Genomic DNA, 57,671 nt, shown 5'->3' with positions numbered 1-57,671 from the left:
CAATCGTACCAACTTGTGGGTAGCTGCCTAAAGTATAATGATCATTTAATAAAATAATTGGTGTGCCGTCTCGTTTTACTTGTATGGTACCAATTTGTACCGATTGATGTTCTGGCATGTCTTCGTAAAATGCTTTTACAGGTTCTCCTTCTAAATACATGCCAACTCTGTTTGCTTTACTTGTAACTTTATACTCTCCAGAAGTAAATCTATTCAATACTTTAGGTTTAAAATCTTCTGTTCCTTTATTCTTTATTACATGAAAAACATCAGACATATAATTGAAAGATAACGCGTAACCATCGATACCCCAATCTGTTTGATGCGTTTCTTTTAAATTTTCAAATAATTTATGATGGCGCTTAGTGTAGTTTCGTTTCATGTTAACTTCGTCACCTTTTTGTAGTTTGCGACCGTGGAAACCACCAATGTTTGACTTGAAGTCCGTCGAAGTTGATCCTAACCACTCACTAAGTTCAAATCCTCCACCTACTGCCAAATAAACTCTAGATGTACGATTCGTTTCTGTAAACACGAGTACATCACCCTTTTCCATCAAATACAATTTATTGGGTAGCACTTTCATATGTTCTGTCTTAGCTTTGAAACTTCCCCCACTCAATGCAATAAGCGTCGGTTCAGTAAAACGAAAACTCGCCATTCTATTTGTCATTTCTAAAGTAGCTTCATTCTTATCATTAGCTACAAGTCTATTTGCTATTTCATGCGATAGAGGATCCAAAGCACCGCCAGGGATAACACCATCATGTTCATACCCTTTGCGACCAAAATCTTGAAAACTTGAAAACAGCCCTTCACCTTCTATTATGATTGACATGGTTGAAACCCTCCTAAATCCAGCGTTTCCTCTTGAATCGCACAAAATTTAACATTATCTCCTAATTTTAATTTCGTGAAATCTTCTAATTCCGGATTAAATAATCGAACAGGTGTATATCCTATGACTAGCCAATCACCATATGTATCTGTTGTAGTGATGCCTGTCTTTTTACCTTCAATAATTACAGAACCTGCAGGAATGAAAGTCTTTTTCCCACCTGTATGATTTACAAATAAACGCTTATTCATGCCAGTTAAATAAGGAAATCCTGGTGTATAGCCCATCATTGACACAAAATAAATTTGTTCCGTATGTAATTTCACGAATTTTTCAAAATCCATTTTATAATAAGTCAGTAAAGCGTCTAAATCAGGCCCATAGTTTCCACCATAAACTACTGGAATTTCAATAGGTTCAACCGTTTCTTCCTCATGCTTAATTTCCATTTGTACCGTTTGCATTAATGCTTTCATATATAAAAATGGAGATTGGATGTGATGATGCTTAATCATGTCCCTTGCATCATAACAAATCATCATGTCTGATTCTGTAGGTACAATTTCTGTTATAAAAGGATACTGTTTGTCCGCTAAATACTTTTTCAAAGCAAGCAGATCTTCAGTCAAATCTTTAGAGACTTCTTTTTCTATAGAAACCACTATTGCTTGGTCTCCTTGACTATATATCTTCATAGTTTCACCTCATAAATTGTTACTAACGATATAATACATCAAATGCTTGTATCAAATAATGTACCAGTTCTTTTACTAGGAAATAGACAAATATAAATTGAAATATGCAAGATACTGTAATGACGAAGCGTGTTAAATAAACACTTTGTCGTTTCAACAATTGATTTACGCCCCATTTGGTAAGCACAGAAATTATAATAATTGTTAATGCCCAAACCAATATCATCATTTTTCCTCACTCACTGTTTATAAATTTTGTCTTTACTATTTTGTTTATAAAATTTGATTATCTTAAATCGCGTATGCGCTATCAATGACGCCATGTTTATACTTTCTATATTCTATAGATAAATTTCTACCTCGGCAACCTCTCGCAAACTATTTATTAGAAAAATCTGTATTATATTACTATTTATTTTATCTTTTAATTCCTGTATATCATAATCTTTTTCTAATAACTCGCCTTTGTCTAATAATTCTTGACGCATACAACCACGCAAAAAATCTTCGTTATAAAATGGTGTATAGTAATGGCCATCTTCTTTGATCATTATATTCCCAATATCAAATTCTAATACTTTACCTTCTTCATTATATAATAGAACGATATCGGTTTGATGATTATGTTCTAAATGTGCCCTTTGTGTCGTTTTGTGAACTATGACTTGTTTATTCACATCAGCTATTAAGGGTAACAGCTTTGCTGTAAATGTTGTCTTTTTTGGTAGAGGCGCTGCAACATAATTCATTACTCCATCTTTATTCAACATAATTTTTATTCGATAAACACCTGTTGCATATTGCTCGCTAATTGATGTTATAAGCTCCGACCAAGTCGACTCATTAAACAAAAATCCTAATTGTTCAGAAGCGGTTTTCATTCTTTTCTTATGATAAGAAATTCTGGGGAACAAACCTGACTCTAACTTCATTGTTTCAAAAAGTTGCATTATAATCGCTCCAATATCTTTGTTTTGTCTATAAATTCTTGAACTTCCTGCTCAGGTTTAGAGTCAATCGTAATACCTGCACCGACTCCATAAATGGCTTGGTTATTTAAGTATTGTATTGTTCGAATCGGCACATTAAAGATTGATTTCCCATTTGGAAGTAATAAGCCAATTGCACCACAGTAAATATTTCGTGGCGTTTGTTCTAACGCTGTTATGTAATTCATCGTATTGAGTTTTGGGGCGCCTGTAATTGAACCACAAGGAAATAATGCACTTAGTACCTGATTTAAATCTGTATCTTTGCGTAAAGTGGCAGTAATCATTGATGTCATTTGGAATACTGTCCTGTATGGTTCTATATGGAACGGCTTATATACTTTAACAGTGCCAGTTTTTGCAATTCGACTCATGTCATTACGTAGTAAATCTACAATCATTACATTTTCCGCTCTATCTTTGCTTGAGTGTCTTAAAGTGTTTAGATTTTGCTTATCTTCTGTTTCATTACTACCTCTTGGCATCGTACCTTTCATAGGTTTACTTAACAATACATCTTCACCTGCTTTAAATGGCCCTCGTTGGAAAAATAATTCTGGTGATAATGAAGCAACTTGTAGCTCATCTGTTTCAATAAGAGCAGAATAAAAGCCGTGATTATCATTTAATAGATGATAATATAATGTGGCTATAGAATGATGAATCGAATCTACTAATCTCGTTGTATAATTTACTTGATACGTATTACCCTCCACAATAGCTGATTGTATCGTCCGAATATGTTTAATAAGTTCGGCTCGATTTAATTGAAATTGAAAATTACATTGTTGTTGATATAGCTTATCCTCAAGATCATTTTCAGTTTCTGATGTATTTTCAAAAACATATGCTGCCGCGTATACATATCCTTCGTCTGTCGGCACTGTTGCCATGTCTTTATTGAAGTAAGTTGCCGCTTCATAAGGTAAATATATGGCTACATAATAGCCATCATTTTGATAACTTTCTGCAAAGCACACGACATCACCAACTTCTTCTATTGAATATGCAATTTTCTTAGCAATGCATTGTGTGAATAAATAACGATGCGTCTCATGCGTTGTTTCATCAGTTATGTAACGATAATTAAAATGTATTTGCATGGTAGGCCTCCACTATATTTATAAATATTTGAATTTGTTTAAGACCATATTCACTTAATATGGATTCTGGGTGGTATTGTACTCCATAAATTGGTAATAATTTATGTTCCAAAGCCATTATAATATTTTCATGATTTGTTGCTGTCACAGTCAATGCTTCTGGAAAGGATGATTGCTCCGCCTTTAAAGAATGATAGCGCATCACATCGAATGATTCCGGCAATCCATCAAAGATACCTGAGCCACTATGTTTTATACGCGTTGTGTGGCCATGAATAGGCTTATCACTTTTCACTATATTTCCACCGAAATATGTCACAATTTGTTGAAACCCTAAACAAACACCTAATATAGGCACCTGTGTTGAAAATGTTTGAATTACTTCATTCAATACTGGGTAGTCCTCGGGAGAACCTGGCCCTGGTGAAATTACAATTGCATTAGGTTTATATAAATGAATTCGTTCATTGGTTACCATTTCTACATCAATAACCTCAACTTGTCCTCGATAACTTTGCTTAATATAATCTACGATGTTATAAGTGAACGAATCTTTATTATCTATAATTAGTATCATTACGTCGCCTCTTTTTAAATATCTTCGTTATTCTGTTATACTTATTATCACAAATATTAACTTGATTTTACAGTTTAAATGTATTATTCTAAATCACGTTATAAATGAATACAAAGAGGTTCCTAGCTGATACCCTCTATAAAAAACTAGACACATGATTTTCGTCTGTCTTTTTTATAGAGATGGACGTTTTTTTATGCCGTCATAGCATGAGTTATAACAGCTAGTTTGACAATATGAAGGAGTGCAAGCAATATGACGCAACAATCATTAGACAATAACAAGGCTATCGTAGTATTTAGTGGCGGACAAGATAGTACGACTTGTTTATTTTGGGCTAAGAAACATTTTGAAAGTGTAGAACTAGTTACATTTGCCTATGGCCAAAGACACGATACAGAAATCGAAGTAGCAAAACGCATTGCAGAAGAACAACATGTTAAGCACCACATCTTAGATATGTCTTTACTTTCACAACTAACACCTAATGCCCTTACGCAACACGACATGGAAATAGAAGTAGGAGAAGATGGTATCCCTAATACATTTGTTCCTGCAAGAAATTTACTTTTCTTATCTTTTGCTGGCGCCTTAGCATACCAGACAAACACTAAAAATATTATCACCGGTGTATGTGAGACGGATTTTCAGGTACCTGATTGCAGAGATAGTTTTATTAAATCAATGAATGTAACATTATCACTATCAATGGATAAAGATTTTGTAATTCATACGCCTTTAATGTGGTTAGATAAAAAAGCAACCTGGGCATTAAGTGATGAACTTGGAGCGCTAGACTACATTCGTTACAATACGCTTACTTGCTATAACGGTATCGTTGGTGAAGGCTGTGGAGAATGCCCTGCTTGCGAATTAAGAGCTCACGGTTTAAATACGTATTTAGCTGAAAAAGGAGAGAATTAATTATGTTCCAACAAAATTATCCTAGTGTACAACATCCATATACTTTCGAACTAAATAAAGACTTTAATTTTTCTGCGGCGCATTATATACCAAGTGAAGATGCAGGCAAATGCATGCGCACACATGGTCATACTTATTTTGTGAATTTAACGATCGTTGGCGATTCATTAGATCACAATGGTTTTTTAGTAAACTTTAGCGAGCTAAAGAAATTAGTTCACGGCCAATTCGATCACCATTTACTCAATGATTTACCACAATTCGAAGGAAAAAGTCCTTCTACTGAAATCGTAGCTCAAACTATATATGAAATGGTTCAAACATCTTTAAACCAACGCAATAACCAACCTAAATGTGTACAAGTCTATGTAAGAGAAACACCGACAAGCTATGTCGTATATAGACCAAAGGAGCAACGTAATCATGAGTAAAATACCTGTACTAGAAATTTTCGGTCCAACAATTCAAGGTGAAGGTCGCGTCATAGGCCGTAAAACCATGTTTGTACGAACTGCCGGTTGCGATTATCGTTGTAGTTGGTGTGATTCAAGCTTTACTTGGGACGGTAGCGCTAAAGAAGATATTCGCATGATGACTGCTGAAGAAATTTATGATGCTTTATACGAGATTGCCGGAGACTCTTTTAACCACGTCACAATATCTGGTGGTAACCCTGCCCTAATTAAAGGGATCCAACAATTAGTTGATTTATTTGATGAAAAACACATACAAAGCGCATTAGAAACTCAAGGTAGTAAGTTCCAACCGTGGATGACTCAAATAGACGACTTAACAATCAGTCCAAAACCACCAAGTTCGAAAATGAAACCAAACTTGCCTATATTAGATGAAGTCATTGAACAATGTGTGCCAAAATCACTAAATCTGAAAGTTGTTATTTTCGATGATGAAGATTATGAATTTGCGAAAAAGATCCATCACAGATACCCTGATATTCCTTTTTACTTACAAGTAGGTAACCCTTATTTAGATGGTGAATACGTAGAATCACACACTAAAAAGTTATTAACGTTGTATGAAACGTTAGTAGACCGCGTAATGGTCAGTAGTGATATGAACAATGTATATGTTCTACCCCAATTACACACATTACTTTGGAGTAACAAAAAAGGTGTTTAAATTGTGTAATCTATGCGATCCGTTGTATAATGCTCTTTGTCTATATAACGAATCGCTTTTTAGTGATGCAAAAATATATAGTTGGTCATCACTGTAAAATTATTTTTATTATGCATTTAACATCATTTTTAATCTCATTTTAATGATGATGCTTTGAAGAAATTATGTAATTAAATGATTAAGTTTCACTTAATTGCTATAATATTGCAGTGAAGTATCTAAGTTAGGAGAGCATCATGCTAATTAATATAATTATAAATATAGCTACGGTATTAATTGTGCTCGGCATTGATTTATATCGTCAGAATTTCAAACAACTAAAGTTTAGCTCTATACTGCTTGCAATAACACTCAACGGTATTATTAATTTATTTCTAGTCGGTGAATATGATTACATCGCCTTTTATACAATTACACAATTACTTATTTGGACTTTATTACAACTTTATTTAAATCGTAAGCTAACTGCTTATAAAATTACAGATCAAAAATTCATTGCAATTATTTTGACAATTATCATGAGTACATCATTAATTCTTACATATAGCACTAGTCATGACTCGTATTATATGTCTATTCCATACTTAGCCCCTGCTATTTTCTTAATTGGCGCAATCTTATTGTTCTATAGTACTTTTCAGCCAAAGGAAAAAGAGCAACTTAAGCTTTTACAACGTATCAAGCATCCAATTTTAATAGGTCAAATATGTATGATTGGTGCTTTAACGATAATGATGCTATTAACGCCTTATTGGTATGCCTTTATTATAGTTCATTTACTATTTATATTTTTCTTATTATGGCAGAATATATTTTTTTCACATAAATGATTAACATATTATATTTTGTGGTATAAATAAACAGTTAAATGATTTCTTAAAGGAGGTTAAATTATGTTTGGCTTTATACTTATGTTAATTGTCGGTGGCTTAATCGGCTGGATAGCTGGTGGCATCGTTGGTAAAGATATCCCGGGTGGGATTTTAGGTAACATTATTGCTGGTGTCGTAGGTGCAGCAGTAGGTTCATGGATTTTTGGTGACTGGGGTTGGCACTTAGGTGGCATCGCAATCTTCCCAGCATTACTTGGTACAATTATTTTAGTTGCAGTCGTTTCATTTATTTTCGGTAAATTACGTAAAAAATAATCAACCATAATGAAACGCAATGATTTACTAAAATTAATATGGGGTGGCTCACAGAAGTCTAATTGAGATTTTGTGAGTACCAAGACTAAAGCGTCCGGGACATAACGATTGTCTCGGACGCTTACTTATTACGTTGTATTTTACAAATTCGTTATTTTTATTTTAATCAAGGACTAATTAAAACTCATCTGCTTTTAATTAGTTCTTTTTTCTTTTTATCTTGTGTTTTCGAAGACTTTCTACGTTCACTACTTCCTACATCGTCATTGATATCTTGGGTGATATTATGATGATTTGTTTCATCAGCACATTTGAAATTAGAAGCCTGTACAATATATTTTGGACGTTGCTTCACTTCATAATAAATACGTCCGATATATTCACCGACAATCCCTATCGAAATGAGTTGTATACCGCCAAGTAATAATATAGCAGCAATTGTAGAGAAATAACCAGGTGTTTCAACGCCTCTAATCATAATACCTACCGATATATAACCGATATATAATAAACTAATAAAGAATACAATTAGACCGAGATAAATCATCGCACGTAAAGGTTTGTTATTAAATGAAATTAGACCATCAATGCCATAGTTTAATAATTTACTAAATGACCATTTAGATTCTCCATCCTCACGCTCAACATTTTCATAACTAAAGACTTTAGTATTGTAACCTATCCATTCATACAATCCTTTGGAAAATCTATTATATTCATCTAATTGAGTCAACGATTTTACGGCACGTTGGCTTAGCAATCTAAAATCTCCGACGCCATCTTCTAATTTAATATCTTCTACAAAATGATTTATTAATTTATAATAAATTTTTGTCATCATTTTCCTAGATTGATTTTCACCCGTTCTGTCTCTTTTGGCTATAACTTGGTCATAACCATCCATATACCCTTCTATCATTTGTGGTATTAATTCAGGTGGATGTTGCAAATCTGCATCAATCATAATGACGCCATCACAATTTTCACTATGCTGATATCCAGCAATCATTGCTGATTCTTTACCAAAATTGCGGCTAAAGGATATAAATTTTACATGTTTATCTTTCGTGGCCATCTCTTGAATATAATTAATGGTCTTATCTTTACTTCCGTCATCTACAAATAATAAATCATAGTCATAATGATGATCCTGACTATCTTTCGATAATATTTCAGTCAATCGTTCATACGTTTTTACTATTACTTCTCCTTCATTATAACAAGGTACTATAACTCTTATTTGCATATATAAACACCTTCATTTCAATTACTTCATTTTTACTTTATCAATTTCCACCATCATTATGCTATATAAATCATTTGGATTTACATAATCTTTATATAGCCTTAATACTAAATATTAAAACTTAACTTTTAAGCGAAGTTTTTTTAAAAACGAATTAATTTTAAGATGATTTTAAAAAAACACATAATCATTTATTCATTGAATTTTTAATAAAAATGCTAATATTGACTGAAACATAAACTTATAAAAGTTATAAATTGTTACTTTAAGTCTATCAATTATTTCCATTATTTGAAAATAAAAACCATCAACACAATAAAGAAGAGACTATCTATTCAAAAATCAATTGAATACATAGTCTCGTTCAAAGTTATTTTAATGTCCCTATACGAACCTTATCAGGATCATTGCCTTGGCGCTCATCTTTATTTAAGCTATCAATTTCAGCAATATCAGTGAGTTCTAAACTAAAATCAAAGATATCATAATTTTCTTTAATACGTTCAGGCGTCTTAGATTTTGGAATCACTAATCTATTATGCGCTAGATGCCAACGTAGTACAATTTGAGCTGGTGTTTTATTATAACGTTCAGCTAATTTTGTAATAACATCATATTCAAGCAAACCTCTATTTCTCATTAATGGCATCCAAGCAGTAACTGCAATATCATGGCTATCACAATATTCTTGTAATGCTTGTTGATTGAAGTTAGGGTGCACTTCTATCTGGTTCACAGCAGGTACAACTTCAGTTGCTTCCATAAGCTTTTCTAAATGATGTTGATTAAAGTTACATACGCCAATGGCACGGATACGTCCCTCTTCATATAATTTCTCCATTGCTTTATAACTCTCAATAAATAATCCATCCGCTTCACATGGCCAATGTATTAAGAATAGATCTAAGTAATCAGTACCAAGGTTTTCAATAGATTTGGTAAAGAATTCAATTGTTCGATCATAACCTTGATAGTCATTCCATAATTTAGATGTAATAAATAGATCTTCTCTAGGTACGTCTGATTTTTTCAATGCATTGCCTAATGCAATTTCATTTTTATAAAAATAAGCTGTATCAAATGCGCGGTATCCTGCTTCTAACGCTGCTGTTACAGCTGGTTCCATCTCTTCCTCTGTAATTTTATAAACACCTAAACCAATTTTAGGCATTGGGTAACCATTATTTAAATAATATACGTCTTCTATCATTGTTAATCCCCTTTCCGATTACTTTATTTATATAAGTAATATCCTTATTTTAATACGCATAGATATAAAAATATACTATCTCACACTTTTATCTTTAATCGAGCTCAACGTGTTAACCATTTGAACGTGCTTCCTTGCTGAATTTTTAGTTCTTCTATTAAGAAAAGTCTATTGCAATACGAAATTTCAAAATTAACTAAAATGCCTTCAACGAATCTTTCTTTAGTCGTATTTTCAATACAAAAAATAGGAGAGAAATCATTTTATCAAAAATTGATTTCTCTCCCGCTTCTACATTAATAGATATATTTTAATTATTTTCTTCTTCTTCGGCTTCTTCTTCTAGTGTTGGTCTATTTTTATGATATTCCAATTCTAAAATAACAGTAATGATTTGATGGTTATCAATTTCAGAAATAACCCATCTATCATATTCAGTATCAACATAATCATTCTGTTGTAAATTCGTATTGTGTGCTTGTAACCAACCACCAATCGTATCAATATCCTCTGAATCTTCAAACTCAATATCTAATTGATCTTGTAAGTCATCTAATAATACACGACCATTAATTTGATATCTACTGTCTGTTATTTTCACAATATCGTTGACTTCATCATCATCAAATTCATCGCGAATTTCTCCAACAATTTCTTCTAAAATATCTTCCATTGTTAAGATACCAGCTGTACCACCATATTCATCTATGATAAGAGAAATATGAACATGTTCTCTTTGCATACGTACTAATGCGTCACTAATGCGTGTTGTTTCTGAAATCATAGGTAAATCATGAACATAATTACTTACTTTCATTTGTTTACCTGAAGCGTATTCAGTTAAAAACTCTTTCACATTAATAAATCCTTTTACATGGTCTTTATCACCATCAGCCGTAATAGGATAACGAGTAAATTGATGTTTTTTGATTGTATCTAACAATTCATCCACGTTAAATGGTTCATTCATCGTTATCATTTGCGTACGTGGTACCATAATATCTTTAGCTTGTCTTTCATCAAATGAAAAGATATTTTGCATATAAGCTAATTCGGTCTGATTAATTTCTCCACCATTATAGCTATTGTTGATTATTATTTTTATTTCTTCTTCTGACATTGCATCATTATTAGCATCGGGATCAACACCAAACATACGAATAATCATTCTCGCTGAACCATTCATTAACCAAATTAATGGTTTCATAACAACCCCAAAATAGAATAATGGTCTTGAATAGAACAATGCTAATTTTTCAGTATGTTGTATTGCTAACGTTTTAGGTGCTAATTCACCTAGTACTACATGTAAATAAGTCACAATAATAAATGAAACAATAAATGATATTGTTGTCGTTAACGGGTCTGGCAAGTGGATCGCTTCGAATAACGGGTGTAATAATTTATTAAAAGTTGGTTCACCTAACCAACCTAATCCTAAAGATGTTACAGTGATACCGAGCTGACATGCAGATAAATAATAATCTAGATTTTTAATCATTTTTTTAACTACACGTGCACTACCATTACCTTCTGATGCAAGTTGATCAATTCTAGAACTGCGGACTTTCACCAAAGCGAATTCCGAGCCTACGAATACCGTTGTTAATGCTATTAAAAGAAAAAATATTACTAAATTCATTATGGTCACAGTTTCCAATTAGTTCCCTATTTCTAGGGATTCACCTCCAAAATATCGTGTCACAATAGATGACCGAATATAAGTATTTATATTATTATTAATTACTTTTTGACATACTACATCCTTCCCATTGTGACACCTCCCTAAAAATACGCATTTCTTTTATCTTATCACAAAATGAACATTTCTTGTAATTTTTACAATCAATAATTTTGTTAATCCAATACATTATTGAAACGTAAATCGGTGTTAAAGTCAATTTTAAAAATATTTTAAAGCTCAATAATTATGAGTTGAAGTTGTGAACTTTACCTGATTTAATAGTTGTTAAAACTTGAATATCATCATCGACGACTACAATATCTGCATCTTTGCCTATGGCTATACTTCCTTTGTCATCTTCAATCTTCAATGCAATGGCTTGGTTTAAACTTGTAACACGCCACAAGTCATCTAATGACGCTCCTGTATATGCTATTAGGTTCTTTAATCCTTCATTCATTTTCAAGATACTACCTGCAAGAGCACCAGATGCCAGTCTCGCTTCTGAACCTTTAACTACCACATTCTGTCCACCTAAATCATATTCACCATCTGGCATACCTTTTGCTCTCATAGCATCAGTAATCAAAAAGAAACGTTTATTCCCTTTTTGTTTATAGGCTATTTTTACAGATGCAGGGTGTGAATGAATGCCATCAACGATTGATTCTGTGCTAAGCTCATCGTTAAGCCAAGCAGCACCAGATAAACCTGGGTTTCTGTGTTCGAATGGTGTACCGGCATTATAAAGGTGTGTCACATGCTTCGCCCCTTGTGCTACCGCTTCGTTAACTTCATCAAATGTTGCCACTGTATGACCAATAGAAAAATTAATTTGATCATGTAATGTTGATAAGGTTTCATCTGCACCTTCTACTTCTGGTGCAAAAGTCATTACTTTTATTTGATTGTTAGCAATTTCTTGAAATTGTTGTACCTTTTCAACTGAAGGACGTTGAACGTACGCTGGATTTTGAGCACCTACTTTATACTCAGATATAAACGGTCCTTCTAGATGTATCCCAACAATACTAGCTGCATTTAATGAATCTTGTTGTTCTTGATAGTCCGCAATATTCTTTAAAGCTTTGATAATATTCTCATCAGACTGCGTCATTGTTGTAGCTAAGAAACTCGTTGTACCTTCTGATAATAATGATTCTGACAAATGTTTTAAACCTTCAAATGAAGCGTCCATAGCGTCTTCGCCATAGCCACCATGCATATGTATATCAATAAAACCGGGTAACACATGTTGCCCTTTTACATCGATGGTTGTTAAGTCTCCTTGATATTCACCTTCAGCAATTTGTATAATTTTGCCATTTTCAATCAAAATGTAACCTTGTTCTATCGTTTCATTTTCAGTATAAATGCGTCCATTTGCAATAACATATTTAGTCATTTTTCTACCTTCTTTACGCTAATTTAATCTCTTTAATTTCTTTGCAACTTTATTAATATTTTACCAAATTCAATCACTTAATTATATTCAAAACTTTTTACTTCTAGTCATATAATATAAAAAAGCCAGAAAATGAACTCAATTAGATGAGCTTTTCTGGCTTTTCTTATTTACTATCAAGCATCTATTTTAATCATTCATAGCTTCAGAAGTATGAATTTCGTCTTGTGTTAACTTAGGTTTTAATAAACCATAGATAATCGCTGCAATTAATGAACCGATAATAATTGCAATTAATGATTGAAGTACGTGACCAAAGTCTGTACCTAGTATAACAATAATACCACCATGTGGTGCTTGAATTGCCGAACCAAGTCCTAACGCAATAGCACCAGCCACACCAGATCCAACCATCATTGAAGGTATAACTCGAATTGGGTCAGCAGCTGCAAATGGAATAGCACCTTCCGTTATAAATGATAAGCCCATGATATAGTTCGGTAGTACAGAACCTTTTTGTTCTTTTGTAAATTTCTTACGGAATATAAGCATTGCAGTCGCAATAGCAATTGGAGGTACCATACCACCAATCATTGCTGCCGTAATCGGAGCAGCATTACCACTTGTCAACGCTGCTACAGAGAATACATAAGCAGCCTTATTAAACGGACCACCCATGTCAATGGCCATCATTGCACCAACAACTAAACCAAGTAACATTATGTTTGTACCCGATAAACTTTCTAATCCGTTCAACAGTGTATTGTTTAGCCATGATGCAGGTGGATTAATGACATAAATCATTAATAACCCTGTGACCGTAACTGAAAGTACTGGGTAAATAAGTGTTGGTTTTAAACCTTCTAACGCTTGAGGCATACCTGAACATAATTTTTTAATAGCTAATGTTAAGTAACCTGCTAAGAAACCTGCAAGAATACCACCAATAAATCCTGAATCACCTGTGCTAGCTAGAACACCACCGACAAGACCTGCTGCAAAGCCTGGTTTATCTGCAATACTGCGCGCAATGTAACCAGCAAGTATTGGAATAATTAACATGAATGCACTCTTATTACCTATATTCCATAATTGTTCAGCAAAAGCATTATATTCTGAACTTTTTGGATCAAAAGAGTTAGCGCCAAATAAGAACGCAATTGCCATCAAAATACCACCAGCAATAACAAGCGGCAACATATTAGATACACCGTTCATTAAATGCTTGTATATCGTTTTACCGACACCTTGTTTTTCATTGCTTGTTGATTGACCACTCGCCGTATTACCACTACGGGCTACAAATGGTTTACGAGATGTATCTTGTGCCAAGTTAATTAATTCTTCTGGTCGTTTTATACCATCTGCAACCGGTACTTCAACAACATTCTTACCGTCAAAACGATCTGTCTCAACATGTACATCAGCGGCTACAATAATACCTGATGCACGTTGAATATCTTCGTCTGTAAGATGATTTTTTATACCGCCTGATCCATTTGTTTCAACTTTAATTTTAACATTCATTTTCTCAGCTTGTTTTTTCAAAGCGTCACGTGCCATATAAGTATGAGCAATACCTGTTGGACATGCTGTTACTGCTAAAACGTATGGTTCATTTGAATTTTCATTATCTGTGGCAACACCTTGAGCCGCTTCTTCAGATGCTTCTTCTTCAGTTGCTTCATCATCTGCCTGATCTATAATTTGTAATACTTCTTCAGGTGAATTGGCATGAAGTAATGATTCACGAACTTTTTCGTCCATCAGAATACCAGACAATTTAGCTAATGCATCTAAGTGCGTTTGTGCTCCGCCTTCAGGTGCAGCAATCATAAAGAATAAATGTGCTGGTTGCATATCTAAACTCTGATAATCTACACCTGCTTTTGATTTCCCAAAAGCAATTGCTGGAGTTGTAACTGCTGAAACCTTAGCATGAGGTATAGCTATGCCTTCACCAATACCTGTTGTACTTTGAGATTCACGGTTATGGATTGCTTCTTTAAAAGATGTCACATCATTTAGTTTTCCAGCTTTATCTAATTGATTAACTAGTTCGTCAATGACACCATTCTTTTCTGTTGAAGAAAGATCCATTGCAATTGTATCTTTTGTTAATAATTCGGTAATTCTCATATTATTCACTCCCGTCTAGTGTCGTAATCACAACTTGTGTTCTAATGTCTTCAATTGCAGTTTTAGTAGCTAAATCATCATTAAATGCTGTAGCAGTACCTGCTGACACAGCTTGTTTGAAGGCTTCTTCAATCGACAGACCCGCTTCTAAACCTGCAACCATGCCTGCCACTGTACTATCTCCAGAGCCAACAGTATTTACAACATGACCGTTTGGTACACTTGCTTTATAACTGTAATGTTCATCGACATATACGGCTCCTTCTCCTCCCAATGAGATAATTACAGATTTAGCACCTTTTGCTAAAATTTCACGTGCAAATTGAATTACTTTTTGATCAGAATCAATTGTAGTATTAAACATAACTTCTAATTCATCTTTATTAGGTTTAATAAATAACGGATTATATTTTAATACAGATTCAACTAAATCCTTTTCAGCATCTACTACTAGTTGTGCGCCTGTTTCTTTCGTAATTTTAGCTATTTGTTCATATGCATCATTAGGCACACTTTTAGGAATACTACCAGCAACAATCACTGTGTCCTCCTCAGTTGTATCTTTAATTTGCGCTAATAACGTTTCAAACTGCACATTCGAAATTTGTGGACCAGGCGCATTAATCTCAGTTTCTTCACCCGTTTTTAATTTAACGTTAATTCTAGTATCCTCATCTACTTGAACAAAATCAGTGCCAATATTTGCTTTTTTTAAGGTATCTGCAATAAATTGTCCTGGAAAGCCTCCTGCAAAACCAAGTGCAGTAGATTGTACTCCTAACGTCTTTAATACTCTGGAAACATTAATACCTTTGCCACCAGCAAATTTATATGTTTCTGTAGCACGATTTAACCCATTAAGTTCAAAGTCATTCGCAAACATAATGTAGTCAATAGAAGGATTAAATGTAACTGTATAAATCATAATGTTCCTCCAATAAAGTTATATTTTTCAGCAAATAATCTAAAATATTTATTTGTCATTGCCTTCTTAGAAGTAATAAGTGATACATTAGCTTCTAACGGGACATGAGCAAAATAAACTTTTTCATATTTAGCATGGTCGATTAATACATAAACTTGTGTTCCTAATTCCATGGCATGATGTTTAATGATTGCTTCTTGTTCATCAGGTGTTGTTAAACCATATTTTAAATCAATACCATTCATTCCCAAAAATACTTTGTCAAAGCGATAACGCTTCAATGTTTCTAATGCGCTCGCACCGACTGTCGCAAATGTAGTGGATTTAACTTCCCCACCAATTATCAAAGTTCTAATCCCATATTTAAGAAGTTCTTCAACATGCGTTAGACCATTTGTCACTACGATTATGTCATTTGCTTTAATAAAAGGAATCATTTCGAGTGTAGTAGATCCTGCGTCCAAAAATACACAGTCGCAGTCTTCAATTTGACTCGCAGCGATTCTGCCAATTTCTTGTTTTTCTTTTAAATTAGTACCTCGTTTATCTGCTAAATTTGGCTCTAATACTGATGATTGATTGAGTGTCGCGCCTCCATGCAATCTTTTTAATTTCCCAAAATTTTGTAGCTTTGATAAGTCACGGCGAATTGTCGAGGCACTACAGCCAGTCCGATCGATTAATTCTTGTAATGTTAAAAAATCTTTTTTTGACAATTCAGTCAAAATTAACTCGTGGCGCTTTTCCGTTATCATACCTTCACCTCAGCTCATTGTCATTATAATGTTTCCGCTTTCTTATTTCAATCATTTTTTATCAAAATCAGTCAAAAACAGTCAATTATTGATTGGAATTTTCATGTTTATGCCTTATTTTGTGTTTAATAAAAGAGCATCTTGGACCTAAATCCCTTTAAAAATATTTATAAAAATAGGATTGGGACACAAATCCCAAAAAATAGCACTCCGATGGTTTAATTCATCGGAGTGCTATTTTTTTATTCATTACTTCATACTAATATGTGCTTTTACATGTATATTAAGTCTAATCAGTCACAATGGGGTACTATCCTGTTAAATTATCTCTTGTATGACATGCATTACTTGTGCTTGCGTTACTGCGATTAAATCTTTTACATTTATATTAATTTGAACGCCTCGGTCTCCACCACTTATATATATTGAATCTAATGATTCAGCATTTTGATCAATCACTGTTGGAAACTGACGCTTCATTCCTATTGGAGAACAACCGCCTCTAATATAGCCAGTAACTTTTTTCAAATGATCAAGCGGCATTAAATTCAACTTTTTTTCTGCCACTGAGTGGGCTGCTGCTTTCATATCTAATGTTTTATTTACTGGTATAATAAATACGAAGTGTTCATGCTCAGCGTTTTCTAATACAAGTGTTTTATATACATGATTTGGGTCAACACCTACTTTTTTTGCTACATGTTCTCCATCCATATGTTGTGTACTAATATCATATGTATTCACGCTATAGGCTATAGCCTGTCTGTCCAATATTCGCATCGCGTTTGTTTTCTTTTGTTTCATTTCATCACCTCATAGTATATCAACCATTTTAGTCGATACATATAACAGCGCAAGAATTCAATCTATTTTCAAACTTTTAATAAAATCAACTAATTCATCACGCATCGATTCATCTTTCAAAGCATACTCAATCGTAGTTTTCACAAATCCCAATTTTTCACCAACATCATAACGTTCACCTTCAAAATCATAAGCATAAACTTGATCGTCAGCGTTTAAACGTTCAATTGCATCTGTAAGTTGGATTTCACCACCTGCGCCTTTACCTTGCGTCGCTAAGTAATCAAAGATATCTGCAGTCAATACATAACGTCCCATAATAGCTAAATTAGAAGGCGCTGTGCCTTGTTTTGGTTTTTCAACAAATTTCGCTACTTCGTATTTTCTACCTGATTGTTCCATAGGATCGATAATGCCATATCTATGTGTTAAACTTTGTTCAACTTCTTGAACACCTATCACTGATTTTCCAGTTCCTTCATATACATTCATCAATTGTTTAATCGCTGGCGTGTCAGATTCGACTATATCATCGCCTAATAATACTGCAAAAGGTTCGTCGCCTATAAATTGACGTGCAGAATAAATTGCATGTCCTAACCCTTTTTGTTCTTTTTGTCTAACATAAAATATATTAGCAAGCTCTGTAGAGTATTTTACTTTTTCAAGTAGCTCTTGCTTATCTTTTTCTTCTAAAATCATTTCCAATTCTTTTTGATTATCAAAATGATCTTCGATAGCCCTTTTATGTTTACCTGTTACGATAATGATATCTTCAATACCCGCACGAGCCGCTTCTTCAACAATATATTGAATTGTCGGTTTATCTAAGATTGGCAACATTTCTTTCGGCATAGCTTTCGTAGCCGGTAAAAATCTCGTGCCTAAACCAGCAGCTGGTATGATTGCTTTCTTTATTTTTCTCAAAACGCTCATCCTTTTCTTAAATAAAATTTACGTACTGATTGAATATAATCTACGCTTCATTATTCATTTTAACCGTTAACATTATCATAACATTGAAACGTTTCACTTAATACTTTTTTCATTTATAAAAAAGACCCACATAAACGCCATGGGTTAACGTTTGTGTGGCTCTCTTTCAATGATTAATCAAGTGCGGGTTGGCGAATTACATCACCCTTTTTATTCACAACAACTTTATAGTCTCTTTCGTTCTTGTATTCATGGAATGTGTAAAACATACCATCTTTCGATTCTTTTACATCTTTTAATACTGCATTTTGACCTAGTTCATCAATAGCGTATTTTTGCGCTATAACCTCAGATTCTTGAGGTGAAATATTAGGTTTATCATTTTGCTGTGTGATTTGATAAGATTTATCAAAAACACTTGCTTTATTATCTTCATCTACAGTTACTCGATAATACGTATTTGGTTTACTTTTATTTTCAAATGTAAAGATGTAATAATGAACGCCTTGACATGTTGTATCAATGCCGTAATCATTATAGCTATTTGAATTGTTATTATCTTTATTTACTAATGTTTGTGCTTTTTGTAATGCGCTAGAAAACGAAGGTAAATTTGCTTTTCCAACTTCATCATCTTTTAAATCATGTGTTGTCAATTTGGCAATCGGTTTATAGTTTTTAGCGTTATATGGTTCTTTATTTATTTCTTCTTTCGTTGCTGCTTTTATTGGATTTCCACTTTTTTCTTTAGTTATATCTTTAGCTTCTGCAATTTCATCCATAACAGAAAAACTAGAAATAGTTTCATGAACTTTAGCTAAAGCTTGTTGATTTGTAGCTATAAAAAGAAGAAAGGCTAAACAGCAAGCGAGAAGGAAAGCCATGATAGTTAAAATTAAATTTTTCAAATTTATCCCCTTACTTACAATTATTACATTTCCTATCATGTTATCATAGATTATTGATGTAAAACTTATATAGAACACAATTTAAAACAATCGTAACCTTTGTTACATGTTTATTACGTAAATTCAACCTTATTTAATACAAGTGTCATATTCAGACTTCATTCAACACAAATAATGTAATATCACCGTTGACGCTATTAAATTTTTATATAAAAAGTGGGACATTGAAATCTAATTATTGTAATCAGATTTCAATGTCCCACTTCTATATAAAGACAATATTTAATTTTTTAGAAAACATTACTAGACCCTATAGCATATATAAGGTTAGGACATGTCATTCACACTATATCCTATATGCTCCTTTTTGCGATGAATTATGTTTTTCTGAAGCGTGATCTCAACTGTCTCTCTATAAAGATGACCAACATACCTAAAATCATAACGAATATCGACATGTATAATGGAAATTCAAAATTAATATCATATAATGTTCCTGCAACTAGTGGACCGATAAAGTTCCCCATACTGGTAAACGTAGAGTTTAATCCACCTGCGAAACCTTGTCTATTACCTGCTATATTCGAGAAATAATTTGTAATAGCTGGGCGAATCATATCGAAGCCTATAAAAACAATAAAGCTAATGAACATAATCGACCAATAACCGTGAACAAAAGTTAATGCTAATAGAATAATTGCTGAATATAGCAATGAATAAGTAATAAACGTTAATTCTTTAAAATAGCTCATAAACTTATCAAAGAAGAAAACTTGGAATACTGCACCTAAAATGCCACCACCTGTAATAGCAAACGAGATATCAATAGGAGAATATTGTGCTTTATCTGCAGTATATAGTGGAAACAGCGTTTCAAATGATGATAACCCGAAAGCTAATACAAGTGTTAAAACGATTGGCGTAAGAAAGACTTTCCAATCAATTTTTGCTAGCAACTCAGGTTGATATTTGGTGAATCCATCTTGTGTTTCATGTTTCGGATTTTTAATAAGTATAATAGAAAGTATCAATGCTAAACAACCACTAAAGCCGGCTACATAGAATGGTAATCTATGCGAAACTTCTGCTAATAAACCTCCAATACCAGGCCCTAAAATAAATCCTGAATTAATTATTGCTGACATATATCCAAAGTTTTTAGCTTTATCTCTACCTGATGAAATATCTGCAATCATGCCTGTGACACCGGGCATAACCATACCTGCACTAAAGCCACCAAGTATTCTAGAAACAATTAGAAGTGAGAACGTATGACTTGCAGCGAATAAGAATTCTGAAATCGCAAATAGGCCTAAGCCAATACAGATGATTAACTTTTTACCTAATTTATCTGCGAGCGTACCACCAAATGGTGAAATAATCATTTGAGCTAAAGCAAATACAGCTACAAGTATGCCTAAATCGCTACCTTTTAAGCCTAAATCTTTTAAATAAACAGGGAGCACTGGCACGACTAAACCTATACCTAAAAAGACAAGAAAAATATTAAAATATAAAATAATAAACTGCTTCTTCACGTTGCTCGCTCCTTTCTTTTTATAAATTGTTTAAAGTGACTTTCAATTCTCAATGACACGAGAACAAGCCTAATATTAAAACATTTTATAACAGTTTCATGATAAATGACAATAAAAAATTTATTTTCTAATCACTATCGTATAATATCGTAATTATAACTTGTATAATAAAGATGTATCTAATTTTCAGAATGGGGGTTTTCTATGATTTATCAAGTAGATGGTAAGACGATTGTTTTAGTATTAGAACAAGGTGAAGACATTGTATCAGCAGTAACAGATATTGCAAAAGAACAAGGCGGTAAATTTGGCACAGTTAGTGGCATTGGTGCATGCGCTAGCGCGGAACTTAACTTCTATAATTTAGAAACCAAAACTTATGAAAAGAAAACCATTGATGAACCTCTAGAGCTCATCAGTTTAATGGGTAACATTTCTCATATTGACGAAAAACCCTTTGCGCATTTACATGCCACTTTCGGAACTAACCAATATGAAACACTGAGTGGTCATTTAACTAAAGCCGTTGTTTCTGCTACAGCAGAAATTATAATCACAATGACAAATTTAGATATAAATCGCAAACATAATGAAACAATTGGGTTAAACCTGTTAGATTTATAATTTGTTAATTAAAGTAAAAAGCGTTAATTCAGATTAAGCATTACTAGATAAGCAAGAGGAGTAGTAAGCAGAGATGTTTCAATGTAATAGAAGCATCTCTGCTTTTATACTTATGTTTATCGTTCTATATGTCACATGCTTAAATATTTCACTACAGAGTTGTGTTTGTTTAGCATGTATATCTTAAAGTTAATGATTGAAATTTATATTTAAAAAATGTATTATGTAGTCTCATATTTCAAAAACATAAGTTAATATTTACCTTCGCCTATTAGCATAAAAGAGGGTTTATATTGCATTTACTAATGTACAATCAAATTACGATTCATTAATAATCTATTATATTAGCGCTTAATTAAAAAGAAAGTAGGTGTATTTATGCAAGCGCGTTATATCGCTAGAAGCATGTTCCTTATATTGATATTAGTTTCAATATTTTTTAATAATTACTTCCAGTTTATGACACTTAACCTATTTCTAGCGTATGTGCCGTTTGAACTATGCTTACTATTAAATTTATTCAAACCAAAATACAAATATGAGTGGCCGTTATTCATTATTTTCACACTTATTTTTATATTAATGGTACCAAATACTTTGTATATGATTACTGACTTAATACATTTAAATCAGTTTAATTTCAATTTCTATCAAGGTTTAGTAATCAGTGAATGGGCATACTTTGCATTCCTTGTATCTGGCGTATTACTAGCCATTTACCTATTAATTCTAATGTTTTTAGAAATGGAGCAATTCACCCAACATCTCTGGCTCAACAGATTAATTATAGTAGTAATGATGTTCTTAAATGGTCTCGGTATATTTATTGGACGCTTCTTGCGTCTACATTCAGTTTACCTTATACATGAACCACTTCGTATCTTTAACGAAGTATCTTCGAGTTTAAATACTGAAACGTTACGTTTTATTTTATTACTTATTGCATTACAAGTAATTATATTCCTATTTGCGAAAGGAGTGCGTAGCGTAAAATGACTTTGAATATTATAGTTCTCATTATTGTTTTAATTTTATGTCAATTAATCATTGGACATTTATTACATGATGTAGGTTTTTCATATCTTCACAGTATCATATTGATGTTGTTCCCCTTAGGTATTGGTTTATTTTATCTACAACTATTTTATTATGAACGTCGTTTTCCAAATTGGAGCGTCCCTATCAACATTAAATTAAGATTAAAATATATGTATATATTAACGTTTTTTGAATATGTAACTTTATATATTTGCGTCTTTAGATTTTAATAAATTTATGCAGCATTCATTATATATAAACGGTCTCACATCAATAAATACATGTAACAATTTCTAAACTTTCATATGTATTACTAAGCTGTCGACAAAATATTTAAATATTTTGTCGACAGCTTTTATGTGCTTATAAATTGATTCCTCTGTTGTGATAAAGTATCAACGATCATTTAATTTCTACACACCATTATCAAAGTTAAGGGCTGAGACATGTTATTATGTCCCAGCCCTTAACTAAAGCGTTGTATACAAATCATTTATTTAAATGAATAACTTATGCCATAAATATTAAAGCTTTAATGCTTGTTTAACTTCTTGAACGGACTCAGCAGAAACTTTTAATTGCTCATATTCACCTTCAGATAAATTTAAATCTACAATACGTTCAATACCATTTGAACTTAAAATTGTTGGAACACCTAAGCAAATATCTGTAAATTGATACTCTCCTTCTAATAAGGCAATACTAGGTAGTAATCTATGTTGGTCTTTTAAAATCGCTTCAATCATACTGTATACTGCTGAAGCTGGAGCATAATAAGCTGAACCATTTCCGAGTAATTCTACGATTTCTGCGCCGCCTTTACGGGTACGCTCAACGATTGCCTCAATTTGTTGGGCATCGAGTAGTTTATGAAGTGGGACACCATTTACATTAGTTGAATCTACTAATGGAACCATCGTGTCACCATGCCCCCCTAATACTAAACCTTTGATATCTTTAATAGAAACATTTAAAGCTTCTGCAATAAACGTTAGATATCTTGACGTATCTAATACACCGGATTGTCCTATTACTCGCTCTTTCGGAAATCCAGAAGCTTTTAATACTGAATAAGTCATAGCATCTACAGGGTTCGTAAGTACGATAATTTTACAGTCAGGTGAATATTTCACAATTTCTTTTGTAACATCATGCATAACCGCTTCATTAACTTGTACTAAGTCATCACGACTCATTCCAGGTTTACGTGGTACGCCTGCTGTAATCACTACAATATCTGAATCTTTTGTATCAGTATAATCAACGGATCCTTTTACATTTACATCAAAGCCATAGACCGGACTACTTTCTAAAATATCCAATGCTTTACCTTTAACTTGACCTTCATTTGTCGGGCGATCAATCAGTACAACATCAGCCAACTCTTGTTGCGCAACAATAAAAGCCAATGTTGCACCTGTATTGCCTCCACCTATAATAGAAACTTTTTGTTTTGCCATAAAAACATCTCCCTCATACAATCACTTGAATACGTTACATAAATTATATCATCTCTAACTCTCGATAATGATTTCATTTCGTTAAGTTAAATTATCAAATTTACTTATGTGTTTTTTGCCTTTTAATCCATTTCCAAATTATAAAAATGGCTAAAACAAGTAAAACTAAATAAATAATTTTAGAATAGATATCCATGTAGTAAACAATTGCATGCCAATTTCCGCCCACAGCTTGTCCTAAATAAATCAGCACCATATTCCAAATCAGGGTACCAAGCGTAGTAAACAAAATAAACAAAGGTATGTTCATTCGAGTTAAACCAGCTGGGATAGAAATTAAACTTCTCAACAGTGGCACAAAGCGACAAAAGAAAATTGTCCAGTATCCATACTTTTCAAACCAATTAATCGTTCTATCTATATCCTTGGTTTTCACACGCAAAAACTTTCCATAACGATTTACAAAGCGATATAAGTTTCTTTCGCCAATCCAGGCCCCAACACCATATAAAACGATAGCTCCGATAACAGATCCAAGTGTTGAAGTGATTGTCACACCAATAAAGCTAAGATCAGACTTGGTCGTCATAAAACCACCAAACGTCAAAATAATTTCAGATGGTATTGGAGGAAATATATTTTCCAAAAAGATTAATAATCCAATACCTAAATAGCCATGTTGCTCCATAAAATGCGTTATCCACTGTTCCATTCATTTCCTCCTAAAGGTCGTTAAAACAAAGCATTAAAATAGATTATTTGTTAACGCATATAAATACATTGATAAGCCAAATAGAATCATACTTAAAATCGTTAATATCAATGCCAAAATAGTAGTACGTTTATAATGTTTAATAAATGCTATGAATAAAATAGCTCCATTATAAAAGAAAAATAATCCAAAAAGTGTCATCATTATATTAATATCAGGATACACAATATTTAATAATGCAATGACTAAGGCAAAACCTAAAAACGGAAAATTAATAAAATTACGTTGAAACTTATATTGTTTTAATTGGTGCTGTTCGTTCTGTGTATTCATTATCTTTACTCCTTCAAACTATGGGATATCATGCCCCAAAGAAGCCGTATAAATATCAAACCATTCTTGGTCTGTAAGTGACACCTTCAGGCCATTAATTGCTTCATCAATACGTTCAATTTTGTGTGTACCTAACACAGGCATTAATGATGCAGGGTGTTTATTTAACCATGCCATAATGATACCATTCGAGGTTACATTATATTTTTGTGCTAAAGGAGAAACAACTGCCATAATTCGCGCAGATTTTTCGTCTTCTAGATCGAATAGTTTACCACCTGCCATTGGACTCCACGACATAATTTTAACATCATCTTTATACATATGATTAATGATACCATTTTCAATAGCGTCTAAACTATATGGTGAGACCTCCAGTTGGTTTAAAGTGATATGCAATTTATCACAAACTAGACATTTACTTAGTAAATCGTATTCAGATTTGTTGAAATTTGAAACACCAAATGACTTAACTTTCCCCTGTTTAACCAATACTTTTATTGCTTCAGTCACTTCGTTTGGATCCATTAAAGGTGATGGTCTATGGATAAGCAGAGAATCTAGTTGTTCAACTTGTAAATTTTGTAACGAACGGTCAACAGATTGAATAATATGCTCTTTACTATGATCATAGCGATGGCCACTTGTTTCATCAAGTGGGCTTGATGGCAATACGATACCACATTTACTTACAATCTCTATTTGATTGCGTAGTTGTGGCGATAGTTTTAGTGCTTCACCAAAGATACCTTCACAACTGTATGAACCATAAATATCAGCGTGGTCCATAGTGGTGATACCTCTTTCAACTAATTCATTCAAATATCTATTTAATTGTTGAGGTGTCCAGTTCCAGTCATTCGCTCTCCAAAATCCTTGTATTACATTTGAAAAAGAAACGTATTGATTAATTTTTACTTTATTCATATATCTTCAACACCTTTTTATTATATTCAATAATCAAGTGAACTGTAGCATATCCAATTTATTGCGCAGTTGGTTTTCATCTATTTGTTCACCAATAATCACAATTGTTAATGGCATCATTGTATCGATAACTTGATAATCTGGTAAACCAAATGCATATTGAAATTCATATATATCATTTGGTGTATCACGAAACTTGACGTATCCCTTTAATCTTAGAACATTATCGGGTAGTCGTAAAATAAACTGATAGAATAATTGACGATCAATTGCTCCAGTAAATTGATACTGCATACTCTTAATACCATGATGATGCATTGGTTGTTCTAAATGTGACATACTATCATCTGCAGTTATCATTATGTTATCCATATCAAAATCAGCATATGATGTATAAAATTTTGGTGCTCGTGGATTTATTTTTTCAATTTCTTTTATTTTATCGTACCCAACACTATCTAACAAATCCATTTTATTGATTACAATTGCATGACTTACTTTTAATTGTTCTTCCATTAATTGTTTTGTACTATTAGTATATTGTGTTCTAGTCAAAAATCTTGGTGCGTCTACTAAGCCTATAACTACTGGTGCATCAAGGTATTCAACGATTTCAGGATCTTGACAAGCCGCAATAATTTCAATGGGATGTGCGATACCCGTAGCTTCAATTATAATATGGTGCATTGCACTTTTGTTAATAAAATGTTTTAATTGTTTTATTAAATCCCGTTGCAAGTCACAACATATGCAACCATTTAATATCGATGCAACCTCTATATCATGACTTAATGCATGGCTATCTACATCTAAATTGCCGTATTCATTTACGATGATACTCGGGTTTTCATTTTTATTTAGTAAATATTTTACATAATTACTGAGAAAAGTTGTTTTCCCACTACCTAAAAACCCTGTTACTACGGTAATAGCTATTTTAGGCTGTTTAATATTTTTCAAAAAAATCACTCATTTCATAAATTTAAATGTTTGTGTAAAAGATAATTTTTTTGTATAATTAATCTTTCACTTGATAAAATATTAGATATCTTCTAAACTTTATACACGCTATATTTTAGCATGGCACAGTGCAAAAGTGTGTTTGAGGAAGTGTCACACACAACGTTAGACGGATTCAGGTCCGATGCATAGTCAAGAAAACGGATAGAATGTCTGGAGGAGAACTTATGTCTGAACCACTTAATTTAAAGGAACAACTTTGTTTTAGTTTGTATAACGCTCAAAGACAAGTAAATCGCTACTACTCTAATAATGTCTTTAAGAAATACAAACTAACATACCCACAATTTTTAGTACTTACTATTCTTTGGGGCGAATCACCTGTCAATGTCAAAAAAGTCGTTACAGAATTGGCGCTTGATACTGGCACAGTATCTCCATTACTTAAAAGAATGGAACAAGTTGATTTAATCAAACGTGAACGTTCTGAAGTAGATCAACGTGAAGTATTTATTCATTTGACTGATAAGAGCGAAGCAATTCGTCCAGAATTAGATACTGCATGTCAAGATGTTGCAGTTGCATCTTCTCTTGATCAAGATGAATCTAAAGAATTAAATAGATTGCTTGCAAAAGTAATCTCCGCCTTTACTGAAGAAAAAGCAAAATAAGATTTTCTACCCATATTAAAGGCCAAAGATATATCAAAATGATTACTTAAATATACTTGATTTAGAGAGAGAGCTCAAACACTTATGTGTTTGAGCTCTCTTTTAACTATTATAAAACTTCGTATTGTAAACTGTAAATCTTAAGAATCTACATTAAGAAAAAGTCGTACTTTCTATAATCATGAGCCCTAGACCCTCTTAAATTCTTATTCTAAATAAAATTGAAAGTAATCCTTTTTGTATTCTATACAAATGCTAAAATTTCATAATATTATGAAGCATTAATCTTAACCATTTGTTGCAAATAACCATTTTCTTTAGTAGTTAAAGTTTCATAACTACCTTCTTCTAGAATAGTACCTTCTTGCATAACAATGACTTTATCAAAGTGTGGTAACAATCTTAAATCATGCGTAGCAACAACTAGCGTTTCAGCATGCTTATGGACTAAATCCATGACTACATTTGTATGATGAACATCTAAAGCAGTTGTTGGTTCATCAAGTATCCAAAGTGAAGATGGTTTTAATAATAGTCTTGCTAAAGCTAATCTTTGTATTTCTCCACCGGATAATGTCTGGCCAGAAAGTGTAATCACTCTGTCTAAATCAATGTGTGCTAGTCCAAGTCGATCTAGCAACTCTCTAAGTACATCATCTGCTTGCTCTGAAAATAAATTTTCTCTTACAGTTCCGTCAAACAATTGTTGAGATTGTAAGAGTGCATTGATATAACTATATTTATCTTCATTTACTATTTTAGAAATATGCTGTTGATGTAATAGTACTTCCCCTTTATCACTTTGGTATAGTCCTAGCATAAGTTGTAATAAAGTGCTCTTACCTGAACCAGATGGTCCAACTATCGCTACGTGTTCACCTTTATTGATGACTAACTGAATCTGCGATAATACAGGTGTTGACTGATTCCAATATTTGAAATCTACATCTCGTAAGTGTATTAAAGGCAATGCATCAGAACCTCCCATTTGCATAGGTTCATTACCTTGTGTCATTGGATGCGCAATCACCTCATTAATATCAGCTAAAGCTTCGTCAGTATCAGCTTTATAATAAGCTACGTTACTCATCGGAATCGCTTGTTCAAATAATGTTAGCATCATTAATACGATACTCGTCAAATACACAACATCTAATTGTTGGTTATGTACTTGAACAACACCTAAATATAATGTGAAAAATAATGCAATCATCGCTACAATGTTCAAGCTATATTCATAAAGTGATAAAAAACGTTGCTCCTTAGCTTGTACACTTTCATACTCATCTAATTGCTCTAAAACTTGCTTTTTATAATATTCCGTTTGATTAAACCGTATTAGTTCCTCATAACCTTCTTTATAGTCATAAAATTGACTTAAAAATTCACCTTGGACTTCGTTTACTTGTCTTTTTAATATACGTGCCCTTTTAGTACTTAACCAAGGGATAACAATTAACGTAGTAATCATACTCAAACAAATAATCACTGCATGTATATATGAAAAATAAAATATCGTAATCATAGTGACAATTGCAGTTAAACCTATGACTACAGGAGGATAATAAACCCTTAAATATATATTTTGCAAAGCTTCAACTCTACCAATCATACGTGCAATTAAATCACTAGAATTGAATTTACGATAAACATCAGGTACAACAGGCAGTAATTTTTTGAAGAATTGAACTCGCACATCGCGCAACATTGTAAACGTTGTTCTATGAGATAATAGTCTCTCAATATATCTCGCTACCGCTCTAAGAAATCCAAACATTTTCACCGAAACAATCAATACCATCAGCGCAAACAGAGGAGCCCCCAGAGCACTTTGTGTAATCATATAACCACTTAAAAAGAACATACCTAATGCGACTAAACTGCCAACTACACCAACTAAAACAGATAATATTAAATCCTTATCTATACTAAATTTAATCCGTGGTTTCATGTTCATCACCACCTTGTCGAAGGTTATTTAATTTATGCGTATCATCTGATTTTAAAATGCCCTGTTCAATCAAAATACGTCTGTCTGCATTTTTAATTGTATGTGCTCTATGCGCAATAGTAATCATTGTGATATTAGAAAACTGCTGTTCAATAACGCTTTGTATTATATTTTCAGTTTTCACGTCTAAGCCTGTTGCTGGCTCATCAAAGATCAATAGGTCTGGACGGCCCAATAATATTCTTGATAGCTCTATACGTCTCATTTGACCGCCTGAAAGCATCTCTCCACCTTCACCTATCCTTGTGTCTAAACCATCTTTTAATGATAGCACTTTTTCTTTTAATTCTACATCGGCTAAAACTTGTAATATTTGCGCTTCATCCACTTGATGAAACATCGTTATATTATCTCGTATAGATGCATTGAAAATATAAGGAGCTTGGCTAAGGAACCCTATATTTAAATCTTTCTGTTTATAAGTAATCGTGCCATTGCTCGGTTCCAAATTTTGCGCGATCAGTTGCGCTAGTGTTGATTTTCCTGCACCACTTCTTCCAATTAATGCGATATGCTCACCACTCTTAATATTTAAGTTAATATTTTTTAATGCATGTTCATTGGCGTCTTTATATTTAAAATCCACTTGGCTTAATCGAATCAAAGCACTCTGATTTAAGTTAATTTGTGTTTGGGGTTTAGGCTCTTTATCCTCTTTGTCCAACACTTCGAATAACACATCACTAGAACCTTCACTTTGTTTACCAGTATGAAAAGATTGCCCGAGGTCTTTAATTGAATTATAAAATTCTGGTGCCAATATAATCGCAATTGCTGCTGTCTTAAAGTCTAAATTATGAAATAAAATCAAACCTAAACCAGCCTCTAACGCAACTAAACCAATACCGAGCATGCTAATAAATTCAAGCATTAAGCCAGATAAAAAGGCACTTCTTAAAATACGCATCGTTAAATCTCTAAACTTAGTACTTTCCTCATAAACTTCTTTTTCTGTCTGTTCAGTTCTATTAAAAAGTTTTAACGTTACTAAACCTTTTATTTTATTTAAAAATTGTTGGCTAAATTGATTTAAATAAGTCATTTTATCTTTAGATTCATCACGCGTTTTTAAGCCAAAAATGATATAAAAAAGTGGAATAAAAGGTGCTGTGACTATCATAATCAATGCCGTATTTAAATGAACAAAACACATAGCGATAATTATTAGTAATGGTATCATCATTGATTTAAATACTTGAGGAAAATAACTATTAAAAAAAGGAACAATGCCATCAACACTTTCAGTTAAAGTGTTCATTTGCACACCAATTGGATCTTTGGATTGCTTTATAATAAGCTGCTTTCTTAAATCACGTTTAACTTTCGCTGCCATTTGATTGCCTATCATTTGATTTATAGTATTAAATGTAGCACGTGCTATCAAAACGATTAATGTAAACATTAATAAATTTAATAAATCATGATTATCACTTAATAACATTACATTTAATATTTCTGCAATAGAAATATTTTGTACTACAACTGTAATTGCTAAGAGTGTACTAACTACAAACATAAAGATAGGATATATTTTATATTGCATTGCTAAACTTGTTAATCTTTTCACAAATATCACCTACCCCACATTATAGACTGCGTGTATAAAAATTAAATTAATTCGCTCATTGTTTTATATACTTTTTTATGGTGTTTTCATATTTTAGACATAATTACTTTTTATAATTTCAACTTAAATTTTACTGTAACTTTACACACGTCCTTTAAAATGACTGTTTTCTTTTAATTATATACATCTTTAGTCTAAAATCACATTTTTAAGTGGCATAATACATTTTTATTGTGCTATCATTAAAAAATGAAAATACACAAAATTTTATAAGTACTATGAAAGTAGGTAAATTATGTTAATACTTGAATTGATTAAAGGTATCATTCTAGGTATCGTTGAGGGTTTAACAGAATTCGCACCCGTTTCATCAACAGGTCATATGATACTCATAGATGATATGTGGTTGAAGTCGAGTGAATTTTTAGGATCTGAATCGGCATTTACATTTAAGATTGTCATCCAACTAGGTTCAGTATTCGCAGGCGCTTGGGTATTTCGTGAGCGTTATTTCGAAATGTTACATATAGGTAAATACAGAGCAGAACCTATTGATGGTATTGGTCAAAAGCCAAAACGTTTAAACTTACTACACATCATTGTGGGTATGATTCCTGCAGGTGTTTTAGGTTTGCTATTTGATGATGTTATCGAAAAATATCTATTCAGTGTACCAACAGTAATGATTGGATTGTTTATAGGCGCAATTTATATGATTATTGCTGACATCTACAGTAAAAGAGTTTCAAATCCACAAACTGTAGACCAAATCAATTATTTCCAAGCTTTTGTTATTGGATTATCTCAAGCCATAGCAATGTGGCCAGGTTTTAGTAGATCTGGTTCAACAATCTCTACTGGTGTATTAATGAAAATGAACCATAAGGCTGCCTCAGATTTTACATTTATTATGGCAGTGCCTGTTATGCTTGCAGCAAGTGGTTTATCACTAGTGAAAAATTTAGAATATATTCAATTAAATCATATTGGTTTCTATATTTTTGGCTTTATCGCCGCGTTCATTGTTGGGTTAATTGCAATCAAAACTTTCTTATACTTAATTAGTAAAATTAAATTAATACCATTTGCAATTTATAGAATTATATTGGTCATTATCATCGCTATTCTATACTTCGGCTTTGGTATTGGACAAGGTATTACAGGAGAATAATTTAAAGTCTAATTTAAATACTTGAACATCAAAGCCGATAAACATCTCACTATTTCTTAGATGTTTATCGGCTTTTTATTCTTTTCTTATAGCTTGCTTAAACATTAGTCTATTTCTCCCTAATAAATGCTATACTCAGGCTATATTTACCGTTTATTTTCATGTATGATAGGGTAATATGAAGATAGTATAAATTAAATGGAGGCAACGCATATGGACAAAAAGCAATTAATTAAAACAATAATCACAGTGGCTCCTGTGTTTTTAGTACCATTAATCGTTGAACGTAAACGAATTAAAGATCACCCAGACGTTAAAAAAGCGAGCGATGCAACCGTGAGCGCTTCTAAAACAGTTGCAAATAAATCTGGACAATTGAAAGATACTGTCGTAGAAAAATCATCTCATGCAAAAGAATATGTAGCAGATAAAAAACACGACATGGATCAAAAACGAGAACTTAAACGTATCGCTAAAGAACACGATCCAGCATATATTGAGAAAAAGGGCGAAAAACTAGAAAAAGAAAATCGCAAAGAAGCTCAAAAAATGAATAAGCTTCTTCAAAAAAATATCGACAAACGTCATAAAGAAGAAGAAAAAGCACGTCAAGATAATGAAAAACAGCGTATTAAAGATATGAAAAAATCTAACAAACATATGGAAAAAGTTGGATTAACACCTGGTAAACTTGATGATGACACTGAGAAAAAAGGCGAAAAATTAGAGAAAGAAAACCGTAAAGACATTCAAAAACTAGATAAAATCTTACAAAAAAACATCGACAAACGCCACAAAGAAGAAGATAAAGTACGAGCAAAAGATAAAAAAGCACGCTTATCTGAATTCAAAAAATATGAAGACTACGTTGCTAAAAGCGTTGTAAAACAAGACAACGAAAATAAAGGCAAATAACACTAATGACACAGGTCATTATAGACGGAGATGCTTGTCCTGTAATCAATTCAGTTATTGAATTGACTGAAGGGACAGGCATTTTTGTTACAATCGTTCGTAGTTTCAGTCACTTTTCTACTATAGAACAACCTGAGCATGTAAAAACCATTTATGTCGATGATGGACCAGATGCGGTTGACTATAGGATTGTTAAACTAGCAGGAAATGATGATTTAGTAATTACGCAAGATTATGGTCTTGCAAGTTTATTACTAAATAAAACAAAAATTGTCATGCATCACAAAGGCTATATATACAACCACCAAAATATTGACACTTTACTTGAGCAAAGGCATACAAATGCACAATTTAGAAAAAGTGGTGGTCGCACAAAAGGCCCTTCTGCATTTACAGAACAAGATTTGTTTAAATTTGAATCTGCATTTTCATCTGTATTACAAGATCAACACTTGAACAAGGAGGAATAAACATGAAAAGAATTGCCGTATACTGTGGCGCTAGTAAAGGAAATGACCCTTCCTATATGTCAGAAGCTTATCAGCTAGGTAAAACCATGGCCGAAAAAGGTTATGAATTAATCTTTGGAGCTGGCTCTGTAGGCATTATGGGGGCAATACAAGATGGCGTACTAGATCATGGCGGTAGCGCTATCGGAGTTATGCCTAATATGTTAAATGAAAAAGAAATAACTAGTCAGAAATTAACGGAACTTATTTTAGTTGACTCTATGCATGAAAGAAAAAACAAAATGGCCGAATTAGCAGACGCCTTTGTCATGGCCCCTGGTGGCGCTGGTTCTTTAGAAGAATTCTTTGAAATGTATAGTTGGTCTCAAATTGGCATTCATCAAAAACCGATCGCTATATTTAATATCAATGGGTTCTTCAATCCATTACAATCCCTATTATCTCATATGATTGAAGAAGGGTTTATCGATGCTAAATACGATACTTTAGCGCCATTATGCGATACAACAGAAGCACTATTTGAAACTATCAATAATTATAAACCTTTAGGTGTTAGAACTTACGACTAACTTCAAGGGCAAGGAAGTTAATTATTTTAAATTTCCTTCCTTGCCCTTTATTTATAATTTAAATAATTGCTATTAACTGTTTTAGGATCATCAATGCAACAATAATGATAATAATTGCTGAACATTTATTTAATACCAAAATATATTTTCCTGTTTTATCTACATATCCTATAATCTTCCCCACTATTGCTAAAATGAAAAACCAAAACCACGACACCAGTACAGTGGCAATACTAAACACTACTTTTTCTACTCCTTCGTATATAGCAGCACTTGTACCAATTACACCTATCGTATCCATAATTGCATGTGGATTTAGTAATGACACTGATAATGCGAAACCTATTTGCTTTTTAGCAGTCATAGGTTTATAAGTTTGAAGTTGATATTGATGTGATGTCCACAATGACCATGCCATATAACTTAAAAAGACAATACCTATACAATAAATAGTTATCTGCAAAACAGGTAAAGACAACAAAATTAATGATACCCCTAAAATAGCTAATAATATTAATAATGTATCACATAAACCAGCGGTGATAATTACCGGTAGTGATTTGTATATACTTTTATGATTAGCTCCTTGATTAAATACAAAGACATTTTGAGCGCCTAAAGGCAATATGAGTCCTAGCGCCAAAAGTAATCCATGAACTGCTGGTTGTAACATACCAAAATACTCTCCTTTAATTATTACGTCTATATTAACTATGCTATACTATATCCAAAGAAATTAGACCAACCAGATGCAAATTAAAATACCAACCAGATAATATAGGAGTTATTTTATGTTCAAACCAAAATACAAACAAATTATTGATGATATCATTTCACAAATTGATACCGGGAAATTAGAACAAGGCATGCAATTACCTTCTCAAAGAGATATGGCCAGGAAATATCAAGTGAATCGTTCTACCGTTATACAAGCAATCGATATTCTTAAAAGCCAGGGAATAATAGATGGTAGAGAGAAACAGCGCTTATATGTATCTGGAAATACTTGGCATACTTATATTAGAAACAATATTAATTGGCAAAACTATATCAGCAATAGTACAACCAAAAATAATCAATACTTCGTTCAACAAATTAACAAACTAGAATTCCACTCTAACATCAAGCGATTAGGTACTGGAGAACTAGCTCCCAATCTTATACCTAATGAACAATTCAAAGAAATTTTGAGTAAGTGTAATACTAATGTGTTAAACACTAATTACGAACATCCCCAGGGAAATCTAAAACTTAGAGAAGCAGTTGTGCAATATATGCAAAAATTAGGCATCACATGTAGCATTGACCACATTTGTATCACCTCTGGCGCATTACAAGGTTTAAAACTAATTGCAGATGGCTTACTAATCCCACAATCCAAGATTATTGTTGAATCTCCTTCATATATTAATTCGATACGTACTTGGCATAATATTAGAGCTGATATACAACAAATAAGCATTTCTGATATTAAAAGTAATATTAACAATATATTTAAAGCACAAGCACAATATGCAAATAGCATTTTCTATTGTATACCGACATTACACAACCCTACACAACATTGTTATTCGCTAGCAGAAAAACAAAAAATTATTATGCAATGTGAACAACATGGTATGCCTATTGTAGAAGATGATGTTTATGGTGACTTATATTTTAATCACGAACGTCCACTACCTTTAAAAACATTTGATACAAATGATAATATTTTATATTTGACTAGCTTATCCAAAACTGTAAGTCCTGGTTTGCGGGTCGGTTGGATCGTTGCTAAGCCCTCCGTTGCGGCACATTTAGCTGATTTAAAAATGCAAAATGACTATGGCGCAAGTTCTATATCACAATATATCGCGTCAGAATGGTTAACACAGCCACAATACCACGACCAACACCTCAAAGAGCTTAAGGAAAAGCTTTTAATTAAAAGAAATTTGTTTTTAGAATCCTTGAAGAAATATTTTAGTGATTTCGGTTCATGGTCGATGCCAGATGGTTCATTTTATATTTGGTTCCAATTTAAGTTCTCCATCGATATGAAAAGACTTTTCGATGCAGCTATTACAGAAAATATACTAATTAATCCCGGTGAAGTTTACGATAAACATGCGCATAATTGTATCCGTTTCTCATATGCTTATATTGATACCGATGATATCGATGCAACTTTAAAACAATTAAGGGAAATTATCAAAACACGTTTTCTCATATCGTCATAAACAGTGGATGATATAGAAATCTAATTTTTTAAACAGATTACGTCGTTCCAGCTCGGCAGAGAATACTAGAGCTGATAGTGACAAAAGTTCACCTGAGGAAATCCATCTATAAATTTTACAAATTCAATAAATTAATTAAGGCTGAGACAATTAAATTTGCCTCAGCCTTAATTAATATGCATTTGAAATGGCCACAATGCCTACTACCAAAACAACGTTTCTTAAACGTTTTTTGATAAATCTTTATGATATCTAACATGTCTTTTAAGTGGATGATATTTACTGAGATTAGGATACTCAAAATAATCGTATAATTTCATGCCGATTTTTTCCATCACTTTTCTAGAAGCTGCATTATTTTCTGAAGTAAAGGCATAGACCTCTTCTAAACCTTGAGATTTGGCATATTTCAATACGGCTTCCGCACCTTCTGTAGCAAAACCATTCCCCCAAACTTCAGGAATTAAACGCCATCCTATTTCATAAAATGGCAACTCATCAAATGTATATTTACTTTCTTTAGGTACATAATTCAATCCAATAAAACCTAACCAACCATTCGTCTCTTTCAATTCAACAGCGAATAGGCCAATATTATATTTTGATATAACTTCATCCATTTTATTCATATCGTGTTCTGAACGTCTATAACTTAATAAACTAGGAAAATATCTACGAACTTGTTGGTTTGCGTTCATTTGTTGAAATGGTAGCAAGTCTTCCTCCCGCCAGTCACGTAACCTTAAACGTTCAGTTTCAATATAAACTGTCATATGTTACACCTCTATACTGGAAAATAAATTTCTATATAAAAGTAACGCGTTATGAAACAGTTCATATCGCGCTACCTACATATTCTATCAATAATCAACATTTAAGCTCTTGAAATATAACTAATTAACTCTACGTTTACTGCAACTTCTTTCAAACGGCTACGTTCACTTTTTGGTGCAGTAAATGTTGCATCAATAAAATCATTTTTATGATTTAGTCTGTAAGTAGCTACAAAAGTATCTGTATCAGATTCAAAATTTGGTAAGTGTGCAATCACACGTTTAATTTCACCTGTAGAGTCTTTTATTTCTCTGCCTGTAATATTTTCTATTTCTCTACCTAATTCTGGTAAAGTAATAGATCTGCCTTCTAATAAATTGAAATCTTGTTCGTGCATATTCATTACCTCTTTTCTATGTAAGGAAATTATCAAAACACAACTTACTCCAAACTAGTCGTTAACTTAAGCCTGAATGATTGTTTAATAACTCCCTTGTATTTCAACTTCTTTGCATTTTTATACGTACTTACTAATCCACATTATGTTTAATGATACCCATTATAACAATTAGTAAAACCATATTACAATAATTTCCTAGGAAATATTACAATGCCTTTTTAAAAATATAATTAAATCTAATTTCTATATATTATACAGATATATTTTTTCATTCTCCATATTTCATTCGATTATACAACAATCTACACGGTTTAGGTTTCTGAATTTATATCTTTTTCTAAGCTTTCAGATTTATCCTTCAGCTTATCATGTTCTTTTTCTAGTTTATCTTTTTGCTTTTTCAAATCTTTTTTTTGTTTCTCTAATTTATCGACATCTTTTTCCAATGATACTTTTTCATCATCTTTACCACAAGCTGTTAATGTAACTGTCGCTGCTAATATGAGTGCCAAACACCTTTTCATGTAAGAACTCCTTTTTCATTATAATATATTAATTTTATCATTAATTATTATTATCTTCATTAATTACTGATAGTTTTTTGGACATAATTATTTTTTCCACCTGATAATCCATATTTAAATTCATTTCAATCATTTGTTTGTTACTATACGCTACGGTACTTTCTATTTTTTGAGCACCTTGACTAATGGCCCACCATTCAATAGATGATTTCAATTTGGCACCTATACTCTGGTGTCTATATTCAGGATGGACATAGAGCATTTCAATGATAACTTTATACCCTACTGTCTCAATTCGCGCCCATACAAATCCTTGTAAAATACCATCCAGTGTTTGAATTAAAATGCGACCTGTTTCTAATTTCAAGCTCCGCTCGATCATTTCTATACGTAAAGCCACTGATAAATTAGTTTTTCTGTAATCATAATATTGTTGTTCAAGTTGCTGCTCGTGTATGTTGGCAATTTCTTCTATAAATTGATTTTGTGATAGTGAAAGTTGTTCCATAATTTCTCCTTCTAAAAAGTTAAGTTGATTTATGTTGTGATATTCGTCATAATAAGCCATATCTTATTCTTACATTCTATAAAAAAGGTAGCGAAATTCAAATGAAATCTACTGAAAGATTAATGCGTGAAAATAATGTGAAATCACTACGATTAAACAATACTGATAGAGAAACATTCGAAAACTATATGACATATGTACGCGCGGATCTAAGTGTGAATCCCTATGATTCCGAAAAGATGTTAAATCGTATATTAGCTCAATTATTACAAGCCGAAAAAGAAGGCACGCTCGCTATGGATTTCTTTGATCATGACCCTAAATCACACGCAAAAAATGAAATTAAAAAATTGCCAAATGAAACGCTCATCAACATATTCAAATATATTTTCCAACACATTTTACTTTTCTTTGGTATTTTTTGTTTCCTTAAAGGATTTATTGGTTTTTTTATCGGCGCTAAACGACTATATATATATACATTTCCTATAATGTTACTCGTCGGTATTAGCATTATTTTCATTTTTATATGGATGGTTTTTAAAACTGTACAAATGCAATGCTTTACCAAATCACATTGGACTTGGATTATGACATACGTCAGTATTATACTTTTGTTATGTGCGTTATTTTATGTGTTTTTTGTACCTCAAGCAGCACTCGCTGTTGGTCCTTATATTCTTATAAGTAATTGGACATTTATTATTATTTCTTTCATAATTATGCCAATTTCATTGTATATCGATCATCACTATATTAATAAAGATGCAAATACTTCACTATAATTTGATGACATTACTTTAATAATAAAAAGAAAGAGCCTGAGACATAACTCTATATGCCTCAGGCTCTTATTTTATATAGCTTAGTATCTAGTTAAATTAAATAAAATATTTCTTACTTATGATCTCTAAACTCTATTACCTTTTCCGAACAAGCATAATGCAAGTATATAGAAAATTACAACGATATATATCATGATAATGTGAATTTAAGTTGTCATGCCTTCTTTTTTCTCAACTGCAACACTGATAAACAAGAATATTAAACCAATCACTGTTAAAATAGGAGCGATAAGACTTAGAGACGCTACTGGTAAATGCGTAACGACTAGTCCACCTATAAAGGCACCTAAAGCATTTCCTAGATTAAATGCTGATTGATTCAATGTACTAGCAAGCGTTGGCGCATCTTTGGAAATTAAAGTACTTTTGAACTGTAGCGATGGACTCATGCTAAATCCTATTAGACCAAAGAAGAATATGCCTGCTACCATTAAGAATCCGTTCATTTGGATAAAGTATAATAGCACGAAATATAGAATAAATATTGTAAATATCATTTGTAATGATTTATTTAAATTCCAATCTGCAAGCTTACCACCTACGATATTACCTAATGTAACACCTACACCAAATATAATAAGTAGATATGAAATAAGATTCTCTTGAACATTAGAAACGTCAGTTAAAACTGTAGAGATATATGTGAAATAAGCAAATACACTACTAAATCCGAATAGTGTTACTGCTAATGTTAACCATAAACGCTTCTCTTTTAAAATTTTCAATTCATTTAATACTGAAGATTTAACTGTTTCACGTTGCATTGGCACAAAAATAATAATCCCTACTAAAGCTATAGCACCAATAATAGAAATAACAATAAATGTCATTGGCCAACCAAAATTTTGTCCAACTAATGTACCGAATGGCACACCTAAGATGTTACTTAAACTTAATCCCATAAACATCAAGGCCATGGCACTTGCTCTTTTCTCTGGTCTAACCATACTTGCGGCAAGTATAGAGCCTATACCAAAGAATGAACCGTGCGCTAACGATGTAATAATACGACTTGTCATCATAAATCCGTAACTTGGACTAAATGAAGCAGCAAAATTACCTAAAATAAAAATGCCCATTAAAACTAATAATAGATACTTTCTATTCCATTTTATTGTTAACATAACTATGATTGGTCCACCAATGGCAACACCTAACGCATAACCAGTAATTAGCTGTCCTGCTTGACTCACAGTCACATCAAAGTCCCTTGCAATATTTGGTAAAAGTCCCATAATTACAAATTCTGTCATACCGATTGCAAACGCACCGATAGCCAGCATCCATATAGCTATTGGATATTTCATTTCGACTCCCCTCCTATTCCATTTTTTAAACATGTTTGTGATTATACTAAAATAAAGCAACTGAAAACAAGGCAATTGCTTTATTTTTTATTAATTTATTATATTAATGCGCTTTCATTAAAATTATATGTATATTTAATCGTTCTATTTTAATTTTCGAGTTACAATTTTTCACAAAAAAAGAGCTAACAGTAACCTTAGAATTAAATGAATTGCTCAATTTATTCTAAAGATAAAACTATTAGCTCAAAAATGATTTTAATTAATTAGTAATGCATCTACAAAAAACCATACTACCATAATAATCATGATAATCGCTTGTGCGATAGTACTTGCTAAAAATGCCACAACCGAGCCAAAACTTGCTTTTAAAGCTTTTGAAAAATTTGGTTCTTGAATCATTTCTACAATTAATACCGCCACAAATGGAATAATGATAATTCCGAATGGTGGAAATACAAAGCACCCTACAATAACACCTATAAGCGCTGCATACTCACTCTTTTTTGAACCACCAAATTTATTAACAAAATATTGATTCATTATAAAATCTGCAACGATTATAAATAATGTAAGTAAAATCATAGATACATAGAACACCCATGATAAGTTACCATTGTGAAAACCGAATTGATAAATCAGAAAACCAACCCATAAGACAAGTACAGATGGAATAACCGGTTTAATTAAACCTATAAACGCTAAGACAAATGCTGCTATAATACATAACCATAAAATAATTGTCATTATTAATTACTCATACTTTCTTCTGTAAATTTTTGATCTTTGGTAAAGAAAATGAGAACCATACCTATAAATATAGATCCTGCAGAAACAAAGAAAACATTTCCTAAACCAACCCATTGACTCATTATACCACCTAACAAGTTACCACATAATTGGCCAATAACCATTGCATTAGCAAATAACGTTGAGGCATAACCCGGAAAGTCTGGTAATATATCTTGAAAGTAACTAATTCCTAAACCAAGTAGTATTGCTAAAAATATCGCTAAAAATACTTGACCTACAAACATCATCGCTAAACTTTCGAACATGCCGATACTAAAGTAAAACAATCCTCCGAAGAGACCACCTAACATGAGTAAGGCACGTGTTGTCATTTTTGCTGACAATATACCTAAAATGACCATAAAAGGCACTTCTAGTCCAGCACATAAACTTGCTAATCCACCAACAAAACCTTCGGGTTCATTAAGGTACTTCGTTACAAATAATGGCATATTCAATGTATACATCCATTGCCCTATATGTAGCAAAATAAACGCTAAAAACGGAATAAATAGTGACTTATCTCTTAGCATGTTGGGAGCTGTAGCCTCAACATGATTTACATCAGAAACAGTGTGTTCTGTCTTTATATCTTTAAAGAAAAATACTTGCAATAGTAAGGTAAAGATAATGATTGTAATCGTACCACCAAACAAGCCCGAATACCCATTAGCATTTAGAAGTAAGGCACCGATTAAAGGACCAAATAAAAAGCCAAATGAAAACATGGAACGCAAAACTGCATTGGCAAATTTAGCTTTATTTCTTGAAGCAGAGGCATTAATTGATTCACGTGCTGATGCATACATTTGTGGCATCGCTGGCGCAAAACACCCTTGGAAAATAGCGTACATTGCTATAAAAATCCATATTTCATGTATATAGAAATAAATTGAAAAACTAACTGCCCCCATAAATAAGGCAGCAATTATTATTAATTTTCTATTAATATTATGCGTATCAGAAAAACGCGCAACTATCGTATTCATTATAAATTGACTGATTGCAGCTAAGGCTAACAACAATCCATATTGTGTGGAAGTCATGCCTAAATCATTTGTAGCAAACAATACTAAATAAGGTACTGTAATTGCTATCCCCATACCTAACAGCATCATATTCACTACAAATAATTTGTAGTTTTTAATATGTAATAAGGCACTAAACATGTAGACAACCTCTATTCTCTTAAATAATATATTTCTTCGTCAGTGCAATAACTTTAATGTTATAAAATAAAACCTTAAATTAAATCCGTATCTGTTTTATTACTCAACATATTCCATCATTAGATTTATAAATGACTCTACCTGGGGCAACTGTGTCATACTTGAATCGTAGCTTAAAAACGTAGAACGTATGAGCGATTTATTATCGATATCCACGCGTTTGAATTCGAATAATTCGCGATCTATATGTTTCATCATAATCTCTGGTAATATTGTTACACCAACACCATTTAATAACATTTCTTTACAAGTTGCCACTTGATCTACTGTAATCATTGCGTGGTAATCTTGGCCAATTTGACTTCCATACCATTCTTTTATTTGATTAATATAAATTGGGTCTGCTTGGAATTCGATAAAAGGCATTGTTTCAAGTTCATCATTCCTATTTTTAGGATAAATGAAGTAGTGCTCGTCATTAAAAAGGTGTGTATTACTTAAATTCATAATCTTATTACCACGGATAATCATGACATGATAATCTCTATGATTCGCTTTAATTTGTTCGCTTGAACCAACTTGAACTTGAATTTCTACATTAGGAAATTGTCTTGTATATAAATTTAATACTTCAGGTAACAATGTTTGGCCAATTAAAGATGAACAACCGATAGATATGGTTCCATTGACTTCACCAATATGCGCTTGCATTTTATCTAAAAACAAACGCTCTCTATTGAGCATTTCTCTAGCGTGTTCAATTATCATTGTACCTTCCGTCGTCGTAATCAATTGTTTCTTAGTTCGGATAAAAACGTTGACGCCAAAAGCATTTTCAATCGCTTTAAGCCTTTGCGTAACTGCAGGTTGTGAAATATAGAGAATTTCAGCTGCTTTTCTCAGTGTTTTTGTTTCATCCAAAGTAGTTAACAAGCGATAATCGTCAATCTTCATAATTATCCCCCTATTTTTATAAGCCACTGTTAATTATCGTATAATAACTCTCATTTTTATTTGTGTAGATTACATGTAATTCTAAGTTTTTTGTTATACATGCAATATTTACTATAACACGTTTATTTATATACTTATATGCCTTTTCAATACCTGAATTTCGGTAGTTCGTATCGTTTAACATTTCATACTAACTGCGATTCAAATACATACCATATAGGTTAGCTCTTTTCATGATTTGAAGACTTTTGTTGCTCTGATTTATGCGTAGAAGTATGTCTATGATGTTTATCATTTGGGTGTTGTTTGGATTTATGAGTATTGTGTTTGTGCCCTTTCGGCTTATGTTTACTATGATTCTGTCCCTTTGCTTTCTGTTTAATTTTATGATAACAATACATAATTTTGTCTTGCATAGTTGGAAAATCAGCATCGATTTTTATCATGAGCTGATGCGCGATTACATATGCTTCATGATATTGTTTCTTAGAAATTTGTCCTGTATCTAATGCACGTTGTAAATCATCTTCATCAACAAGTTCATAAGACCCATTTGGTAATACAAGCACATCTAAACACAAATCAATCGTACGTGCATTTCCTTTCTGTGTAACATTCTTTAAATTGATATCAAAATAATATTCTAATGGGTTGCCCTTGTCATCTAACATCACTGTAATACTATAACGTTTTTTCTCAGGTAAGATTTGTAACCATTGATAGTTGTCATCAGCAACAATAATGTTTTGTCCAACAACTGATACCTCTAATGGCTCACGAACTTTTTTCATAGTGACTAAACCAATAATACCTTTAAACTTATTATTGTTCACTTTGACCTCTGTGTATTCTCTATCAATGATGCGACGCCAGTGACGCTTATCAATATATTTTACTTTCACTGTCACCAACTCCTTGTCATTATTATATAAAACTGTTTCTCCCATGTCATCTCATGAATTATATCGATGTCTTTTATTTTTACCTTCAAAATTTGATTAGTATTATTGTACTATATTTCATAGTGTAAAAGCGAAATTGACAATTCCCCAGAAGTCTGTTAAATTTTATCTATATTTTTCAGAAAATTCCATAAATAAAGGAGCCTTACCATGACAGTTATCCATAGACCATTTAGAGCAGATCATGTTGGTAGTTTATTACGACCAGATCGCTTAAAAGAAGCACGACAAGACTATAAAAATAAAGTAATAGACGCACAAACACTAAAAGCTATTGAAGATGAAGAAATTGAACATATTATCGAAAAACAATTAGAAGTAGGGTTACATAGTATTACAGATGGAGAATTTCGTAGAAGTTGGTGGCATTTCGACTTCTTAGAGAACTTAGATGGTGTTCAAGGCTATACATCAGAACACGGTTTAGAATTCGAAGGTGTCGAAACTAGAAATCATAATGTGAAGATTGTAGACAAGGTTGCATTTAACCCTAACCATCCCCATTTTGAACATTTCCAATTCTTACATGAAAAAGTAAACGGCCGAGGGACATCAAAAGTCTCTATTCCTAGCCCTAACCAACTTTTCCATCCAAACATTTTAAATGAAACAATATATCCAGATATTGAAGCATATTCACATGATGTTGCCAAAGCCTATCATGATAGTCTATTAAAATTTTATGAACTAGGTGCGCGTTACATCCAATTAGATGACGTTTATTGGGCAAATCTAACATCAGGAACTCAAAAAACACGTGGACGTGATCGTTCTGAAGCTGAAAAAGAAAATGCACGACAACTTGCATTACGCGTCGTCAATGAAGCAGTACAAGGATTACCCGAAGATTTACTTATTACAACACACGTTTGTCGAGGTAACTACCAGTCTACTTGGGCAATTTCAGGTGGTTACGAACCAGTAGCTCCTTATTTATTCCAGGAAAATTTAGGCGGATTTTTCTTAGAGTATGACGATGATCGCTCTGGAGACTTTGAGCCATTACGCTATTTCCCAAAAGATAAATCAGCAGCAGTATTAGGATTATTCACTTCAAAAACTGGTGAACTTGAGGATAAAAACGCTATACTCAAGCGCATTGAAGAAGCCCAACAATATGTGGATTTAGATCAAATTTGTTTAAGTCCTCAATGTGGATTTGCTTCTACTGAAGAAGGTAATAAACTTACGGAAGATGCACAATGGAAAAAACTTGCTTATGTAGTAGAAATCGCAAGAGAAGTATTTGGAACTGCAAAATAACATACAGTAGCATCAACGATTTGAGAGCCCGAGACATTTGTGTCTCGGGCTCTCAAATCTTTTATAGAATTTAATGTTTGTTTGCTTCAATAGCTTCAGAAGATAATGCATAACGCATATTAATATCTTCTAAGTTAGGATATTGTTCGTTCAACCAACTTTGGCTCAATAATTCAAAATGTTCAAACTCAAATGCAGGTTGACACATACATCCAACAAGCGCGTAATCATTTTGCCTTTCAACTGATGATGCGAATATGGTTCCTTTAGGTACTACATACTGTAATACGTCACCCGCTTCTATATTCTTCCCTAAAGATACTTGTTCGTATCTACCATCAGGGTGAATCATATGAATCGTTAGTGAATCACCATCATGATAATACCAAATTTCATCTGCATCTATACGATGAAAATGTGAAATATTGTCATGCGTTAATAAGAAATAAATACTAGAATACTGCGCTCTTTGTCTTGCATTGTCTGTAGTACCTTTAATTACTTCTTTATAATAACCACCTTCTGGGTGTGGTTGCAGTTGTAATTGTGAAATCCAAGATTGTATATGTTGATTCATATTATTTCAAATCCACGTTATGAAATACATTTTGCACATCATCTAAGTCTTCTAATACTTCAATAAGTGTTTCAAATTGTTTTTGGTCTTCTTCTGATAATTCAATATCAGATTGGGGTAACATTTCAAATTCCGCAACTTTAAATGTATCAATACCTATTTCTCTTAACGCATCTTGTACTTGAGCAAATTGGTCTGGTTCAGCATATACAATAGTTAAGCCATTCTCATCAATCACATCTCTGACATCCACATCTTTTTCCATTAATGCTTCTAATGTATCGTCTACCGATTTGCCTTCAAAACCAAATACAGCTGTATATTCAAACATATAAGCGACTGATCCTGATACGCCCATATTCCCTCCATTTTTACCAAAAGCTGCACGTACATCTGAAGCCGTTCTATTTACATTGTCTGTCAAAGCATCAACGATAATCATTGAGCCATTTGGACCAAAACCTTCATATCTTAATTCATCATAACTTTCTTCACCAGAGCCCTTAGCTTTTTCAATTGCTTTCTCAATAATGTGGTTCGGAACTGAATAAGTTTTGGCACGCTCTAATGTTAAACGTAAAGCTTGATTGGCATGCGGATCAGGTTCACCTGATTTAGCTGCTACATATATTTCTTTACCAAACTTCGCATAAATTTTACTTGTATTTTTATCTTTTTGGGCCTTTTTTTCTTTAATGTTATTCCACTTACGTCCCATGATTTCATCTCGCTTTCTCGATTACTACATTTATTAATATGATATATTATACAATATTTTTGCTTTAGAATATAGATTTACGCACATCAGTTGAATCCAAGTCCTCTTCAAACTACAAAAACTACAGATACTTACCATATAAAGTAAATACCTGTAGTTTTTATTTTATTATTTATTTAGCCTATTAAAGTACACTATTATTTACTTAACATATCCTTCAATATCATCTAATAAAATTTTATAGTTTTGTGCATTGTCATTATTCATAAATAAATATACTTTACGCTCATCTTCAGTTGAACGTATTTTGCTCACTCTATCCTGATCAATCAATCTACGAATCGATGCAAGCACCTTAGTTCTACTTAACTCAAGTTCAGTAGTTGCAATTTTTAGAAATGGCTGCATTAACATATTATTTTCACTACAATTTTGTTCTATCAATTCTAAAATTGCAACGTCATTCATAGTCAATTTGTAGTTTGATTCAATGTAGTGCATTAAACTTTTATATTTTTTGTAAATATTTAAAAATTGCTCTTTTTTGTCTTTATTCACTGTTGTCACACCTCCAAATGCTAGTAAACAATACAATACAATTATCCATAAATTACAAGTCTATGTCCTTATTAATTATAATTATAGATTTGTCAAAATTACGAATAACGATAAATTGTATTTTGCTACGCATAATTTTAAAAGAGGTGAACTATAAAATTTTTTTATTTTTTATAAATATCAATAATGTGAACCGTATTATAATTTAAATCAATGGTCAAATGCGCTTCTTTAAAATCATGTTGCATAACACTAAAATGCGGTTTATTATAGTCATCGATTTTACTAATCAATTCATCTGACCACGTATGCTCAATTCTTAAAGCTGGCGGAATAATACCATTTATATTTCCAAATGTGCTATTTATTTTTTCATAAAAAATTATATAAGGACATCTCATAGCCTTATCTTTAAAATTTAAATGTATTTGTATATTTTGCGGTTCGCTCTCTGCAGTTTCACTTTCCACTATACGCCAATCATTTACAAAAATTGAAATTTTCTCTGGTTGATTCACAATTGTATAGTATTCAAAATCTTTCACTTCATATCTCATTTTCTCCATTATTCTTTCATACATATTACCTAGAACGGAGCGGAATCCTTTTTGATCATATAAATATAATGCAATTTTCTCACCTTGTTGCTGGAATAAATCTATCCCCACTCCTGTAAAATATTCACGCATCTGTTTGAACATGCCCATAAGTAATGGGGGACTTTCAATAATCTCCATATTATCGTCATTCAATAAGTAATTATTATGAACATTTAAAAGAAAATATGCTCTTTCTTCTAATTCCATATCGTTCATAATCTTTTTAATATTACTAAACTTAAACACTTGTTTTGTAAGCAAGTCTTCATGATCTTCGCTCAAATAGGGAGATGTCAATTTATGATTATCTATAAAGAAATAATCAAACCCTATACGTTTCATCTGCTTCTCCATCAATTTAAAACATTCAGGATTATTGAATAAATGCGTAATATCAATTCCAAACTTTACATATTCTCTATACTGTTGAATTTTAATAATATTACGATAAATTTCCTTGATAGACATACTTTTAACATTAAAGATGTAACTCACTGAATGCATATGTTTATCTGATAATCCTGGATGTGCTTGTAAATAAGCTTGATATTGGCTATATATTTGGTCGATATATATATTAACATCGTCACTACTTTTAATTTGAAATGCAAGGTCCACATTTGCGTGATAAACAAAATTAATGAAGCCATATGATTCGTCCATAAATGTTTCCTGTAACTTTTTCGGATCTATCATGCAGTAAACAATCACTTTTTGTGTACCTTCAAATAAATAACTCATACTTTTATTCGCAAACAAATTGTGAAACTCTTCTATACTATGAATTTGAATTACAATAGTATCGTTAGTAAATTCATTAGTATGTTGCAGATCAATACAAATATAATTATTCTGAACATTGAGTTTGTTAAGTCGTTTAGCTATTATATTCTGAATTTCAGCGATTGTACTCATGTTATAATCTTCTGCTGTAAAAGGAAATGACTTATCCAATTTTGAAAGTAGACGATAGTCCTTAGGTGAATAGCCAAAATAGTGTTTAAATTTTTTACTATAGATAGCAGAACTGCTAAATCCATAGTAATCGGACACCTCACTTATCGTAGATTTTCCTTTTAGCAAACTAGATATCGATGTTGAAAGTTTTAAAGTATCTATATACGTTTTAAAGCTCATCCCCAACGTATTATAAAATTGAGTCGATATATTTGATTGAGAAATGAAAAGTTTATTGGCAATTTCTTTTAACGTTAATTTCTTATCTAAATGGTTATTAACATAATCTAGCATTTCGCCGGTAATACCATAAAATGAATAGTCTGTTTGTTGTTTCAAATATTTTATGTCGACTTTTGCTTCAGAAGCAATAATGTCGACAATATTATTCATGTAAGACTCAAATAACGCTTCGGTCAAAGTTTGATTTAATTGATGTTGCGCTAAGCTAAGTATAGATTGGAATAACGCATTGGAAGATCGTATTAAATTAGATGTATATTGATACGCAAAAAAATCATAGCCACGATCATAAAACCAATCACTCGCAATATACAACTTAATCGCTTGTTCATTTCTTTTTATTGTAAAAATTTCAGAGTTATTGATTATAAACAAATCATTTTCTACTTCTATATTTGTTATAAAATGTTGTATTTCTGTAATCCCTTTTAATGGGAATATTAGTAATAAGCCGTCAGCTACGCGTTTCGCAGGATAATTATCCATAGAAATAATATTTAAGCACTGCGCTTTCATAATTTAACCTCTTTCAAATATTGTCATACGCTATGCATTAAAATGTCACTCTATCATAAAAGCTAAAGTTGGCACTTTATATCTTAATTAATAAAATAAGTATTTTTTGTCTTTAGATAATTTTGTATAAAACAAATAATTTTGTCAACTTTTTTCATTAATTAAACTCAATTTTAAAATTTTAGCATTGTATTTTTTTGAAAATTAAAAAGGTCGTTCTATTAAAGCCTTTCATTAGATAAAAAATCACCTTCAAAAACTCTCAATTCATAAGGTGTTTTGAAGGTGTCTTCATTATATTAGATTTTAAATTTTATTATTTTCTAAACTTAGTTGCAAGCCTTAACACATACTTGATAATGTGCAATAGATTCACAAATAAATTAAAGCCCATTTCTCTTGGAGAGAACTGTCCCCGCTTCATACGATTGAAATCGTATAGTGTATAGAGTAGAAATAGTAATAACCCTACTACAGTTATAATTGTATGGAAGATTGGATTTTGTATAAACATACCAATCAAACTTGCTATAATAAGCGCAACTAAAGTAACAAATAAATATTTTCCCATACTAGCTGCATTTCCAATTAAGAAATAGCCAATAATACCAAAAACAATAAATGCTGAAATTGCTAAAATGATATTTTTGAAGAAAACTTCCGGCCCTAAATTCTGTAAATATGCAGTGAATGTTGCATAAGATAATAACCCTACAACAATTGCGTAAATATGAGAGATTACTATGCCATATTTACGTGCACGATTAAAGATAACTGTAATCAATACTAAGGCAAGAAGGACAAATGAGAGTGGTTTCCTCCATTCCATAGGTAAGAATTGTCCAAAATAGCAACCAATACCAAAAATAATCCAGTAATACATAAAGAATAGCCATACTTTACTATATGCATGCGATTGTGATTTAGATTGGTTTTTAGACTGCTTTTGTTGCTTATTTACATGTTGTGTTGATTCCGCCAATTTATTCACTCCTTCTCAATTATAGAACTATTTATAAAAATAATATGCGTTTAATCATAACATTTATAGGATATATGTATAGCATGTAAATTTTCACAATGTCCTACGATAGTAATTATTAATACTTTAATGTTCACTGTTTCATTGATTAGCAAACATGATGAATGTATTTTCTAACAATTTTAATGTTAATATCACTATTTTTGCTAATAGTTAATGTTACATTTCAAATAAAATTAATTACAAGTGAAATGTAACACATACTTATAAATCCCTATACTAAGGTATTTGTCAAACAATCCTCAGTGGATAACTAAATGTTAATAATATTACAACTTTATAACAACGTACACAAAGCAAATGATTTTTGTTAGTATGAAACGTGAATTGAGATTTAAAAAAACTAACGACATGTATTTATTTTAATAATCACTGTTAGACATAGGCATTGAAGGAGGAGTTTTTTTGAAAAAGTTAGCATTTGCAGTAACAGCTGCTTCAGGTGCAGCAGCATTCATAGCAAATAATGAAGCTGATGCATCAACACAGCATACAGTAAAATCTGGCGAGTCACTATGGTCAATTTCACAGCAATACGGTGTTTCAATTGATGAAATTAAACAAAATAATAACATTAACAATAACATTGTATTCCCAGGACAAGTCATTGAAATTGGTGGAAGTGGTTCTCAGGGACAAGAATCATCTTCAAACGCTACTTCAGGTGGATCAACTCACACTGTACAATCTGGTGAGTCTTTAAATATCATCGCAAATAAATATGGCGTCTCAGTTGAAGAAATTGTTTCAGCCAATAATTTAAATGGTTATATTATCTATCCTAATCAAACTTTAACAATCCCTGGTGCAACAGGAACTGGTGGTGCTGGCGGTAGCTCAACAGAAACACCAAGCACGAACACGGGTGATTCATCAGCGAGTGATGCTAACCTATACGATTGGGGACAATGTACTTGGCACGTGTTTAATCGTAGAGCAGAAACTGGTCAACCAATTAGTACTTATTGGTGGAATGCAGATCACTGGGCAAACAATGCCGCTGCAGATGGTTATACAGTAAATAATTCACCAAGTGCTGGTTCAATCATGCAAAACTATGAAGGACCTATTGGGCACGTTGCTTACGTAGAACAAGTAAATCCAGATGGTAGTATTCTAATTTCAGAAATGAATTATAATACGCCTCCAGGTACTGTTGATTATCGTACTATCCCTGCATCACAAGCTTCAAGTTATAATTACATTCATTAATTATAACTTATTACGCTAATAGAAATGATGAACGTAGTAAAATAAATCAAATAATAGCCTGAGACTTAAATGTCTCAGGCTATTATTTTATGCTCATGAACTATTGCTTTGTCGTTTGACCACTCTATATTTAAATACAAAAGTCAAAAAGAAATCTAATTTATTTAAAAGTTTCCATTGTTTACACTTAGGCTAATATTGATAAAGTTAAAGAGTTATTTGAGCTAATGCTCAAACATAAGCTACACTAATTCAATATATTAATTACTAAAACTAGAGTCCTTGTGTCATTACTACTAACTCATTTAAATTAAAAAATATGACTTTAAAACTACTATTATACAATAATTACGGCTGAGACAATTCAATTGTCCCAGCCGCTCTTCGATTGCTTTATCTTAAATTATAAGAAAAAATTAATAATGTAATAAATTAGTGCTGCAACTATTGCAGAAATAGGTAATGTAATAACCCATGTAACAATCATACGTTGCGCTGTGTTCCATTTAACACCTTTAATACGGTTAGAAGATCCTACACCTAATATAGATGAAGAAACGACATGCGTTGTAGATAGCGGGAAATGTAATGATGATGCTACAAATATAGTTAATGCAGATGATAAATCTGCTGCTGCACCATTAGCTGGTCGTATTTTCATAATATTACCACCAACTGTTTTAATAATTTTCCAACCACCGACAGCAGTACCTAATCCCATCGCAGTAGCACAGGAAATTTTAACCCATAGCTGTGGTTCTACGCTAGAACCAGTTTGAATACCTGCAACAATTAAAGCTAATGTAATAATCCCCATTGATTTTTGTGCGTCATTCGTACCGTGTGAGAACGATTGTAAAGACGCTGTGAAAATCTGGAAGAATCTAAAATTACGGTTAGTTTTTGTAAGGTTTGCATTTTTAAATACTATTTTCACAATGGAGTACATTATAAACCCTACACAGAATGCAATGACTGGTGATAAAAGTAATACGATTATAATTTTTGTAAAACCTTGATAATGTAATACGGCAAATGAACCTTGTGAAGCAATTGCCGCACCAGCGATAGAACCTATCAATGCATGAGAAGATGAACTTGGTATACCATAATACCAAGTTAATAAATTCCAGAAAATTGCAGCGATAATAGCTGCTAATACTACAACTAGACCATTTTCTAATTTAAATGGGTCTACGATATCTTTAGTTATTGTTCCTGCAACCCCAGTGAACGTTAAAGCACCGATAAAATTCATGACAGATGCCAAAAGTATAGCCGTTCTAGGAGTTAAGGCACGTGTTGAAACAGCAGTAGCAACAGCATTGGCTGTATCATGGAAACCATTGATAAAGTCAAATATAAGTGAAAAAATAACAATAGCTACTGTGATGATCAAAATATATTCCATAAGTTAGGACTCCTTAGCTATTTTTCATTATTATAGTTTCAAAGTTATTTGCTACGGCTTGACATTTATCTGCAATTTCTTCTAAACTTTCATATATTTCTTTTATTTTAATTAATGTGATTGGGTCTGTTTCACTGTTAAAGATATGCTTAATTGATTGACGTAAAATACCATCACAGTTTGTTTCAAATTCTTTAATATTAATAGAATGAATACGCATGTGAGATAATTTTTTATCTACTAATAATCCAACAGCTAATTTCATTTCTGCTATAGCTTTTTGAATATTATCTACAAATTCAGCCATATATTCATCAGTATATTCAATAGAATACATTTCAAACATACCTGAAGTTTCTTCAATTGCGTCTAAAACGTCATCAATTGCATTACATAAAGAGAGGATATCCTCACGTTCAATTGGTGTAATAAAAGTTTGGTTTAAGTCTGAAATCACTTGATGCATTAATTCATCACCGTGGGACTCATATGTTTTAATATTATCTGAGTATGCTTTCAAATCTAAGTGTGTATTAAAATCCATTTTTCCAAATTCAATTGCTGCTCTATCTAAATTGAACACCATTTCTTCTAGTTTCACCATGAACTTATCTTTTTTCTTGTTAAACATCCAAAAAATCCTCCATTTACAGCGATTGTTCCCAATCACCTTCAATAAATTTAAAAAATTTAAATACCTATGTCTAAGATAAATTAAGATTCACAAGATTTACAATTCACTCATTTTTTTGAATCATTTTACTATTGTTAAAATTGTGTAAACGAGTATTTGCTTCTATTGGTTAAAAAATCTCATAAATGTTGATTTATCCTTATTTGAAAATAGCACAAAATTTACAATCCTACAATTGCATTTACAAATTCTTAATATTACATTTTCGTAAAATTAACAAAATTTTACTACTTTTATTATTATAAACCGTAGTTGTATATTTAGGAATTGTAAGCTATCAGATTGAATTAATTTTAATAACTACTTCATATTAAACTCACCTTAAATATGATTGCATATTTATTATTTGTATTCAACAACTTTTTTCACTAATTTGCAAATATTTTTATAAATAATTTTAAATACACATCTTGCGAGCATACAAATTTTCAGAACAAAAAGAACCCAAGAAACAAATAATCTTCTCAGGTTCTAAACACGTACTGGCTAACATAATTTATAATGCCTATACTCTTATTATAGTTTTGCATTTACTTAGTATTTTATAAATTTTCGGATATTCTTGATATCAATTCATTTTGCATAGGGAAAGTGAATTTCATAGATGTTCCTACTTTCGGTTCTGAAGAAACCGATACATGGACGCCTAATTTTTCTTTCACATGATTGACAAGGTACAAGCCCAGCCCAGAAGCCGATGTTTCATTACGATCGCTAGTGGAAGTAAAACCTTTTTCAAAAATACGTGGTAGATCTTTGGCACTTATCCCTTTACCTTCATCTGTTATTTTAAGAACTGTATGACCTTTTTCGACATAGGCATGAACATGAATTGTACTTTCTTCACTATATTTAACTGAATTTGATAAAATTTGTCTAATCATCATCCGACACCATTTAGTATCTGTGTATACTTTATAATCATCTTCAAAATTCAAATCATAGTCAATACCTTTAGACTGACTAATATATCGAGTAATCTGTATTTCTTCAATTACAAGACGTTTCAGCGCGACATGTTCAAAATACATATCTTTATTTTGTGACTCTAGGCGAGTTAAGAACAACTGTCTATCTAACATGTCATTTATTCGTGTCCATTCATATAAAAGCGCGTTTTTTCTAGTCATGTCTTGTTCTTTTTCTATTAATAGTTTCATTGCTGTTACAGGAGTTTTAATATCATGTACAAAATCTGTTAATGATGCTTCAGTAGATTGAATTTGCTTTTGCTGACGTGTAACTAATGATTTTTGGTCTGTAATTTGACCGTATAAATATTTAACCATTTCTTGCTGTAAAGGCGTATCCGCCAATGATTTATGTTTTAATGCTTCAGGTTCTATATTTTCATCTAAATGCTTAAAAAATTTGATTTCCTTCAAAAACGTGAATGATAAAAACAAGATAGAAATACCTAGATTTAAAATAATAATATAATATGTACTCCCTACACTAATATCATAATCTAAATAAGCAATAAGCAAAGTGATAAAGTTTAAGAAAACAAACCATAATATCCAATATATTCGCGACCTTAAAAAGATATAAATCCATTTAAAGTTATCCATGCGCCATATACCCTTTACCTATTTTCGTTTCAATCGCGTTACTCATATCAATATCTGCTAATTTCTTCCTTAAACGGTTCACATTAACCGTTAAAGTATTGTCACTAACGAATGCCTCATCATCCCATAATGCAGTAATCAATGTGTCTCTCGTAACAATTTGGTCTTGCTTCTTAACTAGCATTTCTAAAATAATCATTTCAGTTTTAGATAAGTAAATTTGCGATTCATCTTTACTAATACTATCTTTAGACAAATCTAGAGTTGCATCTTGCCAAGTAAGAATTCGCTTTTCTTCCAAACTAAATTGATATACCCTTCTATAGATTGCTTGAAGTTTAGCAATTAATATACTCGTGTTAAATGGTTTTTGAACATAATCATCTGCACCCAATTCCATACTCATCACATGATCCATTGGATTATCTCTCGACGATAAGAACAAGATTGGCGTATTAGATATTTCTCTAATCTTTCTAGTCCAGTAAAAACCGTCATATTTAGGTAGTTTCACATCCATAATAACAATAGTAGGATTAACTGCTTCAAATTTAGTCATTACATCATTAAAGTCATCAATGCCATAAATTTTAAAATCCCATTGTTCTAATTCTTCACTTAATTCTTTAAACAATGTCATATCATCTTCTACTAATAAAATATCCACTTCATCACCACTTTATCTATTTAGTATATTTTATATCTTCTCCAGATTGAATTCTTCCATTAAAGTGCTTAATTCGGCAATCTATTTCAAATCCTCTCATCATTAGGCCTTGGAATGGTGACTGGATTAAATAATACACCGGCCAAACGAGTTTAGGTATATAATCATATAAATGTACTACTACAGTTTGTGTATCTTTGAGTCTACGAAATTCTAACTTACCTTGTTTCAATACATTAGGTTTAACTAATGTACCACCCACTAATTGTAATGAAATGATATCATCTTCTATTTGCATTTTATGAAAAACAAGAACAGGTTTAGCCTTGTCTTTAAGATATATTACATAGTCCTCTTCTTCTTTGTAAGTATGCAATAATGTGCCTTTAGTTTCATTCAACCATTTAAAATAGTATTCAACCAACTGTTCTAGTGTCCAATTCATAGGAAGTTGCATGCTTAGGGCGCTACGTACATCATCGTATTTAGAAGATTGAAGTTCTACCGACACATGCGGACGCGATACAGTTGTTTCTGTCTTTTCGACAAAGACACCATATGACGACAAGCGTTGGATGGTTTCATAATCAAATCTGCTTCCACTAATATAAATAATTTTACTTATGCCATTTTTAGCAGCTGCCCGACCAAAGTTATCTGCAGCGATTAAATTCAAATCTCTTGCTGTGGCTTGTGTTAATTTTGCAGAATGCTTAGTTGGATCTAAATAATAAATGGCTATATCCATATCTTCCATAGCTGATAACACATCCATATAATTATAAATATCTTTCTTT

61 protein-coding genes (2 of these 61 cut by a window edge) are annotated in these 57,671 nt (G+C 32.1%); 17 read left to right on the top strand and 44 right to left on the bottom strand.

Annotated features, from left to right (window positions below; all coding sequences use genetic code 11):
* The 6 genes from BTM19_RS07770 to BTM19_RS07745 form a co-directional block, all read right to left on the bottom strand.
* A protein-coding gene (locus BTM19_RS07770; RefSeq protein ID WP_029377707.1) for a 5-oxoprolinase subunit C family protein crosses the window boundary here: on the bottom strand, window positions 1–838 show its 5' portion. It extends 167 nt beyond the left edge of the window; 838 of the gene's 1,005 nt are visible here — the first part of the coding sequence; the start codon lies at window positions 836–838; the stop codon falls past the left edge of the window.
* Window positions 826–1,533 carry a 5-oxoprolinase subunit PxpB gene (pxpB, locus tag BTM19_RS07765; RefSeq protein WP_038678121.1) on the bottom strand — a complete coding sequence of 236 codons (708 nt, stop codon included), beginning with the start codon at window positions 1,531–1,533 and terminating at the stop codon, window positions 826–828. Before pxpB ends, BTM19_RS07770 begins: the two co-directional genes overlap by 13 nt.
* A gap of 22 nt (window positions 1,534–1,555) precedes the next feature.
* Window positions 1,556–1,759 (bottom strand): hypothetical protein, encoded by a 204-nt coding sequence (locus BTM19_RS07760; RefSeq protein WP_231495837.1) that lies wholly within the window; start codon window positions 1,757–1,759, stop codon window positions 1,556–1,558.
* A gap of 115 nt (window positions 1,760–1,874) precedes the next feature.
* Window positions 1,875–2,483: an aminotransferase class IV gene (locus BTM19_RS07755; protein WP_038678119.1), complete on the bottom strand. Its 609-nt coding sequence runs from the start codon at window positions 2,481–2,483 to the stop codon at window positions 1,875–1,877.
* Window positions 2,483–3,625, bottom strand: a complete 1,143-nt coding sequence (gene pabB, locus BTM19_RS07750) for an aminodeoxychorismate synthase component I (RefSeq protein ID WP_029377710.1) — start codon at window positions 3,623–3,625, stop codon at window positions 2,483–2,485. Before pabB ends, BTM19_RS07755 begins: the two co-directional genes overlap by 1 nt.
* Window positions 3,609–4,202 (bottom strand): anthranilate synthase component II, encoded by a 594-nt coding sequence (locus BTM19_RS07745; protein WP_038678117.1) that lies wholly within the window; start codon window positions 4,200–4,202, stop codon window positions 3,609–3,611. Before BTM19_RS07745 ends, pabB begins: the two co-directional genes overlap by 17 nt.
* A 255-nt stretch (window positions 4,203–4,457) precedes the next feature.
* Between BTM19_RS07745 and queC the strand changes: the two genes are divergently transcribed.
* The 5 genes from queC (at window position 4,458) to BTM19_RS07720 (ending at window position 7,414) form a co-directional block, all read left to right on the top strand.
* Complete coding sequence (queC, locus tag BTM19_RS07740) at window positions 4,458–5,126, top strand: 7-cyano-7-deazaguanine synthase QueC (RefSeq protein ID WP_099265802.1); 669 nt, start codon at window positions 4,458–4,460, stop codon at window positions 5,124–5,126.
* Between the two features lie 2 nt (window positions 5,127–5,128).
* A complete protein-coding gene (queD, locus tag BTM19_RS07735; RefSeq protein ID WP_029377713.1) occupies window positions 5,129–5,557 on the top strand; it encodes a 6-carboxytetrahydropterin synthase QueD in 429 nt (142 codons plus the stop codon).
* On the top strand, window positions 5,550–6,266 hold the full coding sequence (gene queE, locus BTM19_RS07730; protein ID WP_029377714.1) for a 7-carboxy-7-deazaguanine synthase QueE: 717 nt from the start codon (window positions 5,550–5,552) through the stop codon (window positions 6,264–6,266). The genes queD and queE overlap by 8 nt, the downstream gene beginning before the upstream one ends.
* A gap of 236 nt (window positions 6,267–6,502) precedes the next feature.
* On the top strand, window positions 6,503–7,096 hold the full coding sequence (locus BTM19_RS07725; RefSeq protein WP_029377715.1) for a hypothetical protein: 594 nt from the start codon (window positions 6,503–6,505) through the stop codon (window positions 7,094–7,096).
* Between the two features lie 63 nt (window positions 7,097–7,159).
* Window positions 7,160–7,414, top strand: coding sequence for a GlsB/YeaQ/YmgE family stress response membrane protein (locus tag BTM19_RS07720; RefSeq protein WP_029377716.1), 255 nt, complete (start codon window positions 7,160–7,162; stop codon window positions 7,412–7,414).
* A 184-nt stretch (window positions 7,415–7,598) separates the two neighbouring features.
* On the opposite strand, the gene BTM19_RS07715 is transcribed toward BTM19_RS07720, so the two are convergent.
* The 11 genes from BTM19_RS07715 to norA form a co-directional block, all read right to left on the bottom strand.
* Window positions 7,599–8,660, bottom strand: a complete 1,062-nt coding sequence (locus BTM19_RS07715; protein ID WP_029377717.1) for a glycosyltransferase family 2 protein — start codon at window positions 8,658–8,660, stop codon at window positions 7,599–7,601.
* Between the two features lie 370 nt (window positions 8,661–9,030).
* A complete protein-coding gene (locus tag BTM19_RS07710; RefSeq protein WP_029377718.1) occupies window positions 9,031–9,870 on the bottom strand; it encodes an aldo/keto reductase in 840 nt (279 codons plus the stop codon).
* A 310-nt stretch (window positions 9,871–10,180) separates the two neighbouring features.
* Window positions 10,181–11,530 (bottom strand): hemolysin family protein, encoded by a 1,350-nt coding sequence (locus BTM19_RS07705; protein ID WP_029377719.1) that lies wholly within the window; start codon window positions 11,528–11,530, stop codon window positions 10,181–10,183.
* A 268-nt stretch (window positions 11,531–11,798) separates the two neighbouring features.
* On the bottom strand, window positions 11,799–12,959 hold the full coding sequence (gene nagA, locus BTM19_RS07700; RefSeq protein ID WP_029377720.1) for an N-acetylglucosamine-6-phosphate deacetylase: 1,161 nt from the start codon (window positions 12,957–12,959) through the stop codon (window positions 11,799–11,801).
* Between the two features lie 189 nt (window positions 12,960–13,148).
* Window positions 13,149–15,098: a PTS fructose transporter subunit IIABC gene (locus BTM19_RS07695; RefSeq protein ID WP_029377721.1), complete on the bottom strand. Its 1,950-nt coding sequence runs from the start codon at window positions 15,096–15,098 to the stop codon at window positions 13,149–13,151.
* A 1-nt stretch (window position 15,099) separates the two neighbouring features.
* Window positions 15,100–16,023, bottom strand: coding sequence for a 1-phosphofructokinase (gene pfkB, locus BTM19_RS07690; RefSeq protein WP_029377722.1), 924 nt, complete (start codon window positions 16,021–16,023; stop codon window positions 15,100–15,102).
* Window positions 16,020–16,778: a DeoR/GlpR family DNA-binding transcription regulator gene (locus tag BTM19_RS07685; protein WP_029377723.1), complete on the bottom strand. Its 759-nt coding sequence runs from the start codon at window positions 16,776–16,778 to the stop codon at window positions 16,020–16,022. Before BTM19_RS07685 ends, pfkB begins: the two co-directional genes overlap by 4 nt.
* Window positions 16,779–17,096: 318 nt before the next feature.
* Entirely contained in the window at window positions 17,097–17,582 is a 486-nt protein-coding gene (gene ybaK / locus BTM19_RS07680; protein WP_029377724.1) for a Cys-tRNA(Pro) deacylase, read from the bottom strand.
* Window positions 17,583–17,639: 57 nt separating this feature from the next.
* Window positions 17,640–18,509: a UTP--glucose-1-phosphate uridylyltransferase GalU gene (gene galU, locus BTM19_RS07675; protein WP_029377725.1), complete on the bottom strand. Its 870-nt coding sequence runs from the start codon at window positions 18,507–18,509 to the stop codon at window positions 17,640–17,642.
* A 182-nt stretch (window positions 18,510–18,691) separates the two neighbouring features.
* On the bottom strand, window positions 18,692–19,426 hold the full coding sequence (locus tag BTM19_RS07670) for a hypothetical protein (RefSeq protein ID WP_029377726.1): 735 nt from the start codon (window positions 19,424–19,426) through the stop codon (window positions 18,692–18,694).
* Between the two features lie 377 nt (window positions 19,427–19,803).
* On the bottom strand, window positions 19,804–20,964 hold the full coding sequence (gene norA / locus BTM19_RS07665) for a multidrug efflux MFS transporter NorA (RefSeq protein WP_029377727.1): 1,161 nt from the start codon (window positions 20,962–20,964) through the stop codon (window positions 19,804–19,806).
* A gap of 204 nt (window positions 20,965–21,168) precedes the next feature.
* On the opposite strand from norA, the gene BTM19_RS07660 reads away from it, so the two are divergent.
* From BTM19_RS07660 to BTM19_RS13130, 3 genes are all read left to right on the top strand, one after another.
* Window positions 21,169–21,588 carry a PPC domain-containing DNA-binding protein gene (locus tag BTM19_RS07660; RefSeq protein ID WP_029377728.1) on the top strand — a complete coding sequence of 140 codons (420 nt, stop codon included), beginning with the start codon at window positions 21,169–21,171 and terminating at the stop codon, window positions 21,586–21,588.
* A 378-nt stretch (window positions 21,589–21,966) separates the two neighbouring features.
* Window positions 21,967–22,584, top strand: coding sequence for a DUF1361 domain-containing protein (locus tag BTM19_RS07655; RefSeq protein ID WP_029377729.1), 618 nt, complete (start codon window positions 21,967–21,969; stop codon window positions 22,582–22,584).
* Window positions 22,581–22,856, top strand: a complete 276-nt coding sequence (locus tag BTM19_RS13130; RefSeq protein ID WP_038678107.1) for a hypothetical protein — start codon at window positions 22,581–22,583, stop codon at window positions 22,854–22,856. Before BTM19_RS07655 ends, BTM19_RS13130 begins: the two co-directional genes overlap by 4 nt.
* A gap of 294 nt (window positions 22,857–23,150) precedes the next feature.
* Here BTM19_RS13130 and mdh read toward each other — a convergent pair whose 3' ends face one another.
* The 5 genes from mdh to BTM19_RS07625 all read right to left on the bottom strand — a co-directional run bounded on the left by mdh (window position 23,151) and on the right by BTM19_RS07625 (window position 27,018).
* Window positions 23,151–24,086 carry a malate dehydrogenase gene (gene mdh / locus BTM19_RS07645; RefSeq protein ID WP_029377731.1) on the bottom strand — a complete coding sequence of 312 codons (936 nt, stop codon included), beginning with the start codon at window positions 24,084–24,086 and terminating at the stop codon, window positions 23,151–23,153.
* A 100-nt stretch (window positions 24,087–24,186) separates the two neighbouring features.
* A complete protein-coding gene (locus BTM19_RS07640) occupies window positions 24,187–24,798 on the bottom strand; it encodes a DedA family protein (RefSeq protein ID WP_029377732.1) in 612 nt (203 codons plus the stop codon).
* 33 nt (window positions 24,799–24,831) lie between these two features.
* A complete protein-coding gene (locus BTM19_RS07635; protein ID WP_029377733.1) occupies window positions 24,832–25,131 on the bottom strand; it encodes a hypothetical protein in 300 nt (99 codons plus the stop codon).
* Between the two features lie 18 nt (window positions 25,132–25,149).
* A complete protein-coding gene (locus BTM19_RS07630) occupies window positions 25,150–26,058 on the bottom strand; it encodes an aldo/keto reductase (protein WP_029377734.1) in 909 nt (302 codons plus the stop codon).
* 33 nt (window positions 26,059–26,091) lie between these two features.
* On the bottom strand, window positions 26,092–27,018 hold the full coding sequence (locus tag BTM19_RS07625; protein WP_029377735.1) for a CobW family GTP-binding protein: 927 nt from the start codon (window positions 27,016–27,018) through the stop codon (window positions 26,092–26,094).
* A 227-nt stretch (window positions 27,019–27,245) separates the two neighbouring features.
* Here BTM19_RS07625 and mgrA point away from each other — a divergent pair, with 227 nt between their 5' ends.
* On the top strand, window positions 27,246–27,689 hold the full coding sequence (gene mgrA / locus BTM19_RS07620) for a global transcriptional regulator MgrA (protein WP_029377736.1): 444 nt from the start codon (window positions 27,246–27,248) through the stop codon (window positions 27,687–27,689).
* A gap of 271 nt (window positions 27,690–27,960) precedes the next feature.
* On the opposite strand, the gene cydC is transcribed toward mgrA, so the two are convergent.
* Complete coding sequence (gene cydC / locus BTM19_RS07615) at window positions 27,961–29,640, bottom strand: thiol reductant ABC exporter subunit CydC (protein ID WP_029377737.1); 1,680 nt, start codon at window positions 29,638–29,640, stop codon at window positions 27,961–27,963.
* Window positions 29,624–31,267 (bottom strand): ABC transporter ATP-binding protein/permease, encoded by a 1,644-nt coding sequence (locus tag BTM19_RS07610; RefSeq protein WP_029377738.1) that lies wholly within the window; start codon window positions 31,265–31,267, stop codon window positions 29,624–29,626. Before BTM19_RS07610 ends, cydC begins: the two co-directional genes overlap by 17 nt.
* Before the next feature lie 295 nt (window positions 31,268–31,562).
* Here BTM19_RS07610 and BTM19_RS07605 point away from each other — a divergent pair, with 295 nt between their 5' ends.
* The 4 genes from BTM19_RS07605 to BTM19_RS07590 all read left to right on the top strand — a co-directional run bounded on the left by BTM19_RS07605 (window position 31,563) and on the right by BTM19_RS07590 (window position 34,392).
* Window positions 31,563–32,438 (top strand): undecaprenyl-diphosphate phosphatase, encoded by an 876-nt coding sequence (locus BTM19_RS07605; protein ID WP_029377739.1) that lies wholly within the window; start codon window positions 31,563–31,565, stop codon window positions 32,436–32,438.
* 213 nt (window positions 32,439–32,651) lie between these two features.
* Window positions 32,652–33,353 (top strand): hypothetical protein, encoded by a 702-nt coding sequence (locus BTM19_RS07600; RefSeq protein ID WP_029377740.1) that lies wholly within the window; start codon window positions 32,652–32,654, stop codon window positions 33,351–33,353.
* Between the two features lie 5 nt (window positions 33,354–33,358).
* Window positions 33,359–33,823 (top strand): YaiI/YqxD family protein, encoded by a 465-nt coding sequence (locus BTM19_RS07595; protein WP_029377741.1) that lies wholly within the window; start codon window positions 33,359–33,361, stop codon window positions 33,821–33,823.
* A gap of 2 nt (window positions 33,824–33,825) precedes the next feature.
* Window positions 33,826–34,392 carry an LOG family protein gene (locus BTM19_RS07590; protein WP_029377742.1) on the top strand — a complete coding sequence of 189 codons (567 nt, stop codon included), beginning with the start codon at window positions 33,826–33,828 and terminating at the stop codon, window positions 34,390–34,392.
* Between the two features lie 58 nt (window positions 34,393–34,450).
* On the opposite strand, the gene BTM19_RS07585 is transcribed toward BTM19_RS07590, so the two are convergent.
* On the bottom strand, window positions 34,451–35,065 hold the full coding sequence (locus tag BTM19_RS07585; protein WP_029377743.1) for a LysE/ArgO family amino acid transporter: 615 nt from the start codon (window positions 35,063–35,065) through the stop codon (window positions 34,451–34,453).
* Between the two features lie 118 nt (window positions 35,066–35,183).
* Between BTM19_RS07585 and BTM19_RS07580 the strand changes: the two genes are divergently transcribed.
* A complete protein-coding gene (locus tag BTM19_RS07580; protein WP_029377744.1) occupies window positions 35,184–36,611 on the top strand; it encodes an aminotransferase-like domain-containing protein in 1,428 nt (475 codons plus the stop codon).
* A 221-nt stretch (window positions 36,612–36,832) separates the two neighbouring features.
* Here BTM19_RS07580 and BTM19_RS07575 read toward each other — a convergent pair whose 3' ends face one another.
* The 4 genes from BTM19_RS07575 to BTM19_RS07560 all read right to left on the bottom strand — a co-directional run bounded on the left by BTM19_RS07575 (window position 36,833) and on the right by BTM19_RS07560 (window position 38,817).
* On the bottom strand, window positions 36,833–37,384 hold the full coding sequence (locus tag BTM19_RS07575) for a GNAT family N-acetyltransferase (RefSeq protein ID WP_029377745.1): 552 nt from the start codon (window positions 37,382–37,384) through the stop codon (window positions 36,833–36,835).
* A 101-nt stretch (window positions 37,385–37,485) separates the two neighbouring features.
* Window positions 37,486–37,782, bottom strand: coding sequence for a hypothetical protein (locus tag BTM19_RS07570; protein ID WP_029377746.1), 297 nt, complete (start codon window positions 37,780–37,782; stop codon window positions 37,486–37,488).
* 314 nt (window positions 37,783–38,096) lie between these two features.
* Window positions 38,097–38,309, bottom strand: coding sequence for an SA0632 family lipoprotein (locus tag BTM19_RS07565; protein WP_029377747.1), 213 nt, complete (start codon window positions 38,307–38,309; stop codon window positions 38,097–38,099).
* 40 nt (window positions 38,310–38,349) lie between these two features.
* A complete protein-coding gene (locus BTM19_RS07560) occupies window positions 38,350–38,817 on the bottom strand; it encodes a GNAT family N-acetyltransferase (RefSeq protein ID WP_029377748.1) in 468 nt (155 codons plus the stop codon).
* Between the two features lie 101 nt (window positions 38,818–38,918).
* Between BTM19_RS07560 and BTM19_RS07555 the strand changes: the two genes are divergently transcribed.
* On the top strand, window positions 38,919–39,602 hold the full coding sequence (locus BTM19_RS07555; RefSeq protein ID WP_029377749.1) for a DUF1129 family protein: 684 nt from the start codon (window positions 38,919–38,921) through the stop codon (window positions 39,600–39,602).
* A gap of 206 nt (window positions 39,603–39,808) precedes the next feature.
* Here the strand turns inward: BTM19_RS07555 and BTM19_RS07550 are convergent, their stop codons facing one another.
* The 5 genes from BTM19_RS07550 to BTM19_RS07530 all read right to left on the bottom strand — a co-directional run bounded on the left by BTM19_RS07550 (window position 39,809) and on the right by BTM19_RS07530 (window position 44,786).
* Entirely contained in the window at window positions 39,809–40,969 is a 1,161-nt protein-coding gene (locus BTM19_RS07550; RefSeq protein ID WP_058625499.1) for an MFS transporter, read from the bottom strand.
* Between the two features lie 258 nt (window positions 40,970–41,227).
* A complete protein-coding gene (locus tag BTM19_RS07545; protein ID WP_029377751.1) occupies window positions 41,228–41,716 on the bottom strand; it encodes a DUF456 domain-containing protein in 489 nt (162 codons plus the stop codon).
* Between the two features lie 2 nt (window positions 41,717–41,718).
* Window positions 41,719–42,930, bottom strand: a complete 1,212-nt coding sequence (locus BTM19_RS07540; RefSeq protein WP_029377752.1) for a sugar efflux transporter — start codon at window positions 42,928–42,930, stop codon at window positions 41,719–41,721.
* Window positions 42,931–43,029: 99 nt separating this feature from the next.
* Window positions 43,030–43,884: a LysR family transcriptional regulator gene (locus tag BTM19_RS07535; protein WP_029377753.1), complete on the bottom strand. Its 855-nt coding sequence runs from the start codon at window positions 43,882–43,884 to the stop codon at window positions 43,030–43,032.
* A 221-nt stretch (window positions 43,885–44,105) separates the two neighbouring features.
* Window positions 44,106–44,786, bottom strand: a complete 681-nt coding sequence (locus tag BTM19_RS07530) for a ribonuclease FAU-1 family protein (RefSeq protein ID WP_029377754.1) — start codon at window positions 44,784–44,786, stop codon at window positions 44,106–44,108.
* Between the two features lie 210 nt (window positions 44,787–44,996).
* Between BTM19_RS07530 and BTM19_RS07525 the strand changes: the two genes are divergently transcribed.
* On the top strand, window positions 44,997–46,109 hold the full coding sequence (locus BTM19_RS07525; RefSeq protein WP_038678101.1) for a 5-methyltetrahydropteroyltriglutamate--homocysteine S-methyltransferase: 1,113 nt from the start codon (window positions 44,997–44,999) through the stop codon (window positions 46,107–46,109).
* A gap of 70 nt (window positions 46,110–46,179) precedes the next feature.
* Here the strand turns inward: BTM19_RS07525 and BTM19_RS07520 are convergent, their stop codons facing one another.
* The 5 genes from BTM19_RS07520 to BTM19_RS07500 form a co-directional block, all read right to left on the bottom strand.
* A complete protein-coding gene (locus BTM19_RS07520; protein WP_029377756.1) occupies window positions 46,180–46,686 on the bottom strand; it encodes a cupin domain-containing protein in 507 nt (168 codons plus the stop codon).
* A 1-nt stretch (window position 46,687) separates the two neighbouring features.
* On the bottom strand, window positions 46,688–47,404 hold the full coding sequence (locus BTM19_RS07515; protein WP_029377757.1) for a YebC/PmpR family DNA-binding transcriptional regulator: 717 nt from the start codon (window positions 47,402–47,404) through the stop codon (window positions 46,688–46,690).
* Between the two features lie 201 nt (window positions 47,405–47,605).
* Window positions 47,606–47,962, bottom strand: coding sequence for a transcriptional regulator, SarA/Rot family (locus BTM19_RS07510; protein WP_029377758.1), 357 nt, complete (start codon window positions 47,960–47,962; stop codon window positions 47,606–47,608).
* Between the two features lie 164 nt (window positions 47,963–48,126).
* Window positions 48,127–50,277, bottom strand: coding sequence for an AraC family transcriptional regulator (locus tag BTM19_RS07505; RefSeq protein ID WP_038678097.1), 2,151 nt, complete (start codon window positions 50,275–50,277; stop codon window positions 48,127–48,129).
* 316 nt (window positions 50,278–50,593) lie between these two features.
* The gene (locus tag BTM19_RS07500; RefSeq protein ID WP_029377760.1) at window positions 50,594–51,259 is read right to left on the bottom strand and encodes a Bax inhibitor-1/YccA family protein; all 666 of its coding nucleotides are present in this window, start codon (window positions 51,257–51,259) and stop codon (window positions 50,594–50,596) included.
* A gap of 465 nt (window positions 51,260–51,724) precedes the next feature.
* On the opposite strand from BTM19_RS07500, the gene BTM19_RS07495 reads away from it, so the two are divergent.
* On the top strand, window positions 51,725–52,531 hold the full coding sequence (locus BTM19_RS07495) for a LysM peptidoglycan-binding domain-containing protein (RefSeq protein ID WP_029377761.1): 807 nt from the start codon (window positions 51,725–51,727) through the stop codon (window positions 52,529–52,531).
* Window positions 52,532–52,934: 403 nt separating this feature from the next.
* Here the strand turns inward: BTM19_RS07495 and BTM19_RS07490 are convergent, their stop codons facing one another.
* The 5 genes from BTM19_RS07490 to BTM19_RS07470 form a co-directional block, all read right to left on the bottom strand.
* Complete coding sequence (locus tag BTM19_RS07490) at window positions 52,935–53,942, bottom strand: inorganic phosphate transporter (RefSeq protein WP_029377762.1); 1,008 nt, start codon at window positions 53,940–53,942, stop codon at window positions 52,935–52,937.
* A 13-nt stretch (window positions 53,943–53,955) separates the two neighbouring features.
* Window positions 53,956–54,573, bottom strand: a complete 618-nt coding sequence (locus tag BTM19_RS07485; RefSeq protein ID WP_017722596.1) for a DUF47 domain-containing protein — start codon at window positions 54,571–54,573, stop codon at window positions 53,956–53,958.
* A gap of 605 nt (window positions 54,574–55,178) precedes the next feature.
* Window positions 55,179–56,207, bottom strand: a complete 1,029-nt coding sequence (locus BTM19_RS07480; protein WP_029377763.1) for a sensor histidine kinase — start codon at window positions 56,205–56,207, stop codon at window positions 55,179–55,181.
* A complete protein-coding gene (locus BTM19_RS07475) occupies window positions 56,200–56,874 on the bottom strand; it encodes a response regulator transcription factor (RefSeq protein ID WP_029377764.1) in 675 nt (224 codons plus the stop codon). Before BTM19_RS07475 ends, BTM19_RS07480 begins: the two co-directional genes overlap by 8 nt.
* Window positions 56,875–56,890: 16 nt before the next feature.
* A protein-coding gene (locus BTM19_RS07470) for an NAD-dependent epimerase/dehydratase family protein (RefSeq protein WP_029377765.1) crosses the window boundary here: on the bottom strand, window positions 56,891–57,671 show its 3' portion. Its footprint extends 137 nt past the window's final position; the window shows 781 of its 918 coding nt (coding positions 138–918); its start codon lies beyond the right edge, outside the window; its stop codon occupies window positions 56,891–56,893.

Source organism: Staphylococcus xylosus, from assembly GCF_002732165.1.
Classification (GTDB): domain Bacteria; phylum Bacillota; class Bacilli; order Staphylococcales; family Staphylococcaceae; genus Staphylococcus; species Staphylococcus xylosus.
The sequence above is the reverse complement of the archived record's forward strand: the minus strand, read 5'-3'. Positions and strand labels throughout refer to the sequence as shown.

Coding starts and splice junctions, on each gene's coding strand:
- pxpB (WP_038678121.1), bottom strand. CDS start 1,533: ATGAAGATATATAGTCAAGGAGACCAAGCAATAGTGGTTTCTATAGAA.
- BTM19_RS07760 (WP_231495837.1), bottom strand. CDS start 1,759: ATGATATTGGTTTGGGCATTAACAATTATTATAATTTCTGTGCTTACC.
- BTM19_RS07755 (WP_038678119.1), bottom strand. CDS start 2,483: ATGCAACTTTTTGAAACAATGAAGTTAGAGTCAGGTTTGTTCCCCAGA.
- pabB (WP_029377710.1), bottom strand. CDS start 3,625: ATGCAAATACATTTTAATTATCGTTACATAACTGATGAAACAACGCAT.
- BTM19_RS07745 (WP_038678117.1), bottom strand. CDS start 4,202: ATGATACTAATTATAGATAATAAAGATTCGTTCACTTATAACATCGTA.
- queC (WP_099265802.1), top strand. CDS start 4,458: ATGACGCAACAATCATTAGACAATAACAAGGCTATCGTAGTATTTAGT.
- queD (WP_029377713.1), top strand. CDS start 5,129: ATGTTCCAACAAAATTATCCTAGTGTACAACATCCATATACTTTCGAA.
- queE (WP_029377714.1), top strand. CDS start 5,550: ATGAGTAAAATACCTGTACTAGAAATTTTCGGTCCAACAATTCAAGGT.
- BTM19_RS07725 (WP_029377715.1), top strand. CDS start 6,503: ATGCTAATTAATATAATTATAAATATAGCTACGGTATTAATTGTGCTC.
- BTM19_RS07720 (WP_029377716.1), top strand. CDS start 7,160: ATGTTTGGCTTTATACTTATGTTAATTGTCGGTGGCTTAATCGGCTGG.
- BTM19_RS07715 (WP_029377717.1), bottom strand. CDS start 8,660: ATGCAAATAAGAGTTATAGTACCTTGTTATAATGAAGGAGAAGTAATA.
- BTM19_RS07710 (WP_029377718.1), bottom strand. CDS start 9,870: ATGATAGAAGACGTATATTATTTAAATAATGGTTACCCAATGCCTAAA.
- nagA (WP_029377720.1), bottom strand. CDS start 12,959: ATGACTAAATATGTTATTGCAAATGGACGCATTTATACTGAAAATGAA.
- BTM19_RS07695 (WP_029377721.1), bottom strand. CDS start 15,098: ATGAGAATTACCGAATTATTAACAAAAGATACAATTGCAATGGATCTT.
- pfkB (WP_029377722.1), bottom strand. CDS start 16,023: ATGATTTATACAGTTACATTTAATCCTTCTATTGACTACATTATGTTT.
- BTM19_RS07685 (WP_029377723.1), bottom strand. CDS start 16,778: ATGATAACGGAAAAGCGCCACGAGTTAATTTTGACTGAATTGTCAAAA.
- ybaK (WP_029377724.1), bottom strand. CDS start 17,582: ATGAAACAAAAGAAAACAAACGCGATGCGAATATTGGACAGACAGGCT.
- BTM19_RS07660 (WP_029377728.1), top strand. CDS start 21,169: ATGATTTATCAAGTAGATGGTAAGACGATTGTTTTAGTATTAGAACAA.
- BTM19_RS07655 (WP_029377729.1), top strand. CDS start 21,967: ATGCAAGCGCGTTATATCGCTAGAAGCATGTTCCTTATATTGATATTA.
- BTM19_RS13130 (WP_038678107.1), top strand. CDS start 22,581: ATGACTTTGAATATTATAGTTCTCATTATTGTTTTAATTTTATGTCAA.
- mdh (WP_029377731.1), bottom strand. CDS start 24,086: ATGGCAAAACAAAAAGTTTCTATTATAGGTGGAGGCAATACAGGTGCA.
- BTM19_RS07640 (WP_029377732.1), bottom strand. CDS start 24,798: ATGGAACAGTGGATAACGCATTTTATGGAGCAACATGGCTATTTAGGT.
- BTM19_RS07635 (WP_029377733.1), bottom strand. CDS start 25,131: ATGAATACACAGAACGAACAGCACCAATTAAAACAATATAAGTTTCAA.
- BTM19_RS07630 (WP_029377734.1), bottom strand. CDS start 26,058: ATGAATAAAGTAAAAATTAATCAATACGTTTCTTTTTCAAATGTAATA.
- mgrA (WP_029377736.1), top strand. CDS start 27,246: ATGTCTGAACCACTTAATTTAAAGGAACAACTTTGTTTTAGTTTGTAT.
- cydC (WP_029377737.1), bottom strand. CDS start 29,640: ATGAAACCACGGATTAAATTTAGTATAGATAAGGATTTAATATTATCT.
- BTM19_RS07605 (WP_029377739.1), top strand. CDS start 31,563: ATGTTAATACTTGAATTGATTAAAGGTATCATTCTAGGTATCGTTGAG.
- BTM19_RS07600 (WP_029377740.1), top strand. CDS start 32,652: ATGGACAAAAAGCAATTAATTAAAACAATAATCACAGTGGCTCCTGTG.
- BTM19_RS07595 (WP_029377741.1), top strand. CDS start 33,359: ATGACACAGGTCATTATAGACGGAGATGCTTGTCCTGTAATCAATTCA.
- BTM19_RS07590 (WP_029377742.1), top strand. CDS start 33,826: ATGAAAAGAATTGCCGTATACTGTGGCGCTAGTAAAGGAAATGACCCT.
- BTM19_RS07585 (WP_029377743.1), bottom strand. CDS start 35,065: ATGTTACAACCAGCAGTTCATGGATTACTTTTGGCGCTAGGACTCATA.
- BTM19_RS07580 (WP_029377744.1), top strand. CDS start 35,184: ATGTTCAAACCAAAATACAAACAAATTATTGATGATATCATTTCACAA.
- BTM19_RS07575 (WP_029377745.1), bottom strand. CDS start 37,384: ATGACAGTTTATATTGAAACTGAACGTTTAAGGTTACGTGACTGGCGG.
- BTM19_RS07570 (WP_029377746.1), bottom strand. CDS start 37,782: ATGCACGAACAAGATTTCAATTTATTAGAAGGCAGATCTATTACTTTA.
- BTM19_RS07565 (WP_029377747.1), bottom strand. CDS start 38,309: ATGAAAAGGTGTTTGGCACTCATATTAGCAGCGACAGTTACATTAACA.
- BTM19_RS07560 (WP_029377748.1), bottom strand. CDS start 38,817: ATGGAACAACTTTCACTATCACAAAATCAATTTATAGAAGAAATTGCC.
- BTM19_RS07555 (WP_029377749.1), top strand. CDS start 38,919: ATGAAATCTACTGAAAGATTAATGCGTGAAAATAATGTGAAATCACTA.
- BTM19_RS07550 (WP_058625499.1), bottom strand. CDS start 40,969: ATGAAATATCCAATAGCTATATGGATGCTGGCTATCGGTGCGTTTGCA.
- BTM19_RS07545 (WP_029377751.1), bottom strand. CDS start 41,716: ATGACAATTATTTTATGGTTATGTATTATAGCAGCATTTGTCTTAGCG.
- BTM19_RS07540 (WP_029377752.1), bottom strand. CDS start 42,930: ATGTTTAGTGCCTTATTACATATTAAAAACTACAAATTATTTGTAGTG.
- BTM19_RS07535 (WP_029377753.1), bottom strand. CDS start 43,884: ATGAAGATTGACGATTATCGCTTGTTAACTACTTTGGATGAAACAAAA.
- BTM19_RS07525 (WP_038678101.1), top strand. CDS start 44,997: ATGACAGTTATCCATAGACCATTTAGAGCAGATCATGTTGGTAGTTTA.
- BTM19_RS07520 (WP_029377756.1), bottom strand. CDS start 46,686: ATGAATCAACATATACAATCTTGGATTTCACAATTACAACTGCAACCA.
- BTM19_RS07515 (WP_029377757.1), bottom strand. CDS start 47,404: ATGGGACGTAAGTGGAATAACATTAAAGAAAAAAAGGCCCAAAAAGAT.
- BTM19_RS07505 (WP_038678097.1), bottom strand. CDS start 50,277: ATGAAAGCGCAGTGCTTAAATATTATTTCTATGGATAATTATCCTGCG.
- BTM19_RS07490 (WP_029377762.1), bottom strand. CDS start 53,942: ATGGAATATATTTTGATCATCACAGTAGCTATTGTTATTTTTTCACTT.
- BTM19_RS07485 (WP_017722596.1), bottom strand. CDS start 54,573: ATGTTTAACAAGAAAAAAGATAAGTTCATGGTGAAACTAGAAGAAATG.
- BTM19_RS07480 (WP_029377763.1), bottom strand. CDS start 56,207: ATGGATAACTTTAAATGGATTTATATCTTTTTAAGGTCGCGAATATAT.